This is a genomic window from Mycobacterium heidelbergense, assembly GCF_050205645.1.
GTDB lineage: Bacteria > Actinomycetota > Actinomycetes > Mycobacteriales > Mycobacteriaceae > Mycobacterium > Mycobacterium heidelbergense_A.
Genome location: NZ_JBNMQT010000008.1, coordinates 1 through 54,444, shown reverse-complemented (window position 1 = coordinate 54,444; position 54,444 = coordinate 1). Strand labels below are relative to the sequence as shown.

The window sequence follows — 54,444 nt, the reverse complement described above, 5'->3', positions numbered from 1 at the left end:
TCGCCGCGGCCGCCCATGCGCGTGCCGGCGAGTTCGACATCGTCCGCTGGCGCGAGGCGCTGCACGACTTGTGGCTCGCCGCCGCGGCACGGTGACACCGGCGGCTCAGCCGCCGGTGGCCATCCGGCCGCGGCCTCCCCGGCGGCGCGGTAGCCCGCCGGAAACCGTGAGCCGGAAGTAGCCGAACGACGAATCACTGCCCACCGCCAGCCGCGGCAAGGCCAGCGGGTCGCAGCGACGGTCGGCGAATCCCGGTGTGGTCGACAACGCAAAGCGCACGCCGCGGCGCCGCAGGACGTCTTTGGCGCGGTCGTCGAAATCCCGTGGCCGGCCGTTGGGGTAAGCGAAAACTGTTGGTGCCGAGCCGGTCTCACGCTCCAGCGCTGCACACGAATCCGTGATCTCCCGCTCGAGCTTGTCGTCGCCGCAGCGGGCAAGGATCGGGTGCGTCACCGAATGCGGATACAGGGCCACTAGGCCGTCGCCGACCATCTCCCGCGCTTCGTGCCAGGAAAGCATCCGGAAGGGACCGCCATCGCCGCCGTCGCGGTAGCCCAGCGCGTCGAGAACCTGGTCCAGCACGGCGATCCGCCGCGCGTCGGGTAGGTCTTTCAACCGTTCGACCGCGGCCGCGTAGACCTTGCCGCGGCTGGCGGTGCCGGCGAGGGAACGAGCGCCCAGACCCAGCGCCGCCAGATCGACCTCGCTCGCGGTGGTGCGGGCGATCGCCAGCCAAAGCCGGTCGGGCCACAGGATTTCGTCGCCGCCGATCGGGCCGGTCGCCAGGAACACCGCCGCGGGCAACTTCAACTCGTGCAGGACCGGGACCGCGTGCGTGGCGAGGTTGCGGGTGCCGTCGTCGAACGTGATCGCCATGGCGCGCGGCGGCAGCGTCCCCGCCACCAGGCGATCGAGCGCCTCCTCGAGCGGGAGGACGTTGAAGTGCTTGCGAATGTATTCCAGTCGACGGCGATACTGCGCCACGCCGAGCACATGCCAGCAGGCCGGCGACAGCGGTTCGTCTTCCACGCCGTGGAACATCACGATGCCAAGCGCGTCGCGGTGTCGCCGCCGCGTCAGCGCCGGGAGCCCTGCGGCGCACAGCAGGCCGGCCGCGATGTTCTTGAGTCTTGCCATCAACTGTCGAACTCTAGGCTTTCGTGGCTAGAGGTCGAGGACGAGGTCGCTTTCTGGGGCCGCCGAGCAAATGAGGACCGTTCCCCGCCCCGGCGGCTCCAACGGCGCCTGGACGTACGTTGTCGTCCCGGCGACCACTCCGGTCTCACACACATGACAGACACCGCTTCGGCACGAGAATCGGCTTGGCACATCGCAGGCTTCGGCCAGGTCCAGGATATTGGCGTAATCGGCGGACCAGTTGACGGTAAGTCCGCTGCGCGAGAAGGTGATCGACGGTCCGGTGCCCGGCGGTCCCGCGGGCGGGTGCGGCGGCTTGCGCGCGGCCCCCGCAACGATGCCGGGGTTGATCGGCGGTAACGCGCCGAACAATTCGCTGTGAATGCGCGCAGGATCGAGCCCGGCTGCGGTGAGGGCGTCGCGCGTGTCCGACATGAACTGTGTTGGACCGCAGAGATACACCGCGGCATCGGTCGGCAGCCCTAGCGATGCTATGGTCTCGGCATCCGTGCGTCCCTGCGTCTGCGTGTAGAACACCAGCTGCCGGGCGCGCGGCAACGACTTGATGAGGGTCGTGACTTCCGTTGCAAAGGCCTGGGTTTCGTGGCTGCGGGTGGTGTGCAGCCACCAGATGTCGCGGTTACTGCGAGCAGCCGACAGCGTATGCAACATCGCCAGTACGGGTGTGATGCCGATTCCCGCCGAAATCAGGACCACCGGATTGCTTTCCTCGGTCAGGTAGAAGTCGCCGCGCGGCGCGGCGGCCTCGACGATGGACCCGGGCTGGACGTGGGTATGCAGCCAGCGACTCACCAAGCCGTGATCTTCGCGCTTGACACTGATGCGGTAGTCCCCGGTGCCGGGGTCACCCGAGAGGGAGTAGCTGCGCATTGGCGTCGGCTTTGCGGCGCCGGGGATTCGCACGGTCAGGTACTGGCCGGGAAGCGGTCGGGGCAGCGAACCCCCGTCAGCGGCTTGCAGGCGGATCGACATCACCTGCGGGCTTTCCCGGGCTATCGCGCAGACCCGCAGCGGGCGAAAACCGTTCCATCCCGGCTCGATTCCGACGGCCGGTGTGGTCTCCCCCGCTGAACCGTCACGAAGCATGTCGCGGAACGACTGCTGCCATCCGGGGCTGAGCGCCGGTACGTCGACGACCTTGCGCAGCCGTTCGATGTTGCGGTTCGGCAAATACAACAACGCGTCGACGTCGGCAACGCTGAGTTCGTGGCGGCCGCGCCGGACCCGCACGATGTCGTCACCGGCACGGACATGCCCCTCGGTGATGACCCGGAAGTAGAACCCCGGGCGATGCTGCGACACAAGAAGATTGGGCATCTCCGGTTCGTCGAGGCGCAGTCCGACCCGAAAGCAGGTGACACGCGGCTGGGTGACCTCGAACTCCGCCTCACCGATTCGGTAGCGGTCACCGATGCAGACTTCGTCGTCGGATAGTCCGGTAATGGTGAAATTCTCGCCGAAGTGACCGGGCGCCAGGTCTTCGCGATTCAGGTAGGTCTTCCAGAAGTCATACGACTCCGTCTGGTACACCATGACGGCGCGTTGCTCGCCGCCGTGGCCGGCCAAGTCGCCCTGCCCGTCGCCATCGATGTTGATGCGGCGCACCATGACAGGGCCTTCGACCGGGGTTTTCCATATCCCGGTGTACACGGTCTTATCCCGCCATTGCACGTTCTTCGGCATGCCCACATTGACCGAAACAAGCTTGCCCACCGTGTCTCCTCCCGCTCACGCCGGCGAAGCTACTGGGATAGCTGACCCAGAGTATTCCCCGCCCGCCGTGCGGTCAACGCCTTCGGAGCCTATTGCGACCCGCTAATTTTGGTGCATACTGGGATGCACATCCCAAAAACTGTACCGGAGCCTCGAATGACGCCCCACCGTTGCAGGAGGTATCCCATGCCGGCCGTTCATCATCGTTACACCACCGTCGACGGCCATCGGCTGTTCTTCCGCGAAGCTGGCGACGCGGGCGCGCCGGTGCTGGTCCTGTTGCATGGATTTCCGACCAGCTCCTACATGTACCGGCACCTGATTCCGGCGCTCGCCGACCGCTATCGCGTGATCGCCCCGGACCACCTGGGCTTCGGGCTCTCGGACGCGCCGAGCGTCGAGGAGTTCGACTACACCTTCGATGCGCTCGCCGACCTGACCGCGGGCCTGCTGCAGGGCTTGGGCATCGATCGCTACGCAATGTACGTGCAGGACTATGGCGCCCCCATCGGCTGGCGACTGGCGCTTCGCGAGCCGTCCACCATCACCGCGATCATCAGCCAAAATGGCAACGCGTACGACGCCGGGTTCGTCGAGAGCTTCTGGAAGGTCGTGCAGGCCTACCAACATCAACCGACGCCCGAGACCGAGGCCCCGGTACGGCAATTCCTCACCTTGGAAGCCACGCGATGGCAGTACCTCACCGGGGTCGCCGACGAAACGCTGGTCGATCCCGAAACCTGGTATCACGACTACGCGCTGATATCCCGGCCCGGCAACGACCTGGTGCAGCTAAAACTGCTGCGGGACTATGCCACCAACGTGCCGCTATACCCACGCGTGCACGAATATTTCCGGGCGAGCCGCGTGCCGCTGTTGGCCGTGTGGGGTCGCGGTGACGAAATCTTCGGCCCGGCCGGCGCCGAGGCGTTCGCCGATGACCTTCCCGACGCCGAAATCCATTTGCTCGACGGCGGCCACTTCCTGCTGGAGTCCGCACTGGACGACGTCGCCGAGCTGATCCGCAACTTCCTCGCCAAGCACCTGTCCACTTGACGAGGCGCTGACGGCGCAACGCCAGCAATGGGCTGGATATCCCATAATTGGAGGCACTCGCAGGTTAGCCTGACGCGATGGCCCATCCCGATGTTCAGGACGAACAACGGTTGACCGCCAAGGGGCGTGCCACCCGCGACAGGATCGTGCAGGCCGCCGCCGAGCTGATCGTGACCCAGGGGCTGTCGGCCTCGAACATGGAGAACGTGCGCAGGGCCGCGTCGGTCAGTGGTTCCCAGCTCGCTCACTATTTCGCCGACAAAAGCGCGCTGATTCGCGCGGTCGTCAGGCGCCAGATCGGCGTGGTGCTGGACTTCCATCGCCAGCCAAAGCTTGGGCACCTCGACTCGTTCGACGACTTCGAACGGTGGATCGATCTCAACATGCGCTACCTGCGCCGCATCGGAACCTCCGGCGGCACACCGACTTACCATGCCTTGGCCGCGCAGCTGGCGAAGTCCGACGACGCGACCCGCGCCACGTTGGCCGCGGGGTATTGGCAGTGGGTCGAGTTGCTCGAAGCAGCCATCCAGCGAATGAAAGATCACCGGATTCTCGACGCGAACGCCGATCCGCGTCAGCTGGCGTTGGTCTTCGTCGGCGCTCACCAGGGCGGCGCCACGTTGGCGTTTACCTATCGGGCGGAGTGGCCACACGCCGATGCCACGCGGTTCGCCGTCAACTACCTGCGCATGTTCGCGACCGATCCCGCTGAGCGAGCGCCGCGTCCGGCACGACGTCCCCGTCGTCGGCGCCGCGCGACCTAGGCCCATAGGACTGATGCCAAGGCGCGCCGTGAACCAAGACAGCACACCGAGATTCACCCGCAAGGGACTGGCGACCCGGACACGTATCGTCGGCGTCGCCGCCCGGCTCATGTTCGAGCGGGGCGTCGCCAACACCAGCATCGACGAGGTGCGCAACGCCGCAGGCGTGGGCGGGTCGCAGATCTCACACTATTTTCGTGACAAACGCGATCTGACCCGCCAAGTCATCGCCGCGCGATGCGACGATGTGATGACGTTTCATACCCGACCTCAGCTCGGCGCGCTCGACAGTTTCGAGGCGCTGCAAGCGTGGGCCGACGCGTGTGTGGCCGACGTCGACACCGTCTACCGCAGGGGCGGGTGCGTCTATGGCTCGCTGGCCGGTGAGCTGATCGACGCCGACGACGAAATTCGCGACGATCTCGCCGACGGGTACGACGCGTGGCTTGAGCTATTCCAAACCGGTCTGACGGCGATGCGGCGCCGGGGCGAACTGCGTTCCGACGCCGACCCGCGACACCTGGCCGCGTCGCTGGTCATCGCGCACCAGGGTGGCGCCATGCTCACGCACGCCACGGGAGACGCGGAACCGCTGCGGATCGCCGTCAACGCGGCCGTCGACTACGTGCGATCCTTCGCGGCCGCTCCCGCGCGTCGTAGCGGGCGATCGACCTCGGCGCGGCGCACACCGAAATCGTGAGCAACCGCGCGGTCGGCAGATGTCAGTCCGCTTCGCCCGCAGCGCTTTTCGGTGCGGGAATGTCCGGTCGCAGGTAGCCGACCAGACATAGGCAAATCAGGGCCATACCCACCACCGGCCATCTGAGTGCGATCACCGCCGCGGCCGTGAAGACACCGATCGTGATGACCGACCTCATTCGCAGCATCCGCCGCATAAGCTGCGACACGTCCTCGTGGGCGGGCCGATCGACAGCCTCCCAACAGAGTGCGACGTAGGTGACGTTCACGAGGACGAAGACGCCCGCATACAGTGCCACGGGCGCGGCGGCCAGCCTGCTATCGGCGATCCACTCGGTGGTAAACGGGATCAGCGACACCGAGAAAAGATGCGCGAAGTTCGACCACACGAGTCGTGGGGTCGCGGTTTCCGCATAGTTGAACAGGTGATGGTGATTGACCCAGACGATCGCGATGAACAGATAGCTGACCACGTAACTCAGACCCGTGGGCCACAGCGGCAACAGGGCACTGAAGCTGTGGGCGGATGGCGGCTTGAGCTCGAGGACCAGGATCGTGATGAGCACCGCGAATACGCCATCGGAAAACTGCCTGACCCTTTCCGGGGTGGTTTGTCGCACGGCCACCGTTTCCTCCCGCCTCATTCGGGCCCCGTTGCCTATCCATTATGTTGGCCCGGCCCAGGAGGGCGGGTACCGCTTTGGGCAAACCGCGACGAGCGGCCTGGACAAATCTGGGTGGTCCAGCCCATAATATTGGGTTAAGCGACCCATTAAGTATCCGCCGACGATGGTAATCTAACTGCCGCACTGCGGCTCTCGCGACCCAATATCCGAAGCCGGACTAACGATTTGGAAATGAGACAGGGTGATGGCCACACCGCCTACGGCGCCCGCAGTAGTGCGCGAACAGCCTGGCGGGGAACGCATGCGCGCGATCATCCTGAAAGGGTTTGGCGGGCTCGACAGCCTGGTCTATGCGGACATCCCCAAGCCGCTGCCCAAGAACGGCGAGGTCGTGATCAAGGTGCAAGGGTTCGGTATCAATCACGCCGAGATGCACATGCGTCGGGGGGAATGGGCGGAAGCCGCGGAAGTCAGCGGCATCGAATGCGTCGGGATCGTCGACTCGTGCCCGGGAGGCGAATTTCCGGTCGGCGCCAAGGTGGCGGCGCTGATGGGCGGCCTGGGGCGAACCATCAACGGCAGCTATGCCGAATACACCCGAGTGCGCGCCGCCAACGTCGCCCTCATCGAATCCGACCTGCCCTGGTCCGATTTGGCGGCACTACCCGAAACCTATGCGACCGCTTGGACGTGTCTGTTCCGCAACCTCAACCTCGCGGCCGGACAGACCCTCGTACTGCGCGGCGCCACGTCATCGTTCGGCCAGGCGGCCCTCAAGATGGCGGTCGCCGCCGAGGCGCGCGTCATCGCGACCACGCGCAGCTCCAAGCGCATTTCCATGCTGGAGAATTTGGGCGCCGCCCGCGTCGAATTGGAGCGGCCCGACCTGGCGGCCCACATCGCCGAATCAAAGCAGATCGACGCCGTCCTCGACCTGGTGGGCAACAGCACCATCCTCGACTCCCTCGACATGCTGCGCCGCGGCGGCTCGGCGTGCCTGGCGGGGTGGTTGGGGGGACTTGATCCCATCGGGGACTTCAACCCGCTGCTACGCATGGCCAGCGGGGTGAACCTGAACTTCTTCGGCAGCTTTGTGTTTGGGACTCCCGGCTTCCCGCTTTCCGACGTGCCGCTACAAGACATCGCACGGCAGGTGGCCGACGGCAAGCTCGACGCAAAGCCGGCGCGCGTCTTCCCGTTCGATCAAATTCATGAAGCGCACCGAGTCATGGAGGCGGGGGAAGCCGGCGGAAAGATGGTCGTCGTCATGAACTGACGCCGGCTGCGGCTTTTGGGAAGTTCGCGACAGGGAGGACTGGACGATGGGTTTGGCATGGCAACAAGGTCCACTGGCCACAAGTTCGATCGGACACTTCCTCACCGAGCAGCCGTTGCCGCCGCGCCTGCTGTATGCGGAGCCGTTGCGCCGCCGCATGCGGGTGCGCTTCGCCGACAAATGGGTCGCCGACAGCGAGGACGTCATCCTGCTCCACGAGCCGGCGCGCTACCCGGTCGCCTATTTCCCGCGCGTCGATGTCGAACCGGACATCCTCGTCAACGAGGACCGGGTCACTCAACACCAAGACCTCGGCGACACGAATTGGTTCACCGTCAAGGTTGCGCAGCGAGAGGCGAACCACGCCGCCTGGCAGCACACGGGCTTGCCGCAACACGCGGCCATTCTCGATGGGCGACTGGCGTTCGCCTGGCGCGCCATGGACGCCTTCTACGAAGAGAACGAACGCATCGTCGGGCACGCGGCCGATGCCTATCACCGCATTGACATCCGCTCTACTTCGCGGCATCTCGTCGTCCAGGATGGCGAGCAGGTGATCGCCGACACCAAGCACCCACTGGCGCTGTATGAATCGGGCTTTGCACCCCGGTGGTACGTTCCGCGCGAGGATATCGACGAAGCCGCCCTCAAACTCATTGATATACAGACGTTTTGCCCCTACAAGGGGATCTGTTCCTATTACGACATCGGCGGCCACAAGCGAGCGGCGTGGTCCTACGTCAACGCCTGGCCCGAAGTGGGGCGGGTAACCAATCTGGTGTCCTTCGAGCCCGACAAGATCTACGTCTGTCTCGACGGGAAACAGCTGCAGCTCGCGCCCGGCCAAACCGTCATTCCCCATGGTGTTGATCGAGGCCTGGACACCGACGAGGTGCTCGGGAAGACACCCACCGGAGTCAGGCAATGAAAGCGCTGCTCGAGGTTGTCATCCTGCCGGTATCAGATCCCGATCGTTCGCTGCGCTTCTACCGCGACCAACTCGGCTTCGACCTCGACGTCGACTACGCACCCGCACCCGGTTTCCGGGTCATCCAGCTGACGCCCCAGGGATCCCACACCTCCATCCAGTTCGGTGCCGGACTGACCGACGCGCCTCCGGGCTCGGTGCAAGGTCTGTATCTGGTGGTCTCCGACATCGAGAGCTGCCGCTCGGAACTAGCCGATCGCGGGGTGACCGTCAGCGGCATCCGCCACAAGAACACCGACGGCGGCTGGCGAGGGGGATTCCTCCCCGGCCCTGATCCCGACCGAGCCGACTACGCCAGCTTTGCCTATTTCCACGACCCCGATGGCAATGCGTGGGTGCTCCAAGAACGCAACCACCATCCGGCATGAACCGAGAGCAGCCGCCATCTGTCCTCGTATTCGACGTGAACGAGACGCTGGTCGATATCGATTCCCTCGCACCGCTTTTCGCGGACTTGTTCGGCGACGAGCGGGTGCTCCGCGAATGGTTTGGACAGCTCGTCATGTACTCGATGGCCACGACATTGGCGGAGAACTACGTGAACTTCTCCTCCCTCGCCCAGGGGGTGCTGCGCATGCTGGGCGACATCTACGAGGTGGATGTCACCGACGACGATCTGCTCCGCCTGAAGTCGCGTCTGCTCTCGATGCCGCCACACCCAGATGCGGCCGAGGGACTTGCCAGGTTGCGCGACAATGGTTTTCGACTGGTCACCCTCACCAATTCACCACCCAACCCGGACGGACCGACGGCGCTGCAGAATTCGGGGCTGGCGGGATTCTTCGAACGACAGTTGAGTGTGGACGCCCGCCGCGCCTTCAAGCCGTCGCCGGTGGTGTATCGGTACGTGTGCGAAACGCTCGGGGTGGCCCCCGAGGATTGCATGATGGTGGCCGCCCACGTGTGGGATACCCTCGGCGCCCAAAACGTCGGGTTCAGCGGCGCCCTCATTGCGCGCCCGGGCAACCCGCCGCTGCCGGTTGACGGCCTGCCGCAGCCCGACCTGGTGGTACGCGACATGCGCCAGCTCGCCGAGGAGCTCACTACGAGGCCGCGCTGAGCCCGGCCGCCGCGGCATGCCCGAGAGGCAGAATGGAGCGATGGCGACATCGGACGGATTTCATCCAGACTTCGACGAGACGACGACGTCGGCCGCACGCAACCGGGTACACCACGTCAGGGCCTCGGACATCAGCTCCGATACCGCACAGTCGGAGGGATTGCGGCGCTTCGCGGCGCTGTCCGGAAAGTCGGTCGGTGCGGCGAAGCTGTGGATGGGTGAGACACACGCGTTGCCCGAAGCCGTCTCGTCCAACCACCATCACGGCGAATCCGAGACGGCGATCTATGTGAGAAGCGGCAATCCGGAGTTCGTGTTTCACGACGGTGTCCAGGAAGTGCGCATCTCTGCCGCTCCCGGCGACTACGTCTTCATTCCGCCCTACCTGCCGCACCGAGAAGAGAACCCCGATCCGAACACCACGGCGGAAGTCGTGATCGCGCGCAGCACCCAGGAGGCCATCGTCATCAACCTGCCCGCGCTCTATCCGCTCAAAGATCCTCAGTAGACGGCGATTTCGATCAGGTTCCCATCGATATCACGGCAGTAGTGCGAGGTCATCGGACCCAATGCGCCGATCTTGGTCACCGGCCCCGAGATCACCTCGACTCCACACCGCGCAAGGTGGGCCCGTATCTCGTCGGGCGCAGAGCCGGTGACGAAGCACAAGTCCGCCGAACCGGCCGCTTCGACGGATCCGGTCACCCAGTCGGGGTCGTCGGCCAGCGCGCCGACCGGCCGCAGGTTGATCTTCTGATCGCCGAAGCACAGCGCGGTTCTGTTGGACGGCCCGAACGTCTCCCGCCTCATGCCGAGCACCCGCTCATACCACGCTGCGGTGGCCTCAATGTCGCGGCAATTCAACACAATATGGTCCAACCGTTGCACCGCTAGTCCCACGGTCAACACTCCTGATCGTCGGGGGAGCTGTCTCGAATCGACGCTAGCGCGGCGAGCGGTTGCCCCGGCCAGCCATAAGACGTTTTAATACGTCTTATGGCCACTCGGGAGCTGGACCTCGGCGGCGCCGACCTGCGCATCAGGCGCGGCAGCGTGCCGGCCAGCACCCAGCTCGCCGAAGCGCTCAAGGCGCAGATCATCGGGCAGCGCCTGCCCCGCGGGGCGCGGCTGCCCAGCGAACGGGAGCTGATTGAGCGCTCCGGATTGAGCCGGGTGACCGTGCGTGCGGCGGTGGGGATGCTCGAGCGCCAGGGCTGGCTCATTCGGCGGCAGGGCCTGGGCACTTTCGTCGCGAATCCGGTGCGGCAGGAATTGGGCTCCGGTGTGCGCACGATCACCGAAGTCCTGGCAAGCTCCGGCATCACGCCGCAGGTGGATGTGCTCTCCCATCACGTGGGTGAGGCGCCGCGACGGGTGGCCGAGACGCTTGGCCTGTCCAAAGTCCTATGTATCAACCGGCGTTTCCGCGATGGGGACCGACCGCTGGCTCTGATGACGGCCTACCTGCCGTTGGGGCTGGGAAAAGCCGTCGAGCCGCTGATGTCGAAAGCGCCGGGTGCGCCGAACAGGTACGCGATGGAATCCACCTACACCATGTGGGAGCGACTCGGCGTCCACATCGTCCGGGCTACCCATGAGATCCATTCTGCCGCTGCGTCTTTGGCGGTCGCAGCCGCGTTGGATCTGCCGAAGGGCTCACCGGTCCTGGTCCTCGAGCGCACGAGCTACACCGCTGCGGGCAAGCCCGTCGAGGTGGTGGAATTCCACTATCGCCCGGAGCGGTACCGGTTTTCGGTCACGTTGCCGCGGCTAATGCCCGAGCCGGGCGCCGGGATCGTCGAGACGCCGGAATAGTCACTCTTGCTCAGCGAATTCTCATCAGATTCTTCGGTGCCGGCTTGCTCGGCTCAAAGCATCCGCAAAGTCACCGGCCTCAGCATTGATCGCATGACGAGCGAGCCGCTGTGCGCAAACCTGATCGAACGCTACTTGTGCACTCGCGGCAGCCGGTATTTCCGCGGCGCGCACGACGGTGAGTACTTCTACGTCGCGAACACTCGTCCCCGCCGACTGCACGTGCACCTCGAGATCGCCCCCGGCCATCACGACGTGTTGCTCGTTCGCGTCGCTCCCGCGTGCTTCTTCCCGGCGTCCGACCGTCCCTGGCTGACGCACGTCGCCGACGCGTGGAATCGGCAGGATCGCGGAGTCACCGCGGTCGTGCACGGGTCCTCCGATCCAGGGCGCCTGGGTGTTGTCGCGCGTCGTTCGCAATGGATCCGCGGCGACGTTGCATTCGAGGACTTTGCGACTTTCGTCGACCGCACGATCGCGGCCGCGATCGAATTCTTCGGCGGGTTGACCCCGGTTCTCGAGCAGCCATCGCCGGCGCTGGTGTTGGACGCCGGCTGACGATGTTTGGGAGCGCCGTCGCGGAGGAAATAGCAAATAGGAGGAAATAACCAGCGGAACCCGAGGGTGAACCATGAACGGCAGCACCGGCCCGGCGACGGAGAATCGCGAGACCGCCAAATGGGACCCGACGTTCACCAAGCAGATCTCGAACGCCGTCGGACCCTGGATCAAGCGGTGGTATCGCGCCGAGGTGCGAAACGTTCGCAACATCCCGGCGGCCGCCGGGGCCCTGGTGGTGTCCAACCATTCCGGTGGAATGTTCACTCCCGACGTGCTGATCTTCGCCCCGGCGTTTTACAGCGCCTTCGGCTACGACCGCCCCGTGTACACCCTTGGCCACTACGGCCTGTTCATAGGTCCGCTGGAGAGCTGGCTGCGACGCCTCGGGGTCATCGAGGCGAGCCCCGAAAACGCCTCCGCCGCACTGCATTCGGGCGCGGTCGTGCTGGTATTCCCGGGCGGTGACTATGACGCGTACCGGCCCACGTTCAGTGCCAACACAATCGACTTCAACGGCCGCACCGGCTACGTCAGGACCGCCGTCGATGCCGGAGTACCGATCGTGCCCGCCGTGTCGATCGGCGGCCAGGAGACCCAGCTGTTCCTGACCCGGGGCAACTGGTTGGCGCGCAGGCTGGGAATCACCAGAGCCCGGGTGGACATCTTGCCCATGAGCTTCGGGTTTCCCTTCGGGCTGAGCGTGGTTTTCCCGCCCAACGTGCCGTTGCCGGCCAAAATTGTCACCGAGGTGCTCGAGCCGATCGACGTCACGGCCCAATTCGGCAGGGACCCCGACGTCGACGAGGTCGACGCCCACGTGCGTTCGGTGATGCAGACCGCGCTCGACCGGCTGGCCCGCGAGCGCCGGTTCCCCGTGCTGGGCTGACGGTCCCCACGGCGCAGCGTTCGCCGAACTGCGCTATGCCGCAGGGGTTTCCGCTTAGGCGGCCAGGACCGCGTCCAGCGCCGAATAGAACAGGCCGAGCCCGTCGTCGGAGGGACCCGTCAATGCCTCGATGGCATGCTCGGGATGCGGCATCAGGCCGACGACGCGGCCGTTGGCCGAGCTGATGCCGGCGATGTCATGCAGCGAGCCGTTGACGTTGTCGTGGTAGCGAAACACCACCCGGCCCTCACCCTCCAGCTCGTCCAGCACGGTCGCGGGCGCGACATAACGGCCCTCGCCGGACTTCAGCGGCACCAGCAGATCGGCGTCGGCCTCGAAGCGCGACGTCCACGCCGTCGTGGTCGAGGTCACCCGCAGCCAAACGTCGCGGCAGATGAAGTGCAGGCCCGCGTTGCGGGTGAGGGCGCCGGGCAACAGCCCGGCCTCGCATATGACCTGAAAACCGTTGCAGATTCCCAATACCGGCATACCGCGCCGTGCGGCGTCGACCACTTCGGCCATCACCGGGGCGAATCTGGCGATCGCGCCGGCCCGCAGGTAGTCGCCGTAGGAAAATCCGCCCGGCACCACCACGGCGTCGACTCCCTTGAGGTCGGCGTCGGCGTGCCACAGGCTGACCGCCTCGGCGCCGACACGGCGCGCGGCCCGCGCGGCGTCGACGTCGTCGAGCGTCCCGGGAAAGGTAATGACGCCGATTCGTGCCGTCACAGCGGTTCCCGGCTTATCGTCCAGTCCTCGATCACGGTGTTCGCCAACAGTGATTCCGCGATTTCGGCGAGCACTGAGTCATCGATGGTGTCGTCGACCTCGAGCTCAAACCTCTTGCCCTGGCGGACATTTGAGACTCCACCGTGGCCGAGCCGGCCCAGCGCGCCGACAATCGCCTGACCCTGCGGGTCGAGAATCTCCGCTTTGGGCATCACATGCACGACCACCCGAGCCACCGGCGCTCCTCCTCAGATCTTGCTCGGCGCTAACTCTACCGGCGAGGGGTGCCGCACGCGGGTCACGGGCACGATGCGATGTACGCCTCGCACAGGGGCGCGGTCATGGCGTCCAGCACCGGATCGTCTGCCATCGAGGGCCAGGGTACCTCCGGGGGTCCCGACGACCACAACGTGAGCTCGGTGATCGTGCTGCTCGCGACGTGTGCGACCAGGTAGGTGTGCATGATGGCCGGCCCACTGATGACCGCGGCCATCCGATTCGGCTGGTCGGTGGTGATCGACGGCGACTGCTGCGGCGCCCCCTGCTGGCAACCGCGTAAGGCGGCGACGGCAGTGCTGAACACCCCGGCCGCGGCCGAACCGCCGCGCGCCGTGTCACCGCGCCAGTGCAGGATCTGCGCCTGCAACTGCCACTGCCCGTCCGGGTGGACGGCGGTCACCCGGGCAGCCACCGCCGAATCGCGCGGGTCCTGCGGGACCGCGGGCGCCGCGCACAGAGCCTCGAAGCGGAAGCGCGGCCCGGCCCCGGTCGCCGGCGTCGCCAGTCCGGCCAGCGCGGGCCAGTTGTACACCGAATTGAGCGGAATGGCGCGCTGCTGCATCCACGCGCTGTCTGGGATCTGGTCGCACACCGGCGGGCAGGTCTGGGGCTCGGCGTGTGCCGGCACCACGACGACAAGGGCTACCGCAAGGCCACCGGCCACCAGCATCGTCGCCAGGATCACCCGCATCGGTATCACCCCCGTCAGGGCACAATCGTAAACATGCTACTGACGCATTTCGGTCATTCCTGCTTACTTGCCGAGTTCGATCAAACCCGCGTGCTCTTCGATCCCGGCAGTTTCGCGCACGGTTTCGAGGGCATCACCGGCCTGACCGCCATCCTGATCACCCACCAGCACCCCGACCATGTCGATATCGCCCGGCTGCCGTCGCTGCTCGAGGGCAACCCGGACGCAGCGCTCTACGCCGATCCGCAGACCACCGGGCAGCTCGGCGAGCCGTGCCAAGCGGTGCACGTCGGCGACGAGCTGCGGATCGGTGAGCTGACCGTCCGGGCCGTCGGCGGTCGGCACGCGGTGATCCACCCGGAAATCCCTGCGATAGAGAACATTTCGTATCTGGTCGGCGACGCCGACCACCCCGCGCGGTTCATGCATCCCGGCGACGCGCTGTTCGTCCCCGACGAGCCGGTGGACGTCCTGGCAGCTCCGGCGGCCGCGCCGTGGATGAAGATCTCCGAGGCCGTCGAATACCTGCGTGCGGTGGCGCCGGCCCGCGCGGTGCCCATTCACCAGGGGATCATCGCCCCGGACGCGCGGGGCATCTACTACGGCCGACTCACCGAGATGACCGACACGGACTTTCAGGTGCTGCCCGAAGAAAGCGGGGTCACCTTCTAACGGCACAACTGCTAGGTGATGTCGTCGGCGGCGCCGCGGCCGGCGGCCCGGCCGGAGAATATGCAGCCGCCCAGAAACGTGCCCTCGAGCGCCCGGTAGCCGTGCACGCCGCCACCGCCGAACCCGGCCACCTCGCCTGCCGCGTACAGCCCGGTCAGCGGTGTGCCGTCGGCCTTGAGCACCCGCGCGGCCAGGTCAGTCTCGATGCCGCCCAGCGTCTTTCGAGTCAGAATGTGCAGTTTGACCGCGATCAGCGGCCCGGCCTTCGGATCGGTGAACCGGTGCGGCGCCACCACCCGGCCCAGCCGGTCACCCAGGTAGCCACGCGCGGCGCGGATCGCGGTGATCTGGCCGTCCTTGCTGAACCTGTTGGCCACCTCACGATCGCGGGCGGTCACCTCGGCTTCCACCGTCGCGTAGTCGAGCGGGACCACGTCAGGCAGCTTGTTCATCCCGGTCACCAACTCGCGCAACGAGTTTGCGCTGACGAAGTCCACGCCTCGGTCGACGAAGGCCTGCACCGGCCGCGGCGCGCCGGAGCTCGCCCGGTTGCGCAGCAGCTCCCTCACGCTCTGGCCGGTCAGGTCGGGGTTCTGCTCCTGGCCGGACAGCGCGAATTCTTTCTCAATGATCTTGGCGTTCAACACAAACCAGGTGTAGTCGTATCCGGATTTGGTGATGTACTCCAAGGTGCCGAGGGTGTCGAACCCGGGATACAGCGGAACCGGGAGCCGCTTGCCGGACGCATCCAGCCACAGCGGAGACGGGCCCGGGATGATCCGGATGCCGTGCAGCGGCCAGATCGGGTCATAGTTCGTGATGCCCTCGGTGTAGTGCCACATCCGGTCGGGGTTGATCACCCGCGCGCCGGCCTGCTGCGAGATTCCGATCATCCTGCCGTCCACGTGGGCGGGCACCCCGCTCAGCAGCTGCCCGGGGACGCGGCCCATCCGCTTGGGCCAGTTCTTGCGCACCAGGTCATGGTTTCCCCCGATGCCGCCGCTGGCCACGATCACCGCCGATGCACGCAACTCGAATTGCCCCACAGCTTTTCGGGACGAAGGCAGCCCGCGTGGCTCAGGCGATGGCTCAAGCACGGTGCCGCGGACACCGGTCACCGCGCCGCCCTCAACGATCAGCTCGTCAACCTGGTGGCGGTGCGCGAAGCGCACCGTCGACCTATCCCGCAGCCGACGCGCGAAGATCTCGACCAAGGCGGGTCCGGTGCCCCACGTGATGTGAAAGCGGGGCACCGAATTGCCGTGCCCCTGTGCGCCGTAGCCGCCGCGCTCGGCCCAGCCCACCAACGGAAAGACCTTCAGGCCCCGGTCGCGCAGCCAGCTGCGTTTCTCGCCGGCCGCGAAATCGACGTAGGCGTGCGCCCACTGGCGCGGCCAATAGTCCTCTTCGCGATCGAACGCGGCGGTCCCCAACCAGTCCTGCAACGCAAGCTCGTGGCTGTCACGGATGCCCAGCCGCCGCTGCTCGGGGCTGTCGACGAAAAACAGCCCGCCGAACGACCAGAAGGCCTGCCCACCCAAGTTGGCGCTGTTCTCCTGGTCCACGATCAGCACCCGAAGGCCGCGATCCACCAGTTCGCAGGCGGCGACCAGGCCCGCCAAGCCCGCCCCGACAACGATCGCATCGGCCGCGAAAGAATCGCTCATGTCGGACCAGGTTAGTGCCCCGCGCCGGGCGATTAAGCGGACGGCTTAGTCACGCGGCGTCGACAACGGCCTTGTTGGACCGCCATTCGTACACCGTCGGGGTGCACCCGTGCATCGCGGCCAGGTCGACCGCGTCCAGCACCGCTTGCAGCGGCCCGGGCTTGCGCAACTGGCGGCCGGCGATCGCGATGCGCACGATCCCGCCGCGCCGGGAGATCCGGTCGGCGGACAGCACAACCATGCGGCACCACCACGGCTCGGTCAGGAAGCCCTCTCCGATGCCGAGCACGCGGGTGCGGACGGTGGTGTGGCGGACCAGGTCGGTGATCCCGTGCAGATCAGCGAGCAATCGAAACCCGTTGCGCGGCAACACCTTCACCACCCCCGGCGACACTACCCAGCCCGGCGCCGCGAACAGCCGGGTACGCAACCCGAGGTGTTCGAGCACCCGGTCGGCGGCCGTCAGCCGGAGGTTGGCCTCGTGCGCCCGCAGCATGGCGAACTCGCCGCGCCGCTTCTTGGTGGCCGGGTCGTCGTAGCCGTGCAGCACGATGGCGTCGCCCCCGGCGCGCCGCGCGGTAAGCCACTCGACTGTGCGCGGGTCGCGGTCGAGTCGGTAGTCGCCGGACAGCCGCGGGGCCACCAGCAACGACACCGGCACATCGCGGGCATCCATTTGTGCGCAGAACGCCTCAACGTCGCCCAGGGTGCGCTCCCCTATCCCCGACACCGAGACGATCAATTTTCCAGACACACTCGCAGTTTGACCATGTCAGGTGTCGGAATGGTGAAGGACACGCGGACAGCAGGCGTATATCGAGTCCGCGGCGACGCAGGCCAGGGACGCGGCAATCGATTCGATATGCTAAGCAACGCCATGGAGAAGGCCCGTTCCGCAGCGGCCGACACCCCGCTGACCACCCCTCCCACGCGGCAGCCCGGCGCCGGCGTGCATGTCTATCCAGACAAGCTGGACGCCCCGCTGCTGCGGATCTCCGGCGTGTGCATCCTCGCCACGGTGATGGCGATACTCGACGTCACGGTCGTCAGCGTCGCGCAACGCACCTTCATCGGCGAATTCGGCTCGTCCCAAGCCGTCGTCGGTTGGACGATGACCGGCTACACGCTCGCCTTGGCGACGGTGATTCCGGTAACGGGCTGGGCCGCCGACCGATTCGGCACCAAGCGGCTATTCATGGGATCCGTGCTCGCCTTCGCGCTGGGCTCGCTGCTGTGCGCGGTGGCGGCAAATATCCTGCAGCTCATCGTGTTCCGCGTGGCGCAAGGCATCGGAGGCGGCATGCTGATGCCGCTGGGATTCATGATCATGACCCGTGAAGCGGGCCCCGGGCGGCTCGGCCGCCTTATGTCGATCCTGAGCATTCCCATGCTGCTCGCCCCCATCGGTGGGCCCATCCTGGGCGGCTGGCTCATCGACACCTCGAGCTGGAGGTGGATCTTCCTGATCAACCTCCCCATCGGCCTGGTCACCATCGTCCTCGCGGCCATCGTGTTCCCGCGCGATCACCCGGCGCGCTCGGAAACCTTCGACGTGGTCGGCGTGTTGCTGCTGTCTCCGGGCCTCGCGACGTTCCTGTTCGCGGTGTCATCCATTCCGCGCTGCGGCACCGTCGCCGATCGTCGCGTGCTGATACCTGCGGTCGTCGGCCTGGTGTTGATCGGCGCATTCGTGCTGCACGCGTGGCACCGCGCGGACCACCCGCTCATCGATCTGCGGCTGTTTCAGAACAAGGTGCTCACCCAGGCCAACGTGACGATGCTGGTCTTCGCCACCGCCTTCTTCGGCGCCGGCCTGCTGCTTCCGAGCTATTTCCAGCAGGTGCTGCATCAGTCGCCGATGCAGGCCGGCACGCACATGATCCCGCAGGGCCTCGGCGCCATGCTGACCATGCGCCTGACGGGGCCGCTCGTAGACCGACAGGGTCCGGGCAAGGTCGTGCTGGTGGGCATCGCGCTGATCACCGCCGGCCTGGGCACCTTCGCCTTCGGCGTGGCCAAGCAGGCGCAGTACCTACCCACGCTCCTGGTCGGGTTGGCGATCATGGGCCTGGGCATGGGATGCACCATGATGCCCCTGTCGGTCGCGTCCGTGCAGGCGTTGGCGCCGCACCAGATCGCCCGGGGCACAACGCTGATGAGCGTCAGCCACCAGGTGGGCGGCTCGATGGGAACAGCGCTGATGTCGATGATCCTGACCAACCAGTTCAATCGAAGCGAGAACATCTCCGCGGCAAACAAACTCGCGGCCCTACAACAGAAGGCCGCCGCCAGCGGGGTGCCCCTCAATCCGGCCGCGATACCCCGGCAGGCCCTCGCCCCGGACTTCGCGGGCAATGTGCTGCACGACCTTTCGCACGCCTATACGGCGGTGTTCGTCGTCGCGGTCGTGTTGGTGGTGTCAACGGTGATCCCCGCGGTGTTTCTGCCGAAGCGGCCCGCGAGCCAAACAGCCGGCGAATAGATTGGACGCTTGAGATGGCTCCGTTGATCACGCTGCTGGTGGGCACCATCGCCGCTCGGTGCATTGGCTGGCTCGGCGTCGGCTACGTCAACAGCTGGGCGGCGGCGCTCGCTGTTGGGCTGGCCGCGATGTTCCTGATGACGGGTCTCGCCCACTTCGCGCCGCAGCTGCGAGGCGACCTGATCGCGATTGTGCCGCCGCGGTTGCCGGCTCCTGGCTACCTGGTCACCCTCACCGGCCTGCTCGAGCTGCTGGGCGCGGTGGGGTTGTTGCTTCCCGTGACGCGAATGGCCGCGGCCCAGTGCCTACTGGTGCTGATGCTGGCCATGTTCCCGGCCAACGTCTACGCCGCCCGGATGCCCGATCCGCCTAAGTCGATGACGACGCAGCTACCCCTGCGCATCGCCATCGAGGTCGTCTTTCTGGGCGCGGCCGTAGCGGTCGCCGTCGGCAGCGGCTAGCAGCCAGGCGTACTGGAATGCGGCCTCTTCCCAGGCCCGGTAGCGACCGCTGACCCCGCCGTGGCCCGCCGCCATTTGGGTCTTGAGCAGCACCGGATTGCCGTTGGCGTTCGCGTGCCGCAACGCCGCGACCCACTTCGCCGGCTCCACGTAGTAAACCCTGGTGTCGTTGAGCGACGTCATCGCCAGGATGGCGGGATAGCGCTTGGTCTCGACGTTCTCGTACGGCGAGTAGGACTTCATGTAGGCGTAGACTTCGCTGTCGCTCAACGGGTTTCCCCATTCGTCCCATTCGGTGACGGTGAGCGGCAGTGACGGGTCCAGGATGGTGGTCAGCGGGTCGACGAAAGGAACTTGGGCGAGGATTCCGGCGAACAGATCCGGCGCCAGGTTGGCCACCGCGCCGACCAGCAGGCCACCCGCACTGCCACCCAGCGCCACCAACTCTCGCGGCCGGGTCAGCCCCAAATCCACCAAATGCTTTGCCACCGCGACGAAGTCGGTGAAGGTGTTCTTCTTCTCGAGTAGCTTGCCGTGCTCGTACCACAGCCGGCCCATCTCGCCGCCGCCGCGGACGTGGGCGATGACGAACACCATGCCCCGGTCCAGCAACGACAGCCGCGCGATGGAAAAGCTCGGGTCCGTGCAAATCTCGTAGGCGCCATAACCGTACAGCACCGTGGGGGCCGGGAATTCGAGGCCGGCGCGGTGCACGATCGACACGGGGATCCTGGCGCCGTCGTCCGCGCGCGCCCAGTCGCGTCGCTCCACGTAATCCGTGTGCCGGTAGTCGCCGAGCACGGGCTGCTCACGCAGTAATATGCGTTCGCCGGTCGCCAGGTCGATGTCGTAAACGCGTGTCGGGATGACGAGCGACCCGGCCCTGATCCGCAGTCTGGGCGACTTCCAATTAGGATTGCCGCCCAAGCCGGATGACATCAGCTCGGATTCGAACGAGATCTCTTCGGGCTCGCCGTAGCCGCCGCCGGAGTCGATGGGCCACAACTGGATCCGCGGCAATGCCTCGCGGCGGTAGCTGACCACCAGATGATCGGCGAAAGCATCCACGCCGTCGAGTCGAACATCGTCGCGATGCGGGATCAGGGTGCGCTGCTGCGCCGGGGCGTCGACGGGCGCCTCGGTCAGGGTGAAGTTCACCGCGCCGTCGTTGTGCAGGATCAGGAACCGATCCTCGCCCCCGATCACCGCGTGCTCCACCGAATACTCGACTCCTTCGCGCCGCGGCAGCACCACGGTGAACTCCGCCTGCGGATCGGCCGCGTCCGCGTACCTGAGCTCTGACGTGATCGACGAACCCGACGCGATGAACACGTAGGCTTCGCTGCGGGTGAGCCCGACGCCGAGCCAGAAGCGTTCGTCCGCTTCGTGATACACCAGCTCCGACGGCTCGCCGGAGCCCAATCGATACCGCCATATCTTGTCTGGACGGTGCGCCGCATCCAGCGTCGCGTAGTAGACAGTGCGGTTGTCGGCGGCCCAGGTCACCCCGGCACCGATGTCGGCGATCTCGTCGGGGAACATCTCGCCGGTGCGTAAATCCTTGAACCGCAGCGTATATCGTTCGTCACCGATAATGTCGACGGAGTAGGCCAGCAGATTGGCATCCAGGCTGACCATCGCGGCGCCCAGCGCGAAGAAATCGTGGCCTTCGGCCTCGATGTTCGAGTCGAGCAACACCTCTTCACCGGGTATCTCGGTGTTCTCATCCAGCGCCGGCGGCGTCCAATCGTCGGGATCGGCCACCGGGCAGCGGCATTGGGCGCGGTATTGCTTTCCCTCGAATGTTCTGGAGTAGTACCACCAGTCACCCTGACGAGTCGGCACCGACAGGTCGGTTTCCTTGGTGCGCGCCTTAATCTCGTCGAAAATCTGCTGCCGCAACGGTTCAAGGTGAGCGGTGGCCCGATCGACGTAGTCGTTTTCGGCTTCGAGGTAGGCGATGACCTCAGGGTCGTCCTTCTCGCGCAGCCATTCATACGGGTCGACGAACACGTCCCCGTGGTGCTCCCGCCGGGTCTCCACCCGCTTGGCGATCGGCGGCGCGGGCGTCTGCGCAACGGACTGCGTCATGCGCCGGGGCCGATCCAGTCGTCGAAGCTCATGCCGGAGATCCGTTCGTAGGCATTGATGTAACGTGCGCGGGTGGCGTCGATGATGTCGTCCGGCAGCGGCGGCGGGGGCTGTGAGCCCTTCCGGTCCCAGCCCGACTCGGGCCCGGTCAGCCAGTTGCGGACGAACTGCTTGTCGAAACTGGTCTGCACCACACCCGCCCGGTAATCCTCGGCCGGCCAATACCGCGAGGAATCGGGCGTGAATATTTCGTCGGCCAATACCAGGTTGCCCTCACCGTCGCTGCCGAATTCGAATTTGGTGTCCGCGATGATGATTCCCTTCGTCAGGGCATGATCGGCGGCCTGAACATAGATCCGCAACGTGCTGTCGCGTAGCTGGTTGGCGCGCACCGCGCCCACCATCTCGATCACCCGGGCGAAGGGAATGTTCTCATCGTGGTCGCCCAGTGCGGCCTTCGTTGCCGGGGTGAACAGCGGCGTGGCGAACTTGCTGGCCTCGACCAGACCCGGCGGCAAGGCGATACCACAGACCTTCCCGGTCGCCTGGTAGTCGAGCAACCCAGAGCCGGTCAGATAACCGCGTGCCACACATTCCACCGGGAGCATCTCGAGCTGCCGCACCACCAGCGCGCGGCCAAGCACCTCGTCGGGGATGCGCGGGTCATTCGGCGGCCCGGCCAGGTGGTTCGGGGCCTCGACGAGGTCGAAGAAAAACACGCTCATCGCGGTCAGGATGCGGCCCTTGTCGGGGATCGTGCTGTCCAGGACATAGTCGTACGCAGAGATCCGGTCGGTCGCGACCAGCAGCAGGTGCTCGTCGTCGACGCGGTACAGCTCACGGACCTTGCCGCTGGCCAGATGCTGATAGTCGGACAGTGCGGGGCGCATCCGGCCAGCCTATCGGGCACCGCGCGGCCGACCCCGTACCGGGAGCTGTGCTGGAATTTCGGTCATGACATCCCGGTTCTTGCCCTACTCCACCAGACCAGTCCGGCTGCTGGCTCAACTGTTCAGCGATGTCGCCGTCGTCGTGTGGACCGTCATCTGGCTGCTCGTCGGGGTCGCCGTCTACGACGCCATCTCGACAATCGCCGAAGCCGGCCGCCAAGTCGAAAGCAGCGCGCATGGCATCGGCGACAACCTGGCCTCTGCCGGCCATGGTGCGCAGCACATTCCGCTAGTGGGCGACGCGGTCAGCAAGCCGCTGACCGCTGCTAGCCACAGTGCCCTCGACATCGCGAGCGCCGTCCACGACCTGGACACCACGACGAGCTGGCTCGCGGTGCTGCTCGCGATCTCGGTCGCCGCCGTCCCCATCCTGATCGCGGTGGTGCCGTGGTTGTGGCTGCGGCTCCGGTTCTTCCGGCGCAAACGAACGGTGACCGCCCTGGCCGCCACCCCGGCCGGCGAGCAACTGCTGGCGTTGCGGGCACTGACCAACCGGCCGCCACGCAAACTGACCTCCGTCAGCGTCGACCCGGTCGGTGGGTGGCGCCGTGAAGACCCCGTCACAATTCGCGCGCTGGCTGCACTCGAACTGCGCGCGGCCGGGATCACGCTTCGCGCGGGCTGACGAACATGCGCCAAGCGCGCAACAGCCCAGCGGCGACGACAATCAGCCACGCCGCCAACGCGTCCCAGAAAAACACCAGCGACACGGTGATCAGCGACCGCTGCCCCAGCTGGGCCGCCATGCTGTAACTGGCCGCGGAGTACATGCCCAGCGGAAAGACGAACGCCCACCACACACCGGCGAAGTGCAGCATTTCGGGGCGGCGGCGGATGCGGTGCAGACCGAAGTAGATCAGCGGCGGAATCCACAGGGTGGCCGCCACCCAGGTCACCACGGTGACGGCGAGTACCGGCCCGGCCAGCCAGGCCGGAGCCAGGCCGTGGATCGTGTCGCCGGCCAATGTCGCAATTGCCAAGCCCCCCATCAGGATCCACGTATCGGGCTCGAACCCGTCGCGGTCCTGGCGCTGCGCGACGCTGCGCCACAGGATCAGCCAGGTCATCAGGCCGTACATGCACAGCGCCGCCAGCCAAACCGGCACGGCGACCGCCAACCACCAGCGCTCGGGGGTGTACCGGGCCGCCTTGGCGCCCACGATCGCCAGACCCGAGGTGCCCACGCTGGCCAGCTCCCACGCGCCGTGGGCACGGTCGCGCAAGCGTGACCACCCGAAGGCCGACATGTTGCGCACGCTGAGCGCGATCAGCACCAGCCACGACGCCAGCGCCACCACACCCAACACCAGCGCCAGCACCGGCCGTGACGCCACCCGGCTGTCCAACACCGCGCACGCGGCGACAAAGGTGAACAGCCGCAAGGTGACATCGGGATCCTTGAGATCCCAGCGCGCATGGCGCCGCGCGAGGATCACCACGACGACAAGAACCACCAGTCCGAGCGAGGCCAAAACACCCATCGTTTCACTGATTTGGCGGTAGCCGTGGTTCGCCGCGGCGATGGACAGGATTCCCGTCGCCATCACCGCGGCGAACACATCGGGTGACGGCTCGACATCGGCGAGCCGGGAAGTCACCGCTATTCGGCCAGTTCCACGACGAGGTGCCGGATCCCGGTGTGCCGGTTGCTGCGAGTCCATTCGACCGGTCGCACCACCCGCACAGCGGAATACCGCGTCAACAGTTCCTCGTAGAGGACCCGCAGTTCCAGCCGGGCCAGATTTGCGCCCAGGCAATAGTGCACGCCCTGGCCGAAGCCCAGGTGCGGGTTGGGTTTTCGGGTTATGTCGAATTCGTCGGCGCGATCGAACACGCGGGCGTCGCGGTTGGCCGAGCCCTCCCAGATCTGCACCTTCTGGCCCGCCTCGATCGACTGTCCGCCGAGCGTGACATCGCGCGTGGCGGTGCGCCGCTTGGACGGCGACGGTGACGTCCACCGGACTATCTCTTCGACCGCCGTCGGTAGCCCGTCGAGATCTGCACGCAGCGCACTCAATTGGTCGGGATGATCGGCCAACGCCAGCAGCCCGCCGGCGACCGCATTGCGCGTCGTCTCCGCGCCGGCGCTGAAGAGCAGGCTGAAGAACAGATACAACTCGAGGTCGGAAAGGGCGGATGCGGTGCCCCCTGCTTCAGGGTCGTCGAGCATCGCATTGGCGACAACCGACAGCATGTCATCGGTCGGCTCGGCGCGCTTCGAGGCGATCAACTGCTGGCCGTAGGAGTACATCCGCGAGCCGGCCTCCTCCACCGACAACTGCGACAGCGACGCCTTCCGCGAACCACCGAAGTCGAACTGCGGCTCGATGGCCTCAAAGAGCCAATGCCGTTCGGATTCCGGCACTCCCAGCAGGATGCAGATCATCTGCATCGGCAGTTCGGCGGCGATGTCGACCAGGAAGTCGAACGCTTCGCCCGGCACCACCGCATCCAGCAGCCGGCGCGCCCGCGCCCGCAGATCGTCCTCGACCAGACCGATCATCCGCGGCGTCAGCCCGGAGCTGACAAGCCGCCGGATTTGCGAATGTCTCGGGTCGTCCATCATGTTGAGCACCTGGCCCGCGATGGACAGGTCCTGCAATAGCGTCCCGCCGAATGGCCGCCCGCCGCCGGTGACCGAGGAGTAGGTGACCGGATCGCGCAGCACCTCAAGCGTTTCGGCGTGCGTGGCGACCGACCAGAAGCCCTCCCCGTCTGGGGTGTTGTCGGTCGGCTGGTGCCAGTACACCGGCGCCTCGCGCCGATGGACGGCGAACAGTTCGTGCGGAAAACCGTTGGCGAAATTATCCAGATCGGTGAAGTCGATCCCCGCGAGGGCGCCGGCGAGAGTCATAGGATGGCCCCCGGGGTGTATTTGGCGGCATCCGGGTATCGGCTCACCAGGGTGTCCACCATCGCGACGACGTCGTCGACCTGATCGCCGGCGGCACCGGTGAACGCCTTCTTGTCGGCGAGCGCGGCGTCCAGCGCCGCGCGGTCCAGCGGCAACCGCTCGTCGGCGGCCAGCCGATCCAGCAGGTCGGGTTCGGCGCCGCGTTCCCGCATCGCCAGCGCCGTCGCCACTGCGTGTTCGCGAATCACGTGGTGCGCGGCCTCGCGCCCCATGCCGGCGCGCACCGCCGCCATCAACACCTTGGTGGTGGCCAGGAACGGCAGGTAGCGATCCAGTTCGCGCTGAATCACCGCCGGGTAAGCACCGAACTCGTCGAGCACCGTCAGAAATGTCTCGATCTGCCCGTCGACGGCAAAGAAGCTGTCCGGCAAGGCAACTCGGCGCACCACCGAGCAGAACACGTCGCCCTCGTTCCACTGCGCGCCCGCCAGTTCGGCGGCCATCGACGCGTAGCCGCGCAGCACCACCTGCAGGCCGTTGACCCGTTCGCAACTGCGGGTGTTCATCTTGTGAGGCATGGCCGAGGATCCGACCTGCCCCGGTGCGAAGCCCTCGGTGACGAGTTCGTGCCCGGCCATCAGCCGGATGGTGTGGGCCATCGACGACGGCCCGGCGCCCAGTTGCACCAGCGCGGAGATCACGTCGTGGTCCAGCGAACGCGGATACACCTGCCCCACACTGGTCAAAACCGTTGCGAAGCCCAAGAAGTCGGCGATGTGGCCTTCGAGCTTGGCCAGCTTGGCGGCGTCGCCGTCGAGCAGGTCGAGCATGTCTTGCGCGGTTCCCATCGGGCCCTTGATCCCGCGCAACGGGTAGCGGTCGATCAACTCCCCCAGCCTGGTCAACGCGATCAGCATCTCTTGCGCCGCGGAGGCGAATCGCTTGCCCAACGTGGTGGCTTGCGCGGCGACGTTGTGACTGCGCCCGGCCATCACCAGATCGCGATACGTGACCGCGCGTTCGGCGAGCCGCGCCACCACCGCCACCCCGTGTGAGAAAACCAATTCCAGCGATCGCCGGATCTGCAGCTGCTCCACGTTCTCGGTCAGGTCCCGACTGGTCATCCCCTTGTGCACATGCTCGTGACCGGCCAGCGCGTTGAATTCCTCGATGCGGGCCTTGACGTCGTGGCGCAGCACTTTCTCCCGCGCCGCGATCGAGGACAGGTCCACGTCGCCGAGCACCCGCTCGTAGTCGGCGATCGTTTCCGGGGGCACCGCGACACCGAGTTCCGCCTGGGCGCGTAGCACGGCCACCCACAGCTGCCGCTCGGCGACGATCTTGGCCTCCGGCGACCAGATCGCGACCATCTCGGCGCTGGCGTACCGGTCGGCCAGCACATTCGGAATGCTCACAAAGACACAGCTTACGGTTGCCCACACCGGCGGCCGGGCTTTCACCGCTTCTATGGCCACAGTTGCCACATCCGTCTCTTCGCCAGGAGATGCACAAATTGCCCGCCTCACAGCGACAATTCGGCCGTTCGCGCATTCTGGCGTGCCATCCGATTGGCATTGTCGCTGTGAGGCGGGCACAACGGACACCCACTTTCCGGCGGCGACCAATGTCGGTGTGACGGCGTCGCCGCGGCAATACCCTTGGCGGATGTTCTTCACCGGCGTCGACCTCGCCTGGGCCGGCCGCAATCCGACCGGCGTGGCCGTCGTCGACGCCGCGGGCCACCTGGTGCACATCGGTGCGGTCCGCGACGACGCTGAGATCCTGGCCGCGTTGCGACCGTACGTAGGCGGCGAATGCGTGGTCGCCTTCGATGCCCCGCTGGTGGTGACCAACTGCACCGGCCAGCGGCCGGCCGAGACCGCGCTCAACCGCGACTTCCGCAGGTTCGAAGCCGGCGCGCACCCGGCCAATACCGGCAAGCCCGAGTTCGCCGACGTTCCCCGCGCGGCGCGATTGGCTCGGGCGCTGGACCTCGACATGGACCCGCTGTCGTCGGCTACGCGGCGCGCCATCGAGGTGTACCCGCACCCGGCGACGGTGGTGCTGTTCAAACTGGAACGGACTTTGAAGTACAAAGCCAAGCCCGGCCGCGGCCTCGAGCGGCTCAAGTCGGAGCTGCTTGCGCTGATGGATGGCGTCGAGAAGCTTGCGCGCAGCGATGTCCCGCTGCATGTCGCCGGTCACGAGGCCTGGGTCGAGCTGCGCCGGCGGGTGGTCGCCGCGCAACGCAAGAGCGATCTGCGCCGCGCCGAGGATCCCGTCGACGCCGTCGTTTGCGCCTACGTGGCGTTGTACGCCCAGCGCTGCCCGGCCGATGTCACGGTCTATGGGGACTTCGCCACCGGCTACATCGTGACGCCGTCGCTGCCGCCGAACTTGCTTCGGCAGTCGGGTCAGATCGGAACGGCCCGCTGATCGATCGGTGCCAAAACCTCGATCACTTCGACCACCGTCTGCTCTGCGGCAATGCGGGGATCGCGGCCCTCGACCATCGCGGACACCACCGAACCGTCGACCGCACAAAGCAGCGTGCGGACCAGCTCGATATGCACGGATCGGCCGGATCGCTCGAGGGCTTCGGCAACGGCCTCGGCGCGCTGGCGCAAGTTGCGGCGCATGGTCTCACGCAACGCGGGCAGGCGGGTGCAGGCGAGCAGCCGCTCGTACCGCGAAATCAACTGGTCGGCAAGTCCCGGACTGGATACGTCCTCCACGAGCAACTCAACCAACATCTCGGCGGTGGTCTCGGGCCCACGGCGACGCCGCGATAGCCCGTTGACCCGCGCGCGTAGCTGCGCCACCTCGATCATCCCGATGTGTTCGACCGCGCGGGCGATCAAATCGTCGAGCGACGAGAAGTAGTAAGTGGTCGAAGCTAACGGCAGGCCGGCCCGCTGAGCGACCGCTCGGTGTCGCACCGCTTCGAAGCCGCCCTCGGCAAGCAGCTCGGCGGCCGCGCTCACGAGCGCGTACCGCCGGCGTTCTCCTTTTGGAGTAACTGCTGCTGTCACGAATAGCCATGGTGCCAGTGAAAGTGGTACTGCGATGCCATTTCGGCCAAACAGCCATGGCATGATTGCCGGATGCCCGACTTGAGCCGCCGCGCAGTGCTCGGTCTGGGCATCGGCGTGGCCGCCGGCGCGGCCGGCGCATACGGGCTCGACATCCTGTTCCAGCCCCGCGCATCTCAAGCCATGCCGGTGTCGGGAGCCAGCACGCAGGTTCCGTTGGCGCCGGCGCCGCCGCTTGAACCCGCCCCGCCGGCTCAGGCTGCGCCGACCATGACGACCGGTTCCTTCGTGTCGGCGGCGCGCGGCGGCATCTCGACCAACTGGGCGATCGCGCGCCCGCCGGGCCAGACGAAGGCGCTGCGACCGGTCATCGCGCTGCACGGCAAGGGCAGTGACGCGTCCACCGTGATGGCCGGCGGTGTCGAGCAGGGTCTGGCCCAGGCCGTCAACGCCGGCCTTCCGCCGTTCGCGGTGGTCGCCGTCGACGGCGGGGGCGGCTATTGGCACAAGAGGGCGTCCGGTGAAGACGCCGGCGCGATGGTGCTCAACGAACTGATCCCGATGTTGGACGGCCAGCACCTGGACACCTCGCGGGTCGCGTTCCTGGGCTGGTCGATGGGCGGCTACGGCGCGCTGTTGCTGGGCGGGCGGCTCGGACCCGCACGCACCGCCGCGATCTGTGCGGTGAGCCCGGCGCTGTGGCTGTCCTCCGGCGCGGCCGCGCCCGGCGCGTTCGACGGCGCCGACGACTTCGCGGCGAACTCCGTGTTCGGAATGCCTGCGCTGGCATCGATCCCGATCCGGGTGGATTGCGGCGACAGCGACCCGTTCTACGCGGCAACCAAGCAATTCATCGCTCAACTGCCCAACCCGCCGGCGGGCGGCTTCTCCCCCGGCGGGCACACCGCAGAATTCTGGAGCGCACAGCTGCCGGCCGAGCTGACCTGGATGGCACCGCTGCTGACGGCGTGAGGCCTCGGTGCGCGCGTTACGCTCGCGAGCGTGACCGCACCGTTCGGTTGGAGCTTCCCCTACGCCTGGCCGCGCAAACCCCTTCTGGCCGCCAACGTGGTGTGCACGTCGCAACCGCTCGCCGCGCAGGCGGGTCTTCGGATGCTGGCCCAGGGCGGCAACGCGGTGGACGCCGCGGTCGCGACGGCCATCACCCTGACCATCGTGGAGCCGGTGTCGAACGGCATCGGCTCGGACGCGTTCGCCATCGTCTGGGATGGCAATCGACTGCACGGACTGAACGCTTCGGGTCGCTCACCCGCGGCGTGGACACCAGAGTACTTCGGCGGCAACGCCGTTCCCGCGCTCGGCTGGAATTCGGTGACCGTACCGGGAGCGGTGTCGGCGTGGACCGAACTGCACGCCAAGTTCGGAAAGCTCCCGTTCGACAAGCTGTTCGAGCCCGCGATCACCTATGGCCGCGACGGCTTCCTTGTCTCGCCGACGGTTGCGGAGCAATGGGCGGCTCAGGTCCCGCTCTTCAAGGAGCAGCCCGGGTTCGCCGAGGCGTTCATGCCCGGCGGGCGCGCGCCGAAAGCCGGTGAGCGGTTTAGGTTTTCCGACCATGCGGCCACTCTCGAGAAGATCGCGGCAACCGGCGGTGAGGCGTTCTATCGTGGGGAGCTGGCGGACAAACTCGAGTCGCATGCGGTGGCCCACGGCGGCGCGATGCGGGCCGACGACCTCGCCGCTCACCGCGCCGACTGGGTGGGCACGATCGACACCACCTATCGCGGATACACCGTCCACGAGATACCGCCTAACGGGCAGGGCATCGTGGCCCTGATCGCGCTGGGAATCCTGGAGCACTTCGACATGGCTTCGCTGCCGGCCGATTCCGCCGACAGCGTGCACCTTCAGATCGAAGCGGTGAAACTGGCTTTCGTCGACGCGCAGGCCTACGTCGCCGACGCTGACCACATGCCGTTTCCCGCACAACGCTTGCTGGACAAGGAATATCTGCGGAAACGGGCGGCGCTGATCGACCACGGCCAGGCCAAACCGGCGTCCGCCGGCGCCCCGGCGGGCGGCACCGTGTATCTGACCGCCGCCGACGCCGCGGGCATGATGGTATCGATGATCCAGTCCAACTACATGGGCTTCGGCTCCGGTGTGGTGGTGCCGGGCACCGGGATTTCGCTGCAGAATCGGGGCGCGGATTTCGCTGCGGTGCAGGGCCATCCGAACCAGGTGGGCCCGAACAAGCGCCCGTACCACACGATCATCCCGGGTTTTGTCACCAAGGCTGGAGACCCCGTGATGAGCTTTGGGGTGATGGGCGGCCCCATGCAACCCCAGGGCCACGTGCAGGTGATCGTGCGGATCGCCGACCACGGCCAGAACCCGCAGGCGGCGTGTGACGGCCCCCGCTTCCGTTGGGTAGACGGGGTAGCGGTCAGCTGCGAACGGGGTTTCCCACCCCCGACGCTCGATGAGCTGCGGCGGCGCGGGCATGACCTGGTGGCCGTCGACGACTACAGCCAATTCGGTAGCTGCCAAGCGATTTGGTGCCTCGACGGCGGATATTTCGCGGCGAGCGATCCACGCCGGGACGGGCAAGCGACTGGTTTTTGAAACTAGATGCTGATCTTGCCCTCTGCGGCCGCTAGACCGATATCGTTTCGGAAATGACTGCCGGGCAACCGAATTGAGCCGAGGATTTCGTATGCCCTGCTGCGGGCCGCGGTCAGGTCGGCACCGGTGCCCACCACCGACAGCACCCGCCCGCCCGACGAGACGATCGCGCCGTCGTCGCGCCGGGTCGTTCCGGCATGCAGCACCCCCTCGGCTTCGGAGCCGACGACGACGTCTCCGACCCGCGGCCGCCCGGGATAGTTTTCGGCCGCCAGCACGACGGTCACCGCGGCGCCGTCCCGCCAGCGCAGCTCACCGAAGTCGGCCAGCGTGCCGGTGCCCGCGGCGTAGAGCAGCTGGCCGAGCGGCGATTCCAGGAGGGCCAGCACGGCCTGCGTCTCGGGATCGCCGAAACGACAATTGAATTCGACGACCGCGGGCCCTTTCGCGGTGATCGCCAGGCCGACGTAGAGCAATCCGGAGAAAGGGCTTTCGCGCCGAACCAGTTCGGCGGCAACAGGTTCGACGATCTGGCTGACGATTTCTCGGTGCAGCTTGTCGGGCAGCCAGGGCAGCGGCGCGTAGGCGCCCATGCCGCCGGTGTTGGGCCCGGTATCGCCCTCGCCCACCCGCTTGAAGTCCTGTGCCGGCAGCAACGGCACCACGGTCGGGCCGTCGACGACGCAGAACAGCGACACCTCGGGGCCGTCCAAGTAGGACTCCAGCAGAACCGGGTGACCGGCCTCGAGCAGCGTGGCGGCATGCGCGCGCGCGGCGTCGCGATCCGGCGTCACCACCACACCCTTGCCGGCGGCCAGATGGTCGTCCTTCACCACCCAGTTCGGGTCGCCGGCGGGCGGGCCGAACCGGTCCAGGGCGGCGTCCAAAAGGGCTGGGCTGTCGACGATTTCGCTATCAGCGGTGCGCACACCGGCGGCCGCCATGACCTCCTTGGCGAACGCCTTGGAGCCTTCGATGCGGGCGGCGTCCTTACCGGGGCCGAAGCAGACGATGCCGGCCTCGCGGACGGCGTCGGCGACCCCAAGCACCAGCGGTACCTCGGGACCGATGACCACCAGGTCGGCCCGTACCTCGCGAGCCAGGGCGACGACTTCTTCGCCGGAGGTGACGTCCACATCGCGCTGCTCGGCGAGCCGGGCGGTGCCAGCGTTGCCGGGGGCGATGGCCAGCCCGGTGACCTGGGGGTCCCTGCCGAGGGCGAGCAGCAGGGCATGTTCACGGGCACCGGAACCGACCACCAGGACGCGCACGAAACGTCACTCTAGCGGGCCGGCTAGTCGCCGGTATTGCCCCTGTGCATCTTCACGGCGTTGTCGACGTTGGCCTTCTTGTCCTCCCCGGCGCCCTTTGCCGCGGCCTTCTTGCGCTTGGCCACCACGGTGTCGACGGCGCCGTTGAGCGCCGACCCCAGTGGGAATCCGAGATAGTGGGTGAGGAAGACGGCCATCTCCTTGAGCTCGGTCTCGCTGAGCTCCCCGTTGAGCAGTGCGGCGTTGATTTGGATCTCGGCCAGGTCGCGATTTCCCACGGCGGTCACCGCCGTCAGCGTCATGATGCGCTTGTCGCGCATCGACAATCCCGGTCGGGACCATATAGTGCCGAACAGGTGATCGACGGTCAGGTCGAAGTACGCGTCGCCCTCGATGTTGGGCATCTCCCAGCCGTAGACCTCGTTCATTTTCTCGAGGCCCTTACGGCGCAGTTCGTCCATTTACGTTTCTTCCTGTGTGTGCGGTACTCCGAGGCCGGCCGCCAGCCCCTTGAAGGCCAACTCTGCGAGCGGTAGCTCGACCGATACGGCTTCACCCAAGGCCAACGCCAGACTCAGATCCTTCTCCCCCAGACCGCGGGCGTGCAAGAACGGCTGATACAGAAAGTGGTCCGGCTCAAGGTCTTTCATATCATCGCGGACCATGATCGCCCCGGCCCCGCCGGTCAGCTGGTCGGTATGGCGCACCACCCGACCGAGGGCTTGTAGATCGAGCCCGGCCGCCTCGGCCAGCTTCATCGCTTCGCAAGCCGCGGCGTAAGAGGTGAACGTCAACATGTTGCGGGCCAGTTTCATTCGTGTCCCCGCGCCGGGTTCACCGGCGTGAATGACCATCGCCGCCCAGTGTTTGAATGCCGGCTTGATGCGCTCGTATACCTCACGTTCGGCGCCCACCATGGTGGCGAGCTCGCCCTTGGCCGCGGCGGCCGCCCCGCCGCTCACCGGCGCGTCGACGATGTGGATGCCTTGCGGTTTGTGCTCGGCCGCCAGCTCGATGGCGGTGGTGTCGCTGATGGTCGAGTGGATCGCGATGACCGTGCCCGCCTTCGCGTTGGCGGCCAGCTCGGCGACGACCTCTCGCACCTGGGCATCGTTGAGCACGGTGATATGGATGATGTCCGCGGCGGCGATATCTGCCACGCTGTCGGCCAGGGTGGCGCCCTTTTCGGCCAGTGGCGTCATCGCCTCGGTCCGGATGTCGTAAACCGTTACTCCGCCGGGCCATTCGGTCATCTTCGTGGCCATCGGTGCGCCCATGTTTCCCAGGCCGATGTAGCCCAGCTTGAGATCTGTCATGACCGTATTATCTGCCCGCCGTCGACGTTGAAGATCTGCCCAGTGATCCACGAGGCCTCGTCCGACAGCAGGAACAGGCACATGCCGATCAGATCGTCGGGAGTTCCCATGCGCGACAACGGAAGACCCTTGACGATGTCGTCGACCATCTCCTTGGGCGTGGTGGTCCGGTTGGCCTCGGTGTCGATAGGCCCGGGCGCGATCGCGTTGATCCGGATGTTCCGGCCGCCCAGTTCCCGGGAGAGCTGCTGGGTCAAACCGTTGACGCCGACCTTGGCCAGGCCGTAGTAATTCGCGTACAGCCACGCGGCCGTGGACGACTGGTTGACGATCGCACCGCCGCCGCGCTTGGACATCTTCTTGTACACCGCTCGCGTGCACCACAGCGCGCCATCGAGGTTGACGCCCATGAACTTCTTGTAGTACTCGGGGTCGATGGTGAGCAAGAAGTCCAGCTTCATGCCGCCGAAGATCGCCGCGTTGTTGACGAGGTAGTCGATGCCGCCGAACTCGGCCAGCGTGCGATCGGCCATCGCTTTGGCCGAGTCCGGATCGGAGACGTCGACCGGAACGGCCAGCGCCGTCCCGCCGTCGGCGGCGATCTGCTTGGCCACCCCCTCGGCCGCGTCCGCGTTGATGTCCGCCACGACTACCGCGGCGCCCTCACGGGCCAGCGCCTCGGCGTAGGCCTGGCCGATGCCGCCGCCCGATCCGGTGACGATGGCGACCTTGTTTTCGAACCGCATCTTTTCCTCTCGGACGTTCACTGGACCGCTGTCGCAATGGTTTTGACTTCCAGGTATTCCTCGAAGCCGGCAAGCCCCATCTCCCGGCCGTTGCCGGACTGCTTGTATCCGCCGAACGGCGCGTCGGCGGAGTACCACACGCCGCCGTTGACATTGATCGTGCCCGCGCGGACCCGCGCGGCGACCCGCGCCGCCCTCTCCGGATCGGCGCCGTACACGCTGCCCGACAATCCGTAGGGCGAGTCGTTGGCGATACGTACGGCATCGTCGTCTCCGTCGTGCGGAATCACCGTCAGGACGGGTCCGAAAATCTCCTCGCGCGCGCAGCGCGCGTCGTTGCCCAACCCCGCGATCAGGGTGGGCTCGATGAAGAAACCGACGTCTCGGTCGGCCGGCCGGCCTCCCCCGCATGCGAACGTTCCGCCCTCGGCGATCGCCGAATCGAGGTAGCCCTGCACCCGATCGCGCTGCCGAGCCGAAATCAGTGGGCCGCAAATGGTTCCGGGATCGGTGGGGTCGCCGGGCTTGATACCGCCCATCGTCGCGGCCGCTGCCGCGACAGCTTCGTCGTACCGCGCCCGCGGGACCACCAACCGGGTGGTGATGGCGCATCCCTGCCCGGCATGCATGCAGACCGAGAACCCCGCCACGCCCACCGCGGCGTTCAGGTCGGCGTCGTCGAGCACGATGAACGCCGACTTGCCGCCCAGCTCGAGGAACACCTTCTTGATGGTCGCCGCGCCGTCTGCCATCACGCTGCGGCCGGTGGCGGTCGATCCGGTGAACGAAACCATGTCCACCCGAGGGTCTTTGGCCAACAACGCACCCACGCTGTGGTCGCTGGACGTGACGATGTTGATCACGCCGGGCGGAAAGTCGGTGTGCTCGGCGATGAGCTCCCCCAGCACGGCGGCGCACCAGGGTGTATCGGGGGCGGGCTTCAAGACGACGGTGTTTCCGGCGGCCAGCGCGGGACCGATCTTGGCGAGGTTGATCTGGTGCGGGAAGTTCCACGGGGTGATGGCGCCGACGACGCCGACGGCCTCGCGGGCTATGGTGCGCCGGGTGGGGATACCCATCGGTGAGGCCTCGCCGAGATCCTGGCTGTATTCGTAGGATTCGGCGGTATCGGCCGCGAAAGCGAGGTCGTTGACCGGGACTTCGAGCTGAGCGATCGCGGTCAGCATGCGCGGCGCGCCCACTTCGGCGATGGTGATCTCGCGCAGTTCTTCGAGGTGCTGCTGCATCGCGTCTCGCAGCTGCCGAACACACCGCACCCGCAATTCGGTGTTGCGCGACCAGTCCGTCTCGTCGAAGGCATGCCGGGCGGCGTCGATCGCGCGGCCCATGTCGTCGGCGTCGGCATCGGCGGCGACGCCGAGCACCTCCTCGGTCGCCGGATTGATGGTCGGAAAAGTACCCGCGTTTCCGGTCGACATCTTGCCGTCGATGAACAGCGCGCTCACGCCGTCGGCCAACAGGGCCATCTCCCGCTCCCGTCTGTGGCGATTCGAAGGGCGAATCCACGAAGCCATCCGAGTGGACAGTTGTCCGATATGGTCCCATCGCACCATAGTCTTCAGGTCGTCCGCGGTGCAAGGGCCGATCTCGTCTCACCCTCCGACGCCCGCAATAAGTACGCGTTACGCTGGATATTTACCGAACGGGCTTGCCTCGCCTCCCGCCTATCCGATAGTTTGGACATGTGTCCAGCGATGCCCTGGTTACGATCACATCCCAAGCCGAGCACCAGACCGGTCAGGCGCCGCGCAACCGGCGCCAGCAGGAGACGTTCCGCAAGGTGCTCGCCGCCGGCATCGAGACCCTGCGGGAGAAGTCGTACGCCGACCTGACGGTGCGCGCGGTGGCCGCCCGCGCCAAGGTCGCCCCCGCCACCGCCTACACCTACTTCTCGTCGAAGAATCACCTGATCGCCGAGGTCTACCTCGACCTCGTCCGCCAGGTCCCGTACTTCACCGACGTCAACGACCCCATGCCAGCCCGGGTGGACAAGGCGCTGCGGCATCTGGCCCTCGTCGTCGCCGACGAGCCCGAGGTCAGCGCGGCGTGCACCACGGCGTTGCTCGGCGGCGGTGCCGATCCCGCGGTCAGCGCCGCGCGCGACCGCATCGGCGCGGAAATTCACCGCCGCATTTCCACCGCGATCGGGCCCGGCGCCAACCCCACCACCGTGTCGGCGCTGCAGATGGCCTTCTTCGGTGCGCTCGTGCAGGCGGGTAGCGGCGAATTCACCTATCACGAGATCGCCGACCGGCTGACCTATGTGGTGCGCCTCATCCTGGCCGGCGCCAGCGAGACGAGCCAGGAGTCAACTACCAAATGACGGTGCACGTTGGAGACCACGAGTTGGTCCTCGATCCCTACGACTACGACTTCCATGAGGATCCGTACCCGTATTACAAGCGGCTGCGCGACGACGCGCCCTTGTACCGCAACGAGGACCTGAAGTTCTGGGCATTGTCCCGGCACCAAGACGTGCTGCACGGGTTCCGGAACAGCACAACGCTTTCCAATCGCGAGGGCGTATCGCTGGACCCGGTCTCGCGCGGACCGCACGCGTCGAAGACGATGTCGTTCTTGGCGATGGATGATCCCGCGCATCTGCGTCTGCGCACGCTGGTGTCGAAAGGCTTTACGCCACGCCGGATCCGGGAACTCGAGCCACGCGTCACCGAGCTCGCGGTGCAGCACCTCGAGGCCATGCTGGAGAAGGCGGGCTCGGGAACCGTGGATTATGTCGCGGAATTCGCCGGCAAGCTGCCGATGGACGTCATCTCCGAACTGATGGGCGTGCGGCTGGCCGACCGCGACCGCATCCGCGCGATGGCCGACGGCGTGATGCATCGCGAGGACGGCGTCAACGACGTGCCGGCTTCGGCGATCGAGGCGTCGATCAACCTCATCGTCTACTACCAGCAGATGATCGCCGAGCGGCGCAAGCGGCCGACCGAGGACCTGACGTCAGCGCTGTTGGCCGCCGAGATCGACGGCGACCGGCTCACCGACGAGGAAATCCTCGGGTTCATGTTCCTGATGGTGATCGCCGGCAACGAGACCACCACGAAACTGCTTGCCAATGCGGCGTTTTGGGGTTACAAGAATCCCGATCAGCTGGCACCCGTCTACGCCGACCTGTCTCGGGTCCCGCTGTGGGTGGAGGAGACGCTGCGCTATGACACGTCCAGCCAGATCTTGGCGCGCACCGTGTCCGGTGAGCTCACCCTCTACGACACCACGATCCCCGAGGGCGACGTTCTGCTGTTGCTGCCGGGGTCGGCCCACCGCGACGAGCGGGTGTTCGACAACCCCGACGACTACGTCATCGGGCGCGACATCGGTTCCAAGCTCATGAGTTTCGGCAGCGGCGCGCACTTCTGCCTGGGCGCCCATCTGGCCAGGATGGAAGCCCGCGTGGCACTGACCGAGCTGTTCAAGCGAATCCGCGGATATCAGGTTGACGAGGCCAACGCCGTCCGCGTCCACTCCAGCAATGTCCGCGGATTCGCTCACCTACCCATGACCGTGGAGGTCCGCTGAATGCCCCGCTTTGATCCCTTGCCCGAGCGTCGACCGGCGATCGTGGCCGGCGCCTCCTCCGGCATCGGCGAGGCCACCGCCATCGAACTCGCTGCGCATGGCTTTCCGGTCGCCCTTGGCGCCCGCCGGGTCGAGAAGCTCGACGACATCGTCGGCAAGATCAACGCCGAAGGGGGCGAAGCCGTCGGATTCCACCTCGACGTCACCGACCCGAACTCGGTGAAATCCTTTGTCGCACAGTCAGTCGACGCGCTCGGAGAGATCGAGGTGCTGGTAGCCGGCGCGGGCGATACCTATTTTGGCAAGCTCGCCGAGATCAGCACAGACGAGTTCGAGTCGCAGGTGCAGATCCACCTCGTCGGCGCCAACCGACTGGCAACCGCGGTGCTGCCCGGCATGCTCGACCGGCAGCGCGGCGACCTGATTTTCGTCGGCTCCGACGTGGCCCTGCGCCAGCGGCCGCACATGGGGGCCTACGGCGCGGCCAAGGCGGCGCTCGTCGCGATGGTCACCAACTTCCAGATGGAGCTGGAGGGCACCGGCGTGCGGGCCTCGATCGTGCACCCGGGTCCCACCAAGACAGGGATGGGCTGGAGCCTGCCGGCCGAGAAAATCGGCCCCGCACTGGAGGATTGGGCCAAGTGGGGCCAGGCGCGCCACGACTATTTCCTCAGAGCGGCCGACCTGGGACGAGCCATCACGTTCGTCGCCGAGACACCGCGTGGCGGCTTCATCGCGAACATGGAGCTTCAGCCCGAGGCCCCGTTGGCCGACAAAAAAGATCGTCAGAAGCTCGCGCTCGGCGAGGAGGGGATGCCGTCATGACTTCGCGAATCGACGATGCGGCGCGCGGTACGCGCGGCGAGGAGGAGTGAGCGTATGACAACCGCCATCGTGCCGAGGGTTTCCGGCGGCGAAGACGAACACGGTCATCTGGAGGAGTTCCGCACCGATCCGATCGGCCTGATGCAGCGCACGCGTGACGAATGCGGAGACGTCGGCGAATTCCAGTTGGCCGACAAGCGCGTCATCCTGCTGTCCGGCGCGGGCGCCAACGAGTTCTTCTTCCGTTCCGCCGACGAGGATCTCGACCAGGCAGCGGCGTATCCGTTCATGGCACCGATCTTCGGCAAGGGCGTCGTGTTCGACGCCAGCCCGGAGCGGCGCAAGGAGATGCTGCACAACTCGGCGCTGCGCGGCGAACAGATGAAGGGCCACGCGGCCACCATCGAAGCCCAAGTCAAGGGGATGATCGCGGACTGGGGCGACGAGGGCGAGATCGAACTCCTCGACTTCTTCTCCGAGTTGACCATCTACACCTCGACCGCGTGCCTGATCGGCGTGAAATTCCGCAACCAGTTGGACTCGCGGTTCGCGGAGTACTACCACGAGCTCGAGCGCGGCACGGACCCGCTGTGCTACGTCGACCCGTATCTGCCGATCGAGAGTTTCCGACGCCGCGACGAGGCGCGGGTCAAGCTCGTCGCGCTGGTCCAGGAGATCATGAACCAGCGGCTCGCCAACCCGCCCGAGGACAAGAGCGACCGCGACATGCTCGACGTGCTGGTGTCGATCAGGGACGACGACGGCAACCCCCGGTTCTCCGCAGACGAGGTGACCGGCATGTTCATCTCGCTGATGTTCGCCGGGCACCACACCAGTTCCGGAACGTCGGCGTGGACGCTGATCGAGCTGATCCGCCACACCGACGTCTACGCCGAAGTGCTGGCCGAGCTGGAGGAGCTCTACGCCGACGGGCAGGAGGTGAGTTTCCATGCGCTGCGCCAGATTCCGAAGCTGGACAACGTGGTCAAGGAGACCCTGCGCCTGCACCCGCCGCTGATCATCCTGATGCGGGTGGCCAAAGGCGATTTCGAGGTCGAGGGCTTCCCGATCCGCGACGGCGACTACGTCGCCGCATCCCCCGCCATCTCGAACCGAATCCCCGAAGACTTCCCCGATCCGGACGGCTTCAACCCGGACCGATACAACAAGCCCGAGCAGGCCGACCTGGCCAACCGGTGGACGTGGATTCCGTTCGGCGCCGGCCGGCACCGTTGCGTCGGCGCGGCGTTTGCGACCATGCAGATCAAAGCGATCTTCTCGGTTCTGTTGCGCGAGTACGAATTCGAGATGGCACAACCGCCGGAAAGCTATCGCAACGACCACTCCAAGATGGTGGTGCAGCTGGCCCGGCCCGCCAAAGTGCGCTACCGCGTCAGGAAATAAGAAGGTAATGATGGGTTACCGAGTCGAAGCCGACTTGGATTTGTGCCAGGGCCACGCGATGTGCGAACTGGAAGCGCCCGACTACTTCCGGGTGCCCAAGCGGGGCAAGGTCGAGATCATCGACGCCGAGCCGCCCGAGGAAGCCCGCGACGAAGTCGAGCGGGCGGTCGAAATGTGCCCAACCCGAGCACTATTCATCAAAGTGAAAGAAGACTAGGACCCATGAATTCACAGGTGTCACATTCTCGCGCAGACCTCGAGGCATGGGTTGACCGCTGGCTGCAGGCCAACAAGGACTGCGAAAAGGCCGGTGACTGGAAGCCGCTGGCGGATTTCTACACCAAGGACGCGACCTATGGCTGGAACATCGGCCCGAAAGAAGACGTGATGTGTGTGGGCGTCGACGAAATCCGCGACGTCGCACTCGGCCTGGAGATGGAGGGCCTGGAGAACTGGGTCTACGAGTACCAGAAGGTGCTCATCGACGAGAAGCAGGGCGAGATCGTCGGCTTCTGGAAGCAGATCGTCAACAAGGCCGACGGCACCCAGGACGAGATCTACGGCATCGGCGGCAGCTGGTTCCGCCTCAACGGCGAGGGGCTCATCGAGTGGCAGCGCGACTTCTTCGACTTCGGTCACGTCGCGAAGATGTTCGCGAAGCTCATCGAGTCCGGCGACCTGTCCGCCGGAATGCAGAAGCGGATCGAGCGCAGCATCGCGGGCGAGAAGCTCCCCGGCTACTACCCGCTCGGGCAGGCGCCCGTCCCCATCTGGTGAACCCGGGTCCCGCCCACCCAACCAAGCATTTGATTTGTTGCACGCGCTATGCTGACGCGACAGGAGTGCCCTGTGGCACCCGTCACCACCGCTGCCAGGCAAGATGGGTCGGGCAGTCTCAATTCAAAGGCGAAATGGGGTCAGGTCCAACGTGAAGACAAAAGGCGCACTGATCTGGGAATTCAACCAGCCGTGGTCCATCGAAGAGATCGAGATCGGCGACCCACAAGCGCACGAGGTCAAGATCCAGATGGAAGCGGCGGGCATGTGCCACTCCGACCATCACCTGGTCACCGGCGGCATCCCGATGGCGGGCTTCCCGGTGCTCGGCGGGCACGAAGGCGCGGGCATTGTCACCGAGGTTGGGCCGGGCGTGGAGGACATCGCCCCGGGAGACCACGTGGTGCTGTCGTTCATCCCGTCGTGCGGACAGTGTGCGACCTGTCAGGCCGGCATGCGCAACCTGTGTGACCTGGGCGCCGGGCTGCTCGGCGGGGCGGCGGTGTCCGACGGCACCTTCCGCATCCAGTCCCGTGGCCAGAACGTCTACCCCATGACGCTGCTGGGCACCTTCTCGCCGTACATGGTCGTGCACCGCAGCTCGGTGGTGAAGATCGACCCGTCGGTGCCCTTCGAGGTGGCCGCCCTGGTGGGTTGCGGCGTCACCACCGGCTACGGTTCGGCGGTCCGCACCGCCGACATCCGGCCGGGCCAGGACGTCGCCATCGTCGGCGTCGGTGGCGTCGGCATGGCCGCGCTGCAGGGTGCCGTCAACGCCGGCGCGCGCTACATCTTCGCGATCGACCCGGTGGAGTGGAAGCGCGATCAGGCGCTGAAGTTCGGCGCCACGCACGTCTACCCCGACATCAACGCCGCGCTGATGGGCATGGCCGAGGTCACCTACGGTCTGATGGCCCACAAGGTCGTGGTCACGGTCGGTGAGCTGCAGGGCGCGGACGTCGACGCCTACCTGAACCTCACCCAAAAGGGTGGTACCTGCGTGCTGACCGCGATCGGCAGCCTGCTGGACACCAACGTGACGCTGAACCTGGCGATGCTGACGCTGATGCAGAAGAACCTGCAGGGCACCATCTTCGGCGGCGGGAACCCGCAATACGACATTCCGCAGCTGCTGTCGATGTACAAGGCCGGCAAGCTCAACCTGGACGACATGATCACCCGCCAGTACCGGCTAGAGCAGATCAACGACGGCTACCAGGACATGCTGGACGGCAAGAACATTCGCGGCGTCATCCGCTACACGGACGCCGATCGGTAGGCGACCATCGGCTTGCCGGTGACCGCCGGCTTTCCGCATCTGTTGGCGCCCGGGCGAATCGGTGCCATGACGGTGCGCAACCGGTTGGTGATGTCTCCGATGGAGACGATGTACGGCACCCCCGACGGGTTGCCGTCGCAGCGCACCCGCGACTATTTCGCCGCCCGAGCTCGCGGTGGCGTCGGGTTGATCACGTTGGGCGCCACGGGAGTCGACCATCGCCACCCCGAGACTCCGGGCGGCCTCCATCTGGCCACCGACGATGCGGTCGACGCCCATCGTGCGCTGGTCGAGGCGGTGCACGAACACGGCGCCAAGATCCAGCCCCAGATCGTGCACGCCGGCCCCGACGGCCTGGGCCCGGAGATCTTCGGCGTCCCGTCCGTGGGACCCTCGGTGATCCCGTCCTATCTGACCGGCCGCCCGTCGACAGAGATCAGCAAGGCTCAGCTCTGCGAGGTGTTCGACCTGTTCAAGGCCGCGGTGCGCCGCGCCGCCGAGGCGGGATACGACGGGATCGAGCTGCACGCCGCGCACGGCTACATGCTGCTGGGCTCTTTCCTTGCCCCGCAACGCAATCGACGCACCGATGACTACCGGGGCGACTCGACGCGCGGCAGGGTGCGGGTAGTGCTGGACGCACTGGCGGCGATTCGCTCCGAGGTCGGCGACGCGCTGCCCATCACGTTGCGGATCTCCGGCTACGAACGGGTGGCCGGAGGACGGCCGATCTACGAAACCGCACGCGTGGCACCCGAGCTGGTGGCCGCCGGCGTGGACGCGTTTCACGTCAGCGGCGGCGTGATCGACCGGCTGGTCACCGGCATGGTCAACGGTGCGGACGACGGCGACGCGGTCAACGTCGGCGCCGCCGCGGCGGTCAAGCAGGCCGTCGACGTGCCGGTGATCGCCGTCGGCCGGATCCACGACCCGGACCGGGCCGAACAGATCCTGGCCGAGGAGCGCGCGGATTTCATCGCGATGGGCCGCCCGCTGCTCGCCGACCCCGAGCTGCCACGCAAGCTGCGGTCCGGGCAGGCGCACCGCATTCGCAAGTGCATCTCCTGCGAAAACTGCATCGACTCAATGGAACAACGCTTCTCCGTCGACTGCGCCGTCAATCCCCGCACCGGCAAGGAGCGTGAATTGGCGGGGCCCCGCACCACTCGCGCCAAGCGCGTAGTAGTGATCGGCGGCGGGCCCGCGGGGCTCGAGGCCGCCCGGGTGGCCGCCGAACGGGGCCATCGCGTCCAGCTTTTCGAACGCGGCGGCCAACTGGGCGGCGCCCTGCGGTGGGCGTCGGTGCTGCACCCGGAGAACCAGCCTTTCCTGCACTACCTGCGCGACGAGGTCAAGTCGAGTACAACGAAAGTCGTCCTGCGCCATATTGTTTCGGCCGAGGAGGTCGTCGCGCAGGCGCCTGAAGCGGTGATCGTGGCCACCGGCGGTCATGTCGCCGTCCCGGCGATACCGGGAGCCGATCTGCCGCACGTCCGCACCGGTCCCGGGTTACGTGCATTCCTCGATGGCCAGCTGTTCGCCGGCTGGCGGCAGCGGCTGGTGCGGCCCACGGCGGTTCGCCTCGCCAGCCGGGCGTGGATGCCCGTCGGGCGGCGGGTGGCCATCGTCGGCGGTGATCTGGTGGCCCTGGAGCTGGCCGAATTTCTCGCGAGCCGGGGCCGGCTGGTCTCGGTGCTCGAGGCCGGCAAGGACATCGCTCCCGAAGTGGGCAACAAGCGCAAGACCGAACACATGGATCGTCTGGACCGACTCGGCGTCACCGTCCACGTCCGGGCGGCCGTCGAACGAATCACGACCACCGCCGTGGTGTTCACACCCGCCGGTGGCACCCGACGACAACTGCCCGCGGACAGCGTCGTGCTGGCCGGGACGGTCGAGCCCGACACCACCTTGTTCGACCGCCTGGTCGCCGCCATGCCCGGCGCCGACGTGCACGCAGCCGGCGACTGCAGCGGCCTCGGCCTCATCCGCAAAGCCACCGAGGAGGGCGCACGCGCGGCGTGCGCAATCTAAAGACAGGAGAACACCATGACCCAAACCGCCCAGTCGCCGGCACTAACCGCGTCGCACTCGTCGTGGCGGTGCGTGCAGGCCCACGACCGGGAGGGCTGGCTGGCGCTGATGGCCGACGACGTCGTCATCGAGGACCCCATCGGCAAGTCCGTGACCAACCCCGAGGGCGACGGGGTAAAGGGCAAGGAAGCCGTCGGCGCCTTCTTCGACAACAACATCGCGGCCAACCAGCTGACGATCACCTGCGAGGAAACCTTCCCGTCCAGCTCGCCCGACGAAGTCGCTCATATCCTGGTGCTGCACAGCAAGTTTGAGGGCGGCTTCACCAGCGAGGTGCGCGGGGTGTTCACCTACAAGGTCAACGACGCGGGGCTGATCACCAACATGCGCGGGTACTGGAACCTCGACGTCATGAAGTTCGGCAAGGAGGAGTAGAGGCGCTGCTTCACGCGCCGAAATTGCCGTCATGGTCGCGAATTGGACGGCGACCACAGCCATGGCGGCAATCTCGGCGCCCGTATGCTGGCCTTTTTCTATTTCCAGTGGCGAAATGCGCTGAGCAGTCGGGCACGAAACGCGGGGTCGATTTCCTCGTCGGGAATCTTGCCGAGGGTCGCCACCGTCGCGCGGAATTGCTGAAGATAGTTGTCGCAGCCGTCACACGCTTGCAGGTGGTCGACGAAACGGGCGCGGGTCTGCTCGTCCAGCGCGTCGTCCAGATAAGCGGTGACAAGCTCGACCAGCTCGTTGCAGTCCATCGGCCGCGCGCTCATGACGGGTCCACCAGGTAGTTCTCGAGTGTTTGCCGGACGGCGGCCCTGCCGCGGTGCAGCAGCACCCTCTGGTTGGCCACGCTGATATTGAGCATTTCGCACACCTCGCTCGAGTCGAATCCGAGCATGTCGCGCAGCGACACGACCATGCGCTGACGTTCCGGTAGCTTGTCGAGTTCGCGTCGCGCGACCGCGACCAATTCGTCGGCGAGGACCGATCCCTCCGGGGTGTCGGGGAACGCGGCGGGCTCTTGACGTTCTTTCCAATGACCCGGCCACATCGGGTCATCGGCACCACGGAATCGCGCGGGATCGACGGTACCACCGGTATATGCGGCGATCTCCGCGTCGGCATCGCGGCGTTCCCTCAAGCCCCGCTGCTTGGCGATATTGATTACCACGGCGAAAAGCCAAGTGCGTAACGAGGATCGGCCTTCAAATCTCGAAATTCCTTTCAACAACGCGATCCAGGTTTCCTGGACCACCTCCTCGGCGATCTGGTGTGTCGGCGCATAACCGCGCGCCACCCGCAGCATCGCCGGGGTGTACTGATCGACAAGCTGGGCGAATGCGGCCTCGTCGCCTTCGCGCAGCGCCGCGATCAGCCCCGACTCGTCTTCCACAGTCATCGCGACCTAACGCTAGCTCTGGAGTTGGTTAGCCGGAGGGGCCCGATCGTTACATCGCCTGGCGTCAGCCTCTGTAACGCCGGACCATCCCGCACACACCAATCAGCATGCAACCATCCACGAGCCAGCCCACTGTGCCGGGCTGGAAGCTGAATTTCGCCGCCGGCTTCGTTCCCCTCGCGGCCGGACTGACCACGCTCCTGACCACGTGGATCGGTGTGGCGGCGCGCACGAATTCTCCGTGGTGGACAGGGTTAGGCACCCTCGACTTCTCCTACTCGGATCTTTCGCGCGCCGGCCTCGATGCCCCGGCGTGGACGCAATTGAGCGGCTCGGTCGGCGGGGTCAACATCGTGGCCGGCGCGGTCGCCGTGATTGTCGTTGCGCGGTTCGGGCTGCGCGACGGACAGCGCTGGGCGTGGTGGTTCCTTGCCTTTTCTTTTGTATGGGTCGGTCTCCACGACGCGATCATGGCCACCCGCTTCTTTGCTGCGACGGGGCAGCCGCTCATGGTGCTGCCCTACAGCTACTGCGTGCTGATGCTCGCCGGCCTGGCGAGGTCGCGGCGCACCGCCTTCGCCGCGCCGGCGGAAAGCAGGATGTGACGGACGTGCTTGAACTGCAACGGCTTACGCTGCGTCCGGTATCGGCGGACGACGCCGACTTCTTGATCGCCCATTGGAGCGATCCGATGATTCGCCGGTTCTTGTTCGACGCAACACCCGCAGTCCCGGACGAGATAGTGGCGACCATCATGGAAAGCGTTCGCGGCTTCGCGTCCGCCGGTTACGGGCTGTGGGTCATTCGGCTCGAAGCCAATTGTCCACCCGTCGGTGCGGTTGGGTTGCGGCCGTTGGAGGACCTGGGTCTGGAAGTCTTCTATAGCCTGACCCCCGACAACTGGGGCAACGGCTACGCAACCGAGGCGGCCGGCGGCGTGATCGCTTACGCGCTAGGCGAATTGGGTTTAGCGGAGGTTTTCGCCGAGGTCGACGGCGGCAACGTCGCGTCGGCCGCGGTGATCGAACGCCTCGGCATGACCTCCATCGCCTGCATACGCGGCGCCTTGGGACCAGTAACCCGCTATCGAATGACCCGCAACGAAGGATGTGCTCAATGAACCTGCGGTACAACGTTTCCACTCAAAACTCCGCCGACTCCACGATGCGGCTGGGCAGTGCGCTCGCGCGCTACGGGTTGGTCATCGTGATCGCCTGGTTCGGTGTCATGAAATTCACGAACTACGAGGCGCAGGGAATTCAACCGCTCATCGCGCATAGCCCCTTCATGAGTTGGCTCTATGCCGTGTTCTCGGTCCGCACGTTCTCAACCCTGCTGGGAATATTCGAACTCGCTGCGGCACTGTTGCTTTCGCTCAAACCTTTCTCGCCCCGCGCCTCGATTGTGGGCAGCGTGATGGCGATCGGCCTTTTCGTCGCCACCATCAGCTTCTTGTTCACCACACCCGACGTGTTCGACGCCGCCGCCGGAGGCTTCCCCCTGCTGTCGACGGACGGCGGATTCCTCATCAAAGACGTCGCGCTACTGGGCCTGGCGGTCTGGACGCTTGCCGACGCGCTGGCAGCCCGCGCCACTCCTAGCGGCGGGTAAAGATCAGATGCGTGACGCCGCTGGAGCTGCTGACCGATTCCACGGCGAATCGCTCTTCGAGGCCCTCGAGTCCCTGCCACAACGGCTCGCCGCGCCCCAGGATGATCGGCACCACCACGATGTGTAGGTGGTCGACGAGGTCGGCGGCGAGGAATTGTCGGATGCTCGACGGACCTCCGCCGAGGCGAATGTCCCTGTCCCCGGCGGCCTTTCGGGCGATTCGAAGGGCCTCAACGGGATTGGCATCGATGAAATGGAAAGCGGTGCCGCCTTCCATCTCGATCGACGGCCGGGGGTGGTGGGTGAGCACAAAGACGGGGGTATGGAATGGCGGGTTGGCGCCCCACCAGCCCTTCCATTCGTCAGAGGCCCCTAGGCCGGTCCACGGGCCGCGCTGCGGCCCGAACTTGTGGCGACCCATGATTTCGGCGCCAATGCCGGGCGCCCACTGGCTGGCCAGGGCGTCGTCGATACCGGTACTCCCGCCCGACTCGCCGTGCATCGCGCGGAACGTGCGCGTGCCGAAAAACCACTCGTGCAACCGCCCGCCGGCGTGTCCGAACGGCGCATCCATGCTCTGTCCAATGCCCGTACCGAAGCCGTCGAGGGAAACCGAAAAGTTGTGCACGCGCACCTGTGACATGGCGAAATCTCCTTGTTGGTCTTTGCAGGACTGACCATCGGGACCGGCCAAAATCATCGGTACCTATGCTGTGCCCATGGCGTCGATCTTCAGCAAGATCATCAACCGTGAACTGCCCGGCCGCTTCGTGTACGAGGACGACGACGTCGTCGCGTTCCTGACGATCGAGCCGATGACACAGGGGCACACCCTGGTGGTGCCGCGCGAGGAGATCGATCAGTGGCAAGACGTCGACAACGCGGCGTTCTCACGCGTCATGGCGGTGAGTCAGCTGATCGGCAAGGCGGTATGCAAGGCGTTCAGGACGGAGCGTGCCGGGGTCATCATCGCGGGGCTGGAAGTGCCGCATCTGCACGTCCATGTCTTCCCCACCCGCAGCCTGAGCGATTTCGGCTTCGCCAACGTCGACCGCAACCCGTCGCCGGAATCCCTCGACCAGGCCCAGGCCAGGATCAAGGCGGCGCTGGAGCAACTGGCTTAAAGCTCAAACGCGCGTGGGCACGTCGCTGCTGCGCGGCAGCCTGACGCGGAAGCAGCAACCCTCCCCGGGCGCGGTGGTGACGGTGACGTCGCCGCCGTGCGCGTTCACCAGCGAGTCGACGATCGACAACCCCAGCCCGGTGCCGCCGCTGGCCCGGGCCCGCGACGAGTCGGTGCGATAGAACCGCTCGAACACCCGCGACGCGTCCTGCTGGCTCATCCCGGGACCCGTGTCGGCCACCTCGAGCACCACGTCGTCGCCTTCCGTGCCGACACGAACGACGACGTCGGCGCTCGCCGGGGTGTGCTGCAGCGCATTCGCAACCAGGTTGCTCAGCACCTGCCTCATCCGGGGCTCGTCTCCGAGCACCTCGGGGATGCCGGGACCGTCGAAGACTTCCATCGTGATGCTGCGCGTGGGGTCGATCGCCTGCGCGTCGTGCACGGCATCGCTGGCCAGCGCCAGCAAGTCGACCTGGTGGTGCTCCAGCGGCCGTTGCACGTCCAACCGCGCCAGCAGGAGCAGGTCGTCCACGAGCAAGCCCATCCGGCTGGCTTCGCTTTCGATGCGCGACAGCAGCATGGCAACGTCACGCGCGGCGCCCTGCCGATACAGTTCGGCGAAGCCGCGAATGGTGGTCAGCGGCGTGCGCAGTTCGTGGCTGGCGTCGGTGATGAACCGTCGCATCCGCTCCTCCGAACCGCGGGCCTTCTCGGCCGACGACTCCGAAGACGCCAGCGCCTGCTGAATCTGGGTCAGCATTCCGTTGAGCGCCAACGAAAGTCGACCCACCTCGGTTCGTGGGTCCCGTTCTGGAACCAGGAGGTCCCGCTGCCCCGCCGCGATCGCGGCGGCGGTGTGCTCGACTTCGTACAGCGGTCGCAGGCTGCGGTGCACCACCACGAAGCTCGCGACCCCGACCACCACCAGCACCGCCGCCCCGATGCCGATCTGCAACAAGACCAGCGATCGCAGGGTGTGCTGGACATCGGACAGGTCGATCGCGACAGTGATCAAGCCGTGCGGCCCGCGCACCGACACCGCGCGCCACTGGATATCGGAGCCATTGACCGAGGGCAGTGTCGTGGGATTGGGTCCCACGTTGTTGTCGGGCGGGAGCGCCGGTTCGGCGTTGCGATCGTTGATGGCCGTGAACGGGGTGCCGTCGATGCCGACGCCGCGCACGTAGAACTTCGACGGTGGGCGGCCCGGGTCCGGACCCTCGTACGGCGGCGCGGATTGCCGCCGCGGTGCCTGGGCCCAGCCGCGGGATGCGTCGAGCAGTGTCTGGTCGATCCGGCTGATCAGGCTATGACGAAGGATCGACGTGACCGCGATCCCGGACGCCACCAGACCGCAGCCCACCAACAGCAGGGTCGCCGCGACCAGGCCCACCCGGAGGGGTACCCCGCGTCGAACCGCTCGGTGCCTTTCCGTGCGCATGCTCAGCGCGGCTCCCGAAGCACATAGCCCACGCCGCGCAACGTGTGCAGCAGCCGCTTCTCGCCGGTGTCGATCTTGCGGCGCAGATACGACACGTAGGACTCGACGACGTTGACGTCGCCGCCGAAGTCGTAGCGCCAGACGTGGTCGAGGATCTTCGGTTTGCTCAGCACCGTGCCCGCGTTGATCACGAAGTAGCGAAGCAGCGTGAACTCGGTGGGTGACAGCGACACGGGCTCGCCGGCCTTCCACACCTCGTGGGTCTCTTCGTCGAGTTCGATATCGGCGAAAGTCAAGCGGGCGCTGCGGGGTTCGGCGCCGCCCTTGCCGGCACGACGCAGGATGACCCGCAGCCGGGCGACGACTTCCTCCAGACTGAAGGGTTTCGTCACGTAGTCGTCGCCGCCCAGGGTCAGGCCCGCGATCTTGTCCTGCAGGGAATCGCGTGCCGTCAGGAATAGCGCGGGGGCGTCGATGCCGTCGGCGCGGAGCCGGCGCAGCACCCCGAAGCCGTCCATGCCGGGCATCATCACGTCGAGGATCACCGCATCCGGGCGGGCGTCCCGGGCGCGATCCAGGGCTTGGGCCCCGTTGGTCGCCGTGTAGACCTCGAATCCTTGGAACTTGAGGCTCACCGAGAGAAGTTCGACGATGTTGTCCTCGTCGTCGACCACGAGGACGCGGGCCTCCGGTTTGGTTTCGGTGGGGCTGGGCCCCGTCATGAGGTCACATCCATGGGGTTATTTCCGTCCCTTGCTTGAACGTTGCCTTGGTAGTCATTGTGTAGTTCCTGAAAGCTCGTTGCTAATAGTCTGCCAGTAGTCTGCCAGGAATCATCGCATCGGCTTGGACTCGTCTCGGCTTATGGGGGTATGTCGTGAATAGACTCGGAGAATGAATCTCGCCAGAAGCATTGTTTCCCTTGCGACCGCTCCTGCGCGAGTCGGGCTTGCCACCGCCGAGGCGAGCTTGAACGTCGCGACGGCGGCCGTTGGTGTGGCGAAGCGAGCGGTGTCGGACGCCGGTGGCGACGCCGGCACCAACGCGGTGACTTCCATGCTGGGGATCGACGACGCGATCATCCGGGCCAACCGGCTCGCCAAGCTGCTCGACGAGGACGCGCCGCTGGGACGGGCCGTGGCGCCCGACGGGCCGATGGACCGGTTGCTGCGGCCGGGTGGGGTGGTCGACCTGCTGACCTCCGAGGGCGGTTTGCTCGACCGCCTCACCGCGGAGGGCGGCGGCCTGCACCGCGCGCTTCAGCCGGGTGGGCTGGCCGACCAGCTGCTCGCCGAGGAGGGGTTGATCGATCGGGTGCTGTCGGAGGACGGGCTGGCCGAGCGGCTGCTCGCCGAGGGTGGGCTGATCGACAAACTGACCGCCAAGAACGGCCCGCTGGACCAGCTCGCCGACGTCGCCGACACCCTTGCCCGGCTGACGCCGGGGATGGAAGCGCTGGAGCCGGCCATCGCCACCCTGCAGGACGCCGTCATCGCGCTCACCATGGTGGTCAACCCGCTGAGCAACATCGCCGACCGCATCCCGCTGCCCGGCCGCCGGCCCCGTTCATCGTCGCGGGCGGTGCGCTCGCAGCGTGTCATCGACGGCGAGCAGTGACCGGATAGGCTTGGACCGGCGTTTACCGGCCTCTTCAATAGGACTGGCCGTTGGCGTACCGCAGTCGCCGGTAGTAGCGACCGCTGCCGCGATTCCTTGCTTTGTACGTCGGCAGCTGGCTGTCACAGTTGGGACAAACGAGTCGCATGTTGTCACGACGATTGTTGCTTGCGTCTCCATTGATGTGGTCGACGATCAGTGCCAGGGTCACGCCGTTCCACTTGTCCTCGATTCCACAGATCGCACAACAACCGCCCTGCTGCTCATAGAGCTAGTCCCGGACGTAGTGGCCCTGGTAGGACGTGCGACCGCAGACTCCGGTGTCGAGCCAGGCGTCCAAGAGCAAGCGTCGGCGGTGTGACTGTTGGCATGCATTGGTGCAGAACACCTTTAGCCGACGCCCTTCCAAATCGACTCCGCACCCGAGACAGGTCATCGACATAAGACGACGCTATCCCTGAGTGCCGACAGGAATGGAGCCGCGTGAGAGACTCGAACTCTCGACATCCGCTTTACAAGAGCGACGCTCTACCAACTGAGCTAACGCGGCCGGGGCCGGCTCGATGAGCCAGGACGATTCTACGACGGAGTGTTGCCGTCGGAACGGCGTGCCGACTCGAGCCGGCGGAAGCGCGAGCCAGCACGGTCGTGTCGCCGTGTCGGGCGGAAGTTCGCGGAAGGAGCGCCTTGGTATGCGAGCGGTCGTCAGTTCAATCCTGACAGGGGGTCCACGACGGCGTGTTCTGCCGTAAAACGGTTTCCTACGGTGGGCCGGGGATGGCTGGCAGGCCATCTCCGATGCCGTGCAGATCGCGTTGAATGCCTTGCAAATCGCCTTGGATGGCTTGCATCCCAGAAAGAGCATTCTGCAGGGTCTGCTGCGCGTCGCCAGTGCTTGCAAGTTGGTACTGAGGGCAGTAGGAAACGATCGCGCCAGTGGCGAACACCGCGCTTTGATTGGCATCCCATATCGACGATCGCTGCACGAAGCTGACGGCCTGTGCGAAGTCGGGTTGGTGCGCCAGGAAGTCGCAGACCGCGTGCCCTTGCGTCATCACGTATTCCTGGCTGGGAACGGGTACACCTTCTTGCTTCAACGCGCCGATGAACGCCATGTCGACAACGTCAATGCGCGGAGGGGGTGGTTTCGGCGCAACCGGTTTGGGCGGCGCGGCCGACGGCGGGGTTTCCGGCGCCTGGACCGATGAATCCTGGTGGTGGGCCGTGGATATCACCACCACCGCGGCGGCGACGGCTATCAGCGATAGGGGCAACGCCGCGAAAAGGCCCATGCGTCGGCGCAGAACATCCGTACGCCGGCGAGGCGTGGTGCGGTCGTTGTCGCCCCGCGACCCGGCGCCGGCCACAACATCGGCTTGCACCGGCGTGGTGAGAGATGTCCCCGCGTCGTGGGCCAGGAGCTCGTCTAGAAGTTCGTCGGCCTCTCGGGGCGACGGCTGCCGGCCCTGCTCGCGGATCGATCGGCGGGCAGCAGCGAGGAGCCGCAATTCGGAGTCGATCGTCTCGCGATCGCGCATATCAGTCAGTTTGATGGTCTCGCGACGTCGTGACAAGTCCCGGGCATCGAGCAAGTTAGGCTGGCCCCGTGAGCAGCCAGCGAGTGCCCGGTGGGGTGGTGCACGACCTGCCCGCGGACCTGCGCCAGGCGCTGATCGCCAACTCCACGGCCCTTACCGCGTGGAAGGACATCACGCCCTTGGCGCGCAACGAATTCATCTGCTGGGTCGAGGATGCCAAGCAGGAGAAGACCCGAGAGCGCCGCATCCGCCGAACTCAGGAGGAGTTGGAAGAAGGCATGCGCCGGCCCTGCTGCTGGCCGGGATGCAAGCATCGCGAGCGCACCGGCAAGTAACCGCCCGCGCCCAATGGCGCTACTTGTCGCGCTTGCGCGAGAGAAATTGCCGCATGTGGTGTTGCGGCTCGCCGGTCAGGAATGCCAGGCCGAACTGCTCGATGCTGTCTTCGACCGCCCCGTAGACCGTCATGTCCAACCATCTGTTGAGCAGGTGCTTTTGTTGTCGCACCGCCTGTGGTCCGAATCCTGTTAGCTTCCTTGTGAGTTCGGCGATGCGGACGTCGAGTTCGCCGGGGGCGGTGACCTCGTGAACCAGACCCCAGCTGACGGCCGTGTCGGCATCGATCGTCTCGCCAGTCAGCAGTAGCCACGCCGCGTGCGAGGCCCCGATCAACTTCGGCATCAACGCCGAGTGGATGACCGACGGGATTCCGACCGCCACTTCCGGCATTCCAAATTTGGCCCCCGCCTCTGCAATCCGCAGATCGCACGACATTGCGACCTCCAAACCGCCGCCGAGGCACCAGCCCGCGAGCCGGGCGATGACGGGGACCGGGCATTCGCGGATCGCTTCGCACAGGTCCGCGAGCCGGCGGATGAACGCCACGGCGCTAGAGCGGTCCAGGGTGACCATCTCGTTGATGTCGGCACCGCCGATGAACGCCTTCTCACCCGTTCCGCGCAACACCACAACCCGCACGTCACCGTCCTTGACGACGGCGCGGAACGCGTCGGTCAGCTCCGAGATGGCGCTGCTGCCAATGATGTTCAGCGGCTTCGAGTTGATCAACTCGATGATGACCACGCCGCCGTCACGAGCGAGTTTGACGAAGCGTCCGCTCATGGGCGCCGAAGTTTACTGACCGAGGGCGCCGATAACGGGCGCCCCCGATCGGTAGCGTTGCTCGGCGTCAGTACAGCGGGACCCAAACACCGAAGAACCAGTAACCCCAACCACCGTACTGCCAGTTGAAGACCGGGATGACGGTGAAGGTGTTGTAGGCGAATGGTCCGAAGTCGCTCTGCGCGTAGATCACGTCGCGGTCGCGCGGTCCGTACCACGGGCGGTTCCAGCCGCCGGGGGGCGGCGGGCCGTCCCAGCCGCCCCCCGGCGGCTGGAAC

The 54,444-nt window shown here is 66.3% G+C and carries 61 protein-coding genes, 1 tRNA gene and 2 pseudogenes (1 of these 64 only partly in view); 34 read left to right on the top strand and 30 right to left on the bottom strand.

Translation table 11 applies throughout. The features are described from left to right. A protein-coding gene (locus ACQI5H_RS11005) for a glycosyltransferase family 4 protein (RefSeq protein ID WP_427079423.1) crosses the window boundary here: on the top strand, positions 1-95 show its 3' portion. 997 nt of this gene lie to the left of the window's left edge; 95 of the gene's 1,092 nt are visible here — the last part of the coding sequence; the start codon falls outside the window, past its left edge; it ends in the stop codon at positions 93-95. Positions 96-105: 10 nt separating this feature from the next. Here ACQI5H_RS11005 and ACQI5H_RS11000 read toward each other — a convergent pair whose 3' ends face one another. Beyond that, entirely contained in the window at positions 106-1,137 is a 1,032-nt protein-coding gene (locus ACQI5H_RS11000) for a polysaccharide deacetylase family protein (protein ID WP_427079422.1), read from the bottom strand. A gap of 27 nt (positions 1,138-1,164) precedes the next feature. Beyond that, positions 1,165-2,871, bottom strand: a complete 1,707-nt coding sequence (locus tag ACQI5H_RS10995; protein WP_427079421.1) for an MOSC domain-containing protein — start codon at positions 2,869-2,871, stop codon at positions 1,165-1,167. 186 nt (positions 2,872-3,057) lie between these two features. On the opposite strand from ACQI5H_RS10995, the gene ACQI5H_RS10990 reads away from it, so the two are divergent. The 3 genes from ACQI5H_RS10990 (at position 3,058) to ACQI5H_RS10980 (ending at position 5,394) form a co-directional block, all read left to right on the top strand. Further along, complete coding sequence (locus ACQI5H_RS10990) at positions 3,058-3,927, top strand: alpha/beta fold hydrolase (RefSeq protein WP_427079420.1); 870 nt, start codon at positions 3,058-3,060, stop codon at positions 3,925-3,927. Positions 3,928-4,004: 77 nt separating this feature from the next. Beyond that, positions 4,005-4,694, top strand: coding sequence for a TetR/AcrR family transcriptional regulator (locus tag ACQI5H_RS10985; protein WP_427079419.1), 690 nt, complete (start codon positions 4,005-4,007; stop codon positions 4,692-4,694). Positions 4,695-4,722: 28 nt separating this feature from the next. After that, on the top strand, positions 4,723-5,394 hold the full coding sequence (locus ACQI5H_RS10980; protein ID WP_427079418.1) for a TetR/AcrR family transcriptional regulator: 672 nt from the start codon (positions 4,723-4,725) through the stop codon (positions 5,392-5,394). 22 nt (positions 5,395-5,416) lie between these two features. Here ACQI5H_RS10980 and ACQI5H_RS10975 read toward each other — a convergent pair whose 3' ends face one another. Beyond that, the gene (locus ACQI5H_RS10975) at positions 5,417-6,037 is read right to left on the bottom strand and encodes a TMEM175 family protein (protein ID WP_427079417.1); all 621 of its coding nucleotides are present in this window, start codon (positions 6,035-6,037) and stop codon (positions 5,417-5,419) included. Positions 6,038-6,263: 226 nt separating this feature from the next. Here ACQI5H_RS10975 and ACQI5H_RS10970 point away from each other — a divergent pair, with 226 nt between their 5' ends. From ACQI5H_RS10970 to ACQI5H_RS10950, 5 genes are read left to right on the top strand one after another with little or no spacing between them, the layout of a single operon-like run. Further along, positions 6,264-7,295 (top strand): zinc-binding alcohol dehydrogenase family protein, encoded by a 1,032-nt coding sequence (locus ACQI5H_RS10970; RefSeq protein WP_427079416.1) that lies wholly within the window; start codon positions 6,264-6,266, stop codon positions 7,293-7,295. Between the two features lie 46 nt (positions 7,296-7,341). Further along, positions 7,342-8,223 carry a DUF427 domain-containing protein gene (locus ACQI5H_RS10965; RefSeq protein ID WP_427079415.1) on the top strand — a complete coding sequence of 294 codons (882 nt, stop codon included), beginning with the start codon at positions 7,342-7,344 and terminating at the stop codon, positions 8,221-8,223. Continuing rightward, a complete protein-coding gene (locus ACQI5H_RS10960; protein ID WP_427079414.1) occupies positions 8,220-8,651 on the top strand; it encodes a VOC family protein in 432 nt (143 codons plus the stop codon). Before ACQI5H_RS10965 ends, ACQI5H_RS10960 begins: the two co-directional genes overlap by 4 nt. Then, complete coding sequence (locus tag ACQI5H_RS10955) at positions 8,648-9,343, top strand: haloacid dehalogenase type II (protein ID WP_427079413.1); 696 nt, start codon at positions 8,648-8,650, stop codon at positions 9,341-9,343. Before ACQI5H_RS10960 ends, ACQI5H_RS10955 begins: the two co-directional genes overlap by 4 nt. A gap of 40 nt (positions 9,344-9,383) precedes the next feature. Further along, positions 9,384-9,851: a cupin domain-containing protein gene (locus ACQI5H_RS10950; RefSeq protein WP_427079412.1), complete on the top strand. Its 468-nt coding sequence runs from the start codon at positions 9,384-9,386 to the stop codon at positions 9,849-9,851. Here ACQI5H_RS10950 and ACQI5H_RS10945 read toward each other — a convergent pair. Then, positions 9,845-10,252, bottom strand: coding sequence for a VOC family protein (locus ACQI5H_RS10945; RefSeq protein WP_427079411.1), 408 nt, complete (start codon positions 10,250-10,252; stop codon positions 9,845-9,847). The genes ACQI5H_RS10950 and ACQI5H_RS10945 overlap by 7 nt on opposite strands. 87 nt (positions 10,253-10,339) lie before the next feature. On the opposite strand from ACQI5H_RS10945, the gene ACQI5H_RS10940 reads away from it, so the two are divergent. The 3 genes from ACQI5H_RS10940 (at position 10,340) to ACQI5H_RS10930 (ending at position 12,605) form a co-directional block, all read left to right on the top strand. Then, on the top strand, positions 10,340-11,158 hold the full coding sequence (locus ACQI5H_RS10940) for a GntR family transcriptional regulator (RefSeq protein ID WP_427079410.1): 819 nt from the start codon (positions 10,340-10,342) through the stop codon (positions 11,156-11,158). Between the two features lie 93 nt (positions 11,159-11,251). After that, the gene (locus ACQI5H_RS10935; protein ID WP_427079409.1) at positions 11,252-11,716 is read left to right on the top strand and encodes a YbjN domain-containing protein; all 465 of its coding nucleotides are present in this window, start codon (positions 11,252-11,254) and stop codon (positions 11,714-11,716) included. A 73-nt stretch (positions 11,717-11,789) separates the two neighbouring features. Next, positions 11,790-12,605 (top strand): lysophospholipid acyltransferase family protein, encoded by an 816-nt coding sequence (locus ACQI5H_RS10930; RefSeq protein WP_427079408.1) that lies wholly within the window; start codon positions 11,790-11,792, stop codon positions 12,603-12,605. Between the two features lie 54 nt (positions 12,606-12,659). Here the strand turns inward: ACQI5H_RS10930 and purQ are convergent, their stop codons facing one another. From purQ to ACQI5H_RS10915, 3 genes are all read right to left on the bottom strand, one after another. Then, on the bottom strand, positions 12,660-13,334 hold the full coding sequence (gene purQ / locus ACQI5H_RS10925) for a phosphoribosylformylglycinamidine synthase subunit PurQ (protein WP_427079407.1): 675 nt from the start codon (positions 13,332-13,334) through the stop codon (positions 12,660-12,662). Continuing rightward, on the bottom strand, positions 13,331-13,570 hold the full coding sequence (gene purS / locus ACQI5H_RS10920; RefSeq protein ID WP_427079406.1) for a phosphoribosylformylglycinamidine synthase subunit PurS: 240 nt from the start codon (positions 13,568-13,570) through the stop codon (positions 13,331-13,333). The genes purQ and purS overlap by 4 nt, the downstream gene beginning before the upstream one ends. Positions 13,571-13,632: 62 nt before the next feature. After that, on the bottom strand, positions 13,633-14,304 hold the full coding sequence (locus ACQI5H_RS10915) for an ATPase (protein WP_427079405.1): 672 nt from the start codon (positions 14,302-14,304) through the stop codon (positions 13,633-13,635). Positions 14,305-14,337: 33 nt separating this feature from the next. Here ACQI5H_RS10915 and ACQI5H_RS10910 point away from each other — a divergent pair, with 33 nt between their 5' ends. Then, on the top strand, positions 14,338-14,976 hold the full coding sequence (locus ACQI5H_RS10910) for an MBL fold metallo-hydrolase (RefSeq protein WP_427079404.1): 639 nt from the start codon (positions 14,338-14,340) through the stop codon (positions 14,974-14,976). An 11-nt stretch (positions 14,977-14,987) separates the two neighbouring features. Here ACQI5H_RS10910 and ACQI5H_RS10905 read toward each other — a convergent pair whose 3' ends face one another. Both ACQI5H_RS10905 and ACQI5H_RS10900 read right to left on the bottom strand, forming a co-directional pair. Beyond that, the gene (locus ACQI5H_RS10905; RefSeq protein ID WP_427079403.1) at positions 14,988-16,643 is read right to left on the bottom strand and encodes an FAD-binding dehydrogenase; all 1,656 of its coding nucleotides are present in this window, start codon (positions 16,641-16,643) and stop codon (positions 14,988-14,990) included. A 49-nt stretch (positions 16,644-16,692) separates the two neighbouring features. Then, positions 16,693-17,397, bottom strand: a complete 705-nt coding sequence (locus tag ACQI5H_RS10900) for a DUF2334 domain-containing protein (protein ID WP_427079402.1) — start codon at positions 17,395-17,397, stop codon at positions 16,693-16,695. 108 nt (positions 17,398-17,505) lie between these two features. Between ACQI5H_RS10900 and ACQI5H_RS10895 the strand changes: the two genes are divergently transcribed. Beyond that, the gene (locus tag ACQI5H_RS10895) at positions 17,506-19,125 is read left to right on the top strand and encodes a DHA2 family efflux MFS transporter permease subunit (RefSeq protein ID WP_427079401.1); all 1,620 of its coding nucleotides are present in this window, start codon (positions 17,506-17,508) and stop codon (positions 19,123-19,125) included. A gap of 14 nt (positions 19,126-19,139) precedes the next feature. Next, entirely contained in the window at positions 19,140-19,586 is a 447-nt protein-coding gene (locus tag ACQI5H_RS10890) for a DoxX family protein (protein ID WP_427079400.1), read from the top strand. Here the strand turns inward: ACQI5H_RS10890 and ACQI5H_RS10885 are convergent. Further along, complete coding sequence (locus ACQI5H_RS10885; RefSeq protein ID WP_427079399.1) at positions 19,515-21,677, bottom strand: S9 family peptidase; 2,163 nt, start codon at positions 21,675-21,677, stop codon at positions 19,515-19,517. The genes ACQI5H_RS10890 and ACQI5H_RS10885 overlap by 72 nt on opposite strands. Further along, positions 21,674-22,567: a phosphoribosylaminoimidazolesuccinocarboxamide synthase gene (locus ACQI5H_RS10880; RefSeq protein WP_427079398.1), complete on the bottom strand. Its 894-nt coding sequence runs from the start codon at positions 22,565-22,567 to the stop codon at positions 21,674-21,676. The genes ACQI5H_RS10885 and ACQI5H_RS10880 overlap by 4 nt, the downstream gene beginning before the upstream one ends. Before the next feature lie 64 nt (positions 22,568-22,631). On the opposite strand from ACQI5H_RS10880, the gene ACQI5H_RS10875 reads away from it, so the two are divergent. Beyond that, positions 22,632-23,252 (top strand): hypothetical protein, encoded by a 621-nt coding sequence (locus ACQI5H_RS10875; RefSeq protein ID WP_427079397.1) that lies wholly within the window; start codon positions 22,632-22,634, stop codon positions 23,250-23,252. Here ACQI5H_RS10875 and ACQI5H_RS10870 read toward each other — a convergent pair. Genes ACQI5H_RS10870 through purB form a run of 3 tightly spaced genes read right to left on the bottom strand, consistent with a single transcriptional unit; the run spans position 23,233 to position 26,896 of the window. After that, a complete protein-coding gene (locus ACQI5H_RS10870; RefSeq protein WP_427079396.1) occupies positions 23,233-24,225 on the bottom strand; it encodes a tellurite resistance/C4-dicarboxylate transporter family protein in 993 nt (330 codons plus the stop codon). The two genes, ACQI5H_RS10875 and ACQI5H_RS10870, sit on opposite strands and share 20 nt — an antisense overlap. A gap of 2 nt (positions 24,226-24,227) precedes the next feature. Then, entirely contained in the window at positions 24,228-25,481 is a 1,254-nt protein-coding gene (locus ACQI5H_RS10865) for a cytochrome P450 (RefSeq protein WP_427079395.1), read from the bottom strand. After that, positions 25,478-26,896: an adenylosuccinate lyase gene (gene purB / locus ACQI5H_RS10860; protein ID WP_427079394.1), complete on the bottom strand. Its 1,419-nt coding sequence runs from the start codon at positions 26,894-26,896 to the stop codon at positions 25,478-25,480. Before purB ends, ACQI5H_RS10865 begins: the two co-directional genes overlap by 4 nt. 250 nt (positions 26,897-27,146) lie before the next feature. On the opposite strand from purB, the gene ACQI5H_RS10855 reads away from it, so the two are divergent. Further along, a complete protein-coding gene (locus ACQI5H_RS10855; RefSeq protein ID WP_427079393.1) occupies positions 27,147-27,917 on the top strand; it encodes a DUF429 domain-containing protein in 771 nt (256 codons plus the stop codon). Here ACQI5H_RS10855 and ACQI5H_RS10850 read toward each other — a convergent pair. Continuing rightward, complete coding sequence (locus ACQI5H_RS10850) at positions 27,896-28,513, bottom strand: TetR/AcrR family transcriptional regulator (protein WP_076064287.1); 618 nt, start codon at positions 28,511-28,513, stop codon at positions 27,896-27,898. The two genes, ACQI5H_RS10855 and ACQI5H_RS10850, sit on opposite strands and share 22 nt — an antisense overlap. 72 nt (positions 28,514-28,585) lie before the next feature. On the opposite strand from ACQI5H_RS10850, the gene ACQI5H_RS10845 reads away from it, so the two are divergent. Together ACQI5H_RS10845 and ACQI5H_RS10840 are read left to right on the top strand one after the other, a co-directional pair. After that, on the top strand, positions 28,586-29,485 hold the full coding sequence (locus tag ACQI5H_RS10845) for an alpha/beta hydrolase-fold protein (RefSeq protein ID WP_427079392.1): 900 nt from the start codon (positions 28,586-28,588) through the stop codon (positions 29,483-29,485). A 30-nt stretch (positions 29,486-29,515) separates the two neighbouring features. Beyond that, entirely contained in the window at positions 29,516-31,099 is a 1,584-nt protein-coding gene (locus ACQI5H_RS10840; protein WP_427079391.1) for a gamma-glutamyltransferase family protein, read from the top strand. A gap of 2 nt (positions 31,100-31,101) precedes the next feature. On the opposite strand, the gene purD is transcribed toward ACQI5H_RS10840, so the two are convergent. From purD to ACQI5H_RS10815, 5 genes are read right to left on the bottom strand one after another with little or no spacing between them, the layout of a single operon-like run. Next, complete coding sequence (gene purD, locus ACQI5H_RS10835; RefSeq protein WP_427079390.1) at positions 31,102-32,370, bottom strand: phosphoribosylamine--glycine ligase; 1,269 nt, start codon at positions 32,368-32,370, stop codon at positions 31,102-31,104. A 23-nt stretch (positions 32,371-32,393) separates the two neighbouring features. Then, positions 32,394-32,831, bottom strand: coding sequence for a carboxymuconolactone decarboxylase family protein (locus ACQI5H_RS10830; protein ID WP_076064283.1), 438 nt, complete (start codon positions 32,829-32,831; stop codon positions 32,394-32,396). Beyond that, positions 32,832-33,686: an NAD(P)-dependent oxidoreductase gene (locus tag ACQI5H_RS10825; protein WP_427079389.1), complete on the bottom strand. Its 855-nt coding sequence runs from the start codon at positions 33,684-33,686 to the stop codon at positions 32,832-32,834. Further along, positions 33,683-34,432, bottom strand: a complete 750-nt coding sequence (locus tag ACQI5H_RS10820) for an SDR family oxidoreductase (protein ID WP_427079388.1) — start codon at positions 34,430-34,432, stop codon at positions 33,683-33,685. Before ACQI5H_RS10820 ends, ACQI5H_RS10825 begins: the two co-directional genes overlap by 4 nt. A 17-nt stretch (positions 34,433-34,449) precedes the next feature. After that, positions 34,450-35,919, bottom strand: coding sequence for an aldehyde dehydrogenase (locus tag ACQI5H_RS10815; RefSeq protein ID WP_427079387.1), 1,470 nt, complete (start codon positions 35,917-35,919; stop codon positions 34,450-34,452). A 218-nt stretch (positions 35,920-36,137) separates the two neighbouring features. On the opposite strand from ACQI5H_RS10815, the gene ACQI5H_RS10810 reads away from it, so the two are divergent. The 9 genes from ACQI5H_RS10810 to ACQI5H_RS10770 all read left to right on the top strand — a co-directional run bounded on the left by ACQI5H_RS10810 (position 36,138) and on the right by ACQI5H_RS10770 (position 44,744). Then, positions 36,138-36,776 (top strand): TetR family transcriptional regulator, encoded by a 639-nt coding sequence (locus tag ACQI5H_RS10810; RefSeq protein ID WP_427079386.1) that lies wholly within the window; start codon positions 36,138-36,140, stop codon positions 36,774-36,776. Next, positions 36,773-37,990: a cytochrome P450 gene (locus ACQI5H_RS10805; RefSeq protein WP_427079385.1), complete on the top strand. Its 1,218-nt coding sequence runs from the start codon at positions 36,773-36,775 to the stop codon at positions 37,988-37,990. The genes ACQI5H_RS10810 and ACQI5H_RS10805 overlap by 4 nt, the downstream gene beginning before the upstream one ends. Beyond that, positions 37,991-38,815, top strand: coding sequence for an SDR family oxidoreductase (locus tag ACQI5H_RS10800; protein ID WP_427079384.1), 825 nt, complete (start codon positions 37,991-37,993; stop codon positions 38,813-38,815). It begins immediately after the preceding gene. Between the two features lie 54 nt (positions 38,816-38,869). Continuing rightward, positions 38,870-40,219, top strand: a complete 1,350-nt coding sequence (locus ACQI5H_RS10795; protein WP_427079383.1) for a cytochrome P450 — start codon at positions 38,870-38,872, stop codon at positions 40,217-40,219. A gap of 10 nt (positions 40,220-40,229) precedes the next feature. Next, positions 40,230-40,436, top strand: coding sequence for a ferredoxin (locus tag ACQI5H_RS10790; protein ID WP_427079382.1), 207 nt, complete (start codon positions 40,230-40,232; stop codon positions 40,434-40,436). Between the two features lie 5 nt (positions 40,437-40,441). Continuing rightward, a complete protein-coding gene (locus tag ACQI5H_RS10785; protein WP_427079381.1) occupies positions 40,442-40,996 on the top strand; it encodes a nuclear transport factor 2 family protein in 555 nt (184 codons plus the stop codon). Positions 40,997-41,147: 151 nt separating this feature from the next. Beyond that, entirely contained in the window at positions 41,148-42,275 is a 1,128-nt protein-coding gene (locus ACQI5H_RS10780; protein ID WP_427079380.1) for an NDMA-dependent alcohol dehydrogenase, read from the top strand. Positions 42,276-42,293: 18 nt separating this feature from the next. Continuing rightward, positions 42,294-44,309: an FAD-dependent oxidoreductase gene (locus ACQI5H_RS10775; protein WP_427079379.1), complete on the top strand. Its 2,016-nt coding sequence runs from the start codon at positions 42,294-42,296 to the stop codon at positions 44,307-44,309. A 15-nt stretch (positions 44,310-44,324) separates the two neighbouring features. After that, positions 44,325-44,744: a ketosteroid isomerase family protein gene (locus ACQI5H_RS10770; protein ID WP_427079378.1), complete on the top strand. Its 420-nt coding sequence runs from the start codon at positions 44,325-44,327 to the stop codon at positions 44,742-44,744. A 98-nt stretch (positions 44,745-44,842) separates the two neighbouring features. Here the strand turns inward: ACQI5H_RS10770 and ACQI5H_RS10765 are convergent, their stop codons facing one another. Next, positions 44,843-45,082 carry an anti-sigma factor family protein gene (locus tag ACQI5H_RS10765; protein WP_427079377.1) on the bottom strand — a complete coding sequence of 80 codons (240 nt, stop codon included), beginning with the start codon at positions 45,080-45,082 and terminating at the stop codon, positions 44,843-44,845. Continuing rightward, positions 45,079-45,711: an RNA polymerase sigma factor gene (locus ACQI5H_RS10760; RefSeq protein WP_427079376.1), complete on the bottom strand. Its 633-nt coding sequence runs from the start codon at positions 45,709-45,711 to the stop codon at positions 45,079-45,081. The genes ACQI5H_RS10765 and ACQI5H_RS10760 overlap by 4 nt, the downstream gene beginning before the upstream one ends. Before the next feature lie 107 nt (positions 45,712-45,818). Between ACQI5H_RS10760 and ACQI5H_RS10755 the strand changes: the two genes are divergently transcribed. Genes ACQI5H_RS10755 through ACQI5H_RS10745 form a run of 3 tightly spaced genes read left to right on the top strand, consistent with a single transcriptional unit; the run spans position 45,819 to position 47,322 of the window. Further along, positions 45,819-46,316, top strand: coding sequence for a hypothetical protein (locus ACQI5H_RS10755; protein ID WP_427079375.1), 498 nt, complete (start codon positions 45,819-45,821; stop codon positions 46,314-46,316). Beyond that, a complete protein-coding gene (locus tag ACQI5H_RS10750) occupies positions 46,313-46,831 on the top strand; it encodes a GNAT family N-acetyltransferase (RefSeq protein WP_427079374.1) in 519 nt (172 codons plus the stop codon). Before ACQI5H_RS10755 ends, ACQI5H_RS10750 begins: the two co-directional genes overlap by 4 nt. Next, on the top strand, positions 46,828-47,322 hold the full coding sequence (locus ACQI5H_RS10745) for a YkgB family protein (protein WP_427079373.1): 495 nt from the start codon (positions 46,828-46,830) through the stop codon (positions 47,320-47,322). Before ACQI5H_RS10750 ends, ACQI5H_RS10745 begins: the two co-directional genes overlap by 4 nt. On the opposite strand, the gene ACQI5H_RS10740 is transcribed toward ACQI5H_RS10745, so the two are convergent. Continuing rightward, a complete protein-coding gene (locus ACQI5H_RS10740) occupies positions 47,309-47,965 on the bottom strand; it encodes a dihydrofolate reductase family protein (protein WP_427079372.1) in 657 nt (218 codons plus the stop codon). The two genes, ACQI5H_RS10745 and ACQI5H_RS10740, sit on opposite strands and share 14 nt — an antisense overlap. A 76-nt stretch (positions 47,966-48,041) precedes the next feature. Between ACQI5H_RS10740 and ACQI5H_RS10735 the strand changes: the two genes are divergently transcribed. After that, on the top strand, positions 48,042-48,446 hold the full coding sequence (locus ACQI5H_RS10735; protein WP_427079371.1) for an HIT family protein: 405 nt from the start codon (positions 48,042-48,044) through the stop codon (positions 48,444-48,446). A gap of 3 nt (positions 48,447-48,449) precedes the next feature. Here the strand turns inward: ACQI5H_RS10735 and ACQI5H_RS10730 are convergent, their stop codons facing one another. Both ACQI5H_RS10730 and ACQI5H_RS10725 read right to left on the bottom strand, forming a co-directional pair. Beyond that, complete coding sequence (locus ACQI5H_RS10730; RefSeq protein ID WP_427079370.1) at positions 48,450-49,889, bottom strand: sensor histidine kinase; 1,440 nt, start codon at positions 49,887-49,889, stop codon at positions 48,450-48,452. A 2-nt stretch (positions 49,890-49,891) separates the two neighbouring features. Next, positions 49,892-50,611: a response regulator transcription factor gene (locus tag ACQI5H_RS10725; protein ID WP_427079369.1), complete on the bottom strand. Its 720-nt coding sequence runs from the start codon at positions 50,609-50,611 to the stop codon at positions 49,892-49,894. A gap of 172 nt (positions 50,612-50,783) precedes the next feature. On the opposite strand from ACQI5H_RS10725, the gene ACQI5H_RS10720 reads away from it, so the two are divergent. After that, positions 50,784-51,506 (top strand): hypothetical protein, encoded by a 723-nt coding sequence (locus ACQI5H_RS10720; RefSeq protein WP_076122690.1) that lies wholly within the window; start codon positions 50,784-50,786, stop codon positions 51,504-51,506. 34 nt (positions 51,507-51,540) lie between these two features. On the opposite strand, the pseudogene ACQI5H_RS10715 reads toward ACQI5H_RS10720, so the two are convergent. The 3 genes and pseudogenes from ACQI5H_RS10715 to ACQI5H_RS10705 all read right to left on the bottom strand — a co-directional run bounded on the left by ACQI5H_RS10715 (position 51,541) and on the right by ACQI5H_RS10705 (position 53,044). Beyond that, positions 51,541-51,948, bottom strand: a pseudogene (locus tag ACQI5H_RS10715) (HNH endonuclease signature motif containing protein). Between the two features lie 32 nt (positions 51,949-51,980). Next, a tRNA-Thr gene (locus tag ACQI5H_RS10710) sits at positions 51,981-52,056 on the bottom strand. Positions 52,057-52,267: 211 nt separating this feature from the next. Continuing rightward, entirely contained in the window at positions 52,268-53,044 is a 777-nt protein-coding gene (locus ACQI5H_RS10705; protein ID WP_427079368.1) for a DUF732 domain-containing protein, read from the bottom strand. Between the two features lie 68 nt (positions 53,045-53,112). Between ACQI5H_RS10705 and ACQI5H_RS10700 the strand changes: the two genes are divergently transcribed. Further along, positions 53,113-53,379 (top strand): YdeI/OmpD-associated family protein, encoded by a 267-nt coding sequence (locus tag ACQI5H_RS10700; RefSeq protein WP_427079367.1) that lies wholly within the window; start codon positions 53,113-53,115, stop codon positions 53,377-53,379. A gap of 19 nt (positions 53,380-53,398) precedes the next feature. Here ACQI5H_RS10700 and ACQI5H_RS10695 read toward each other — a convergent pair whose 3' ends face one another. Beyond that, positions 53,399-54,166, bottom strand: a complete 768-nt coding sequence (locus ACQI5H_RS10695; protein ID WP_427079366.1) for an enoyl-CoA hydratase — start codon at positions 54,164-54,166, stop codon at positions 53,399-53,401. Between the two features lie 67 nt (positions 54,167-54,233). Then, a pseudogene (locus tag ACQI5H_RS10690) lies at positions 54,234-54,444 on the bottom strand (MAP_0585 family protein); the annotation flags it as partial.

Bases quoted from the DNA above. Each gene is read 5' to 3' on its own strand.
- ACQI5H_RS10740 (WP_427079372.1), bottom strand. From the start codon at position 47,965: ATGTCACAGGTGCGCGTGCACAACTTTTCGGTTTCCCTCGACGGCTTC.
- ACQI5H_RS10720 (WP_076122690.1), top strand. From the start codon at position 50,784: ATGAATCTCGCCAGAAGCATTGTTTCCCTTGCGACCGCTCCTGCGCGA.
- ACQI5H_RS10755 (WP_427079375.1), top strand. From the start codon at position 45,819: ATGCAACCATCCACGAGCCAGCCCACTGTGCCGGGCTGGAAGCTGAAT.
- ACQI5H_RS10975 (WP_427079417.1), bottom strand. From the start codon at position 6,037: ATGAGGCGGGAGGAAACGGTGGCCGTGCGACAAACCACCCCGGAAAGG.
- ACQI5H_RS10990 (WP_427079420.1), top strand. From the start codon at position 3,058: ATGCCGGCCGTTCATCATCGTTACACCACCGTCGACGGCCATCGGCTG.
- ACQI5H_RS10910 (WP_427079404.1), top strand. From the start codon at position 14,338: ATGCTACTGACGCATTTCGGTCATTCCTGCTTACTTGCCGAGTTCGAT.
- ACQI5H_RS10855 (WP_427079393.1), top strand. From the start codon at position 27,147: ATGTTCTTCACCGGCGTCGACCTCGCCTGGGCCGGCCGCAATCCGACC.
- ACQI5H_RS10965 (WP_427079415.1), top strand. From the start codon at position 7,342: ATGGGTTTGGCATGGCAACAAGGTCCACTGGCCACAAGTTCGATCGGA.
- ACQI5H_RS10795 (WP_427079383.1), top strand. From the start codon at position 38,870: ATGACAACCGCCATCGTGCCGAGGGTTTCCGGCGGCGAAGACGAACAC.
- ACQI5H_RS10960 (WP_427079414.1), top strand. From the start codon at position 8,220: ATGAAAGCGCTGCTCGAGGTTGTCATCCTGCCGGTATCAGATCCCGAT.
- ACQI5H_RS10940 (WP_427079410.1), top strand. From the start codon at position 10,340: ATGGCCACTCGGGAGCTGGACCTCGGCGGCGCCGACCTGCGCATCAGG.
- ACQI5H_RS10875 (WP_427079397.1), top strand. From the start codon at position 22,632: ATGACATCCCGGTTCTTGCCCTACTCCACCAGACCAGTCCGGCTGCTG.
- ACQI5H_RS11000 (WP_427079422.1), bottom strand. From the start codon at position 1,137: ATGGCAAGACTCAAGAACATCGCGGCCGGCCTGCTGTGCGCCGCAGGG.
- ACQI5H_RS10825 (WP_427079389.1), bottom strand. From the start codon at position 33,686: ATGACAGATCTCAAGCTGGGCTACATCGGCCTGGGAAACATGGGCGCA.
- ACQI5H_RS10950 (WP_427079412.1), top strand. From the start codon at position 9,384: ATGGCGACATCGGACGGATTTCATCCAGACTTCGACGAGACGACGACG.
- ACQI5H_RS10930 (WP_427079408.1), top strand. From the start codon at position 11,790: ATGAACGGCAGCACCGGCCCGGCGACGGAGAATCGCGAGACCGCCAAA.
- ACQI5H_RS10790 (WP_427079382.1), top strand. From the start codon at position 40,230: ATGGGTTACCGAGTCGAAGCCGACTTGGATTTGTGCCAGGGCCACGCG.
- ACQI5H_RS10880 (WP_427079398.1), bottom strand. From the start codon at position 22,567: ATGCGCCCCGCACTGTCCGACTATCAGCATCTGGCCAGCGGCAAGGTC.
- ACQI5H_RS10730 (WP_427079370.1), bottom strand. From the start codon at position 49,889: ATGCGCACGGAAAGGCACCGAGCGGTTCGACGCGGGGTACCCCTCCGG.
- ACQI5H_RS10890 (WP_427079400.1), top strand. From the start codon at position 19,140: ATGGCTCCGTTGATCACGCTGCTGGTGGGCACCATCGCCGCTCGGTGC.
- ACQI5H_RS10760 (WP_427079376.1), bottom strand. From the start codon at position 45,711: ATGACTGTGGAAGACGAGTCGGGGCTGATCGCGGCGCTGCGCGAAGGC.
- ACQI5H_RS10745 (WP_427079373.1), top strand. From the start codon at position 46,828: ATGAACCTGCGGTACAACGTTTCCACTCAAAACTCCGCCGACTCCACG.
- ACQI5H_RS10985 (WP_427079419.1), top strand. From the start codon at position 4,005: ATGGCCCATCCCGATGTTCAGGACGAACAACGGTTGACCGCCAAGGGG.
- ACQI5H_RS10915 (WP_427079405.1), bottom strand. From the start codon at position 14,304: ATGCGGGTGATCCTGGCGACGATGCTGGTGGCCGGTGGCCTTGCGGTA.
- ACQI5H_RS10785 (WP_427079381.1), top strand. From the start codon at position 40,442: ATGAATTCACAGGTGTCACATTCTCGCGCAGACCTCGAGGCATGGGTT.
- ACQI5H_RS10865 (WP_427079395.1), bottom strand. From the start codon at position 25,481: ATGACTCTCGCCGGCGCCCTCGCGGGGATCGACTTCACCGATCTGGAT.
- ACQI5H_RS10905 (WP_427079403.1), bottom strand. From the start codon at position 16,643: ATGAGCGATTCTTTCGCGGCCGATGCGATCGTTGTCGGGGCGGGCTTG.
- ACQI5H_RS10705 (WP_427079368.1), bottom strand. From the start codon at position 53,044: ATGCGCGATCGCGAGACGATCGACTCCGAATTGCGGCTCCTCGCTGCT.
- ACQI5H_RS10735 (WP_427079371.1), top strand. From the start codon at position 48,042: ATGGCGTCGATCTTCAGCAAGATCATCAACCGTGAACTGCCCGGCCGC.
- ACQI5H_RS10805 (WP_427079385.1), top strand. From the start codon at position 36,773: ATGACGGTGCACGTTGGAGACCACGAGTTGGTCCTCGATCCCTACGAC.
- ACQI5H_RS10800 (WP_427079384.1), top strand. From the start codon at position 37,991: ATGCCCCGCTTTGATCCCTTGCCCGAGCGTCGACCGGCGATCGTGGCC.
- ACQI5H_RS10815 (WP_427079387.1), bottom strand. From the start codon at position 35,919: ATGGCCCTGTTGGCCGACGGCGTGAGCGCGCTGTTCATCGACGGCAAG.
- ACQI5H_RS10695 (WP_427079366.1), bottom strand. From the start codon at position 54,166: ATGAGCGGACGCTTCGTCAAACTCGCTCGTGACGGCGGCGTGGTCATC.
- ACQI5H_RS10830 (WP_076064283.1), bottom strand. From the start codon at position 32,831: ATGGACGAACTGCGCCGTAAGGGCCTCGAGAAAATGAACGAGGTCTAC.
- ACQI5H_RS10765 (WP_427079377.1), bottom strand. From the start codon at position 45,082: ATGAGCGCGCGGCCGATGGACTGCAACGAGCTGGTCGAGCTTGTCACC.
- ACQI5H_RS10820 (WP_427079388.1), bottom strand. From the start codon at position 34,432: ATGCGGTTCGAAAACAAGGTCGCCATCGTCACCGGATCGGGCGGCGGC.
- ACQI5H_RS10725 (WP_427079369.1), bottom strand. From the start codon at position 50,611: ATGACGGGGCCCAGCCCCACCGAAACCAAACCGGAGGCCCGCGTCCTC.
- ACQI5H_RS10885 (WP_427079399.1), bottom strand. From the start codon at position 21,677: ATGACGCAGTCCGTTGCGCAGACGCCCGCGCCGCCGATCGCCAAGCGG.
- ACQI5H_RS10955 (WP_427079413.1), top strand. From the start codon at position 8,648: ATGAACCGAGAGCAGCCGCCATCTGTCCTCGTATTCGACGTGAACGAG.
- ACQI5H_RS10845 (WP_427079392.1), top strand. From the start codon at position 28,586: ATGCCCGACTTGAGCCGCCGCGCAGTGCTCGGTCTGGGCATCGGCGTG.
- ACQI5H_RS10895 (WP_427079401.1), top strand. From the start codon at position 17,506: ATGCTAAGCAACGCCATGGAGAAGGCCCGTTCCGCAGCGGCCGACACC.
- ACQI5H_RS10970 (WP_427079416.1), top strand. From the start codon at position 6,264: ATGGCCACACCGCCTACGGCGCCCGCAGTAGTGCGCGAACAGCCTGGC.
- ACQI5H_RS10935 (WP_427079409.1), top strand. From the start codon at position 11,252: ATGACGAGCGAGCCGCTGTGCGCAAACCTGATCGAACGCTACTTGTGC.
- ACQI5H_RS10770 (WP_427079378.1), top strand. From the start codon at position 44,325: ATGACCCAAACCGCCCAGTCGCCGGCACTAACCGCGTCGCACTCGTCG.